This is a genomic window from Alicyclobacillus mali NBRC 102425 (assembly GCF_001570745.1).
Taxonomy (GTDB): Bacteria; Bacillota; Bacilli; order Alicyclobacillales; family Alicyclobacillaceae; genus Alicyclobacillus; species Alicyclobacillus mali.
On record NZ_BCSG01000001.1, the window covers coordinates 171,080 to 228,750 of the forward strand.

Here is a 57,671-nt window from a genome sequence, read left to right on the forward strand (position 1 = left end):
CTCGCCTCTTCGGACGTGCGTGTGCGCCCTATTCCACGCCATCCTGCGAGCCGACGCGATCTCGCCGTGGTGGTGCCGAGTGAACTGGAGTCGCAGGCGCTGATCGATTCGGCCTGGCGGACGCTTGGCGATGGCGGCGATCTGCGTCTCGTCCGCGTGTTCGACGTGTACACGGGCGTCGGCGTGCCGGAAGGCCATAAGAGCTTGGCGGTCGCGCTCTGGTTCCAGAGCGACGAGCGGACGCTGACAGACGCCGAGATCGACCAAGCGGTGGTGGCAGTCCTGCGCGCCTGGGAGGAAGCGTTTGGTGCAAAGCTGCGCGCGTAGGCCGCGCGGAGCAGGAGATCCGGATGACGCCGAGAAATGTTGTACGAAAGGATTCCGGCGGCCGTTCTTGCGCTGCCATGACGGAAAGGCGGGACATGGATGGACAACAACCAGGAAGGCGCAAAGGTCAATCGCGTGAAGGTGGTCATCCATGGCGTCGAGTATACGGTGCGCGGGACGAGTCCGGAGGAGCGGATCCAGGAAGTCGCCAAAATGGTGGATCGGACGATGAATGAAATCGCCGCGACGGCTTCGTACATGGATGAGCGTCGAATTGCGGTGCTGGCCGCGCTCAACCTTGCCGATGAGCTGTACGAGCTTCGGAAAGACTACAAGGAGTTGTTGGCGCTGCTGGAGGAGCAGACGGGAGGCCGTTCGTCGTCGTGACGTGGGACGCGCTGGATCTCGCCCTGGTGGCTGTCCTGTTGCTCGGCGCCGTGAACGGGTATCGCCTGGGGTTCGTTCGGCAGATCATGCGGCTGTTCGGGGGCGTCATTGCGTACCTTGTGTCGTACTGGGCACGGCCTTATGTGGCGCCCGCCATTGAGCGCCTTGGGCTGCCGCACGGGGGCTCGTCGACGTCCTCACTCACTTCGTTCGTCCTGGGCAACCTGTCGGGGGCGATTTCCTTCGCCCTTGTGTTCGTCGTGGTGTTTCTCATGATTCGGTACGCCGCAGGGCTTGTCGATGCGCTGTTCAGCTTGCCGGTGCTGTCGGGGCTGAACCGCATGGCGGGGCTTATCGCAGGTTTGCTCCTCGCGGCCGTGTTTGTCTACGTGATCGCGTTGGTATTGCCGTTCGTGAAAACGCCGGCCGTGGAACGACAGGTGGCGAGATCGGCCATCTGTCGCATGCTGGACAGTCCGTCGTTCGAGCACGCGGTGTCGAACTGGTTTGCGGCTGTGCTGCCGGGAAAGAGCCGGGTTCACGCATGATGCGGGCGCAGGTGATAGGACCTGCGCCCGTTGCCGTTCATCCGGCCTTTACTCCTCGTGACGACCGCCCCTGAGGCTCGTCGGCACGAACAGATCGATGATCCCAATCACGAGCGACGCCAACAGTGCGCCCAAAATGCTCGCGTGCATGCCGGGGACCAACAGCTGCGCGACGTAAATCACAATCGCGCCGCAGATGAACCCGATGATGCCTCGGCCGTAGGGCGAGATGCGGCGGCCGAAGATGGCCTCCATCGCCATGCCGAGCAGCGTGATGACGATGGCGGCGAGAATGGCGTGCCAAAAGCCCATCACCCGGAATCCTGGCACGATGTGGCCGACAAACAGCAGCACGAGAGCGGACACGATGAATCGGACGACATGGCCAAGCACGTTCACGGATATCCCCCCTTCTGAGCTATAGCATCGTTCGGGAGACGCCACCCTATGTGGTAAGATCGGTGGGAATTTTGGATTCGAGTGTATGGGAGTGCGGGACATGGACGAACGCGCGCTGGACGCGTTGGAATTTGAATTTGTGCGCGGCGAGATCGCCAAGTGTGCACAGACTTCCATCGGGCGGGTGCGCGCGAGCGGCATGGCGCCCTTTGCGGAGCGCGCCGATGCGGAAGATGAACTCGCGCGTTTGGATGAGGCGGTTCGCATGCTGTATCGCGTGGGTGCGCCGCCGTTCGCGGGCATTGAATCGCTGGAGGACGCCGTGAAACGCGCCCAGCGGGGAGGCACACTTTCCGCCGATGAGGCCAACCGGCTTGCTCGCTGCATCGCTGGCATGCGAGCCATGCGGCAGTTCGTGGAACGCGCTCAAGAGGCAGGCGACTTTCCGCGACTGGCAGGCACGGTCGCGCCGATGGCCGATCTGCGCCGGACGGAGCAGGAAATTCGGCAAGTGGTGGACGAGGAAGGACAGGTGATCGATCACGCCAGTCCGGCGCTTCTCCGCTTGCGAGACGAGAAGCGCCGCCGCGAGGGGGAAATTCGGGCGGCCTTGGACCGCCTGCTGCGCACGCAGGCGAAATACCTGCAGGAGCCTGTGATCGCGATGCGCGGCGAACATTACTGCCTGCCGGTTCGGGTGGAGCACAAGGGCCAGGTCCCCGGGATTGTGCGCGACGTGTCGTCATCGGGCTCGACCGTGTTCATCGAGCCGCGCGCCATCGTGGAGTTGAGCGAACGGGTGCGCGAGATCGAGGTGATGGAAGAGCGAGAAGTGGAGCGGCTCCTGTATCAACTGGCGGCGGCTGTCGCACAGGTGGCCGACGATTTCTTGCAGAACCTCGGTGTCGCGGCGGAGATGGACTTTGTGTTCGCGAAAGCGGCGTACGCTCGGCGGATCGACGGGAAGCGGCCGCAACTGACGGATGGGGTATGGCGGCTGCACGGCGCTCGGCATCCAAAGTTGGACCGCGACGCCGTGCCGATTGACGTCGAACTCGGCGATCCATTCCGATTGCTCATCATCACGGGGCCGAACACGGGTGGAAAAACGGTCACGTTGAAGACCATCGGCCTGCTCACGCTCATGGCGATGTCGGGCCTGTTCTTGCCCACGAAGCGCGAGAGCGATATCGGCTTCTGCCGGCACGTGTTCGTCGACATCGGCGACGAGCAGAGCATCGAGCAGAATTTGTCCACGTTTTCGTCTCATATGCGGCGGATCATCCACATGCTCGCGCGCGTCACGCCAGACAGCCTCGTGCTGTTGGACGAACTCGGGGCGGGAACCGATCCGGCCGAAGGCTCGGCGCTTGCCATCGCGATTTTGGACGAGCTCACGTCGGCGGGTGCCCGGGTGGTGGCCACCACGCATTACGCGGAACTCAAAGGTTACGCCTTCCGCAATCCTGCCGCTGAAAACGCGAGCATGGAGTTTGACGTGGAGACGCTCAGGCCCACGTACCGCCTGCTGATGGGCGTGCCGGGCCGCTCGAACGCCCTCGCCATCGCGGAAAGGCTGGGGATGCCCAAGACGATTCTGGAGCGAGCGAGATCGCACGTGGCGGAGTCGGATATTCACGTCGAGGAACTGATTGGGAAGCTCGAGGCCGCAAGCCGTGAAGCGGAGCGGCTGAGGGATGAGGCCGAACGAGCGCTGCGCGAAGCAAGGGATCAAGCGGCGGACCTCGCCCGCCAGAAGGCCGCGTGGGAGCATGCGAAGGAGTCGCTGCGCACCGAGGCCCTGCGGGAAGCTCGCGACGTGGTGGAACGAGCCCGGAGGGAAGCGGACGACGTCATCCGCGAGATTCGCAGCCTGCGGGATCGGACCGGCGTGAAGGACCACGAACTGGTCGAACTTCGGAAGCGGTTGGAGGCCGCGGAGCCGGGCGAAAAGCGAGCCGCGCCGACAAGGCGGGCGCAGGCGGAGGTGCGCCCGGGGCAACGGGTGCGCGTGCTGTCTCTGGGGCAGAAGGGCGACGTGGTGGAGGTAGCCCAGGACGGCAAGGCGGCGGTGGTGCAACTCGGCGCGATGCGGATGAAGGTCGATGCTCGCGACCTGGAAGTGGTGGGCGAGGTACAGCCAACAGCCGCTCCTTCAGTCGCGCGCTTCCGAGGTACAAAGGACGTGCGCATGGAACTCGATGTGCGTGGCGAGACGGTGGACGACGCCATCAGCCGCATCGACAAATACCTGGACGACGCCGTCGTCGCCGGCATATCGCGGGTCGTGATCATCCACGGCAAGGGAACTGGCGCTCTTCGGAACGCCGTCCGCAGGTATTTGCGCCAGCATCCGCACGTGAAATCGAGCGAAGCGGCCGGGCCAGGCGAAGGCGGCGACGGCGCGACGGTCGTGCATGTGCGCACGTGACGCCGCGCCTTCTTACGGAAGGCCTTCGGCCAGTGATGAGTTGAGCTCGTCGGCAGCATTGGGCGTATTCGGCGCGTTGGATTCCGTCTCATTGCTGCCCGTCCCACCAGGCGGCAACAGCGGCACTGCGATAGCTCGCGACGGCATGGACAGTGACAGGTTCGAGGAAGCGATGACTTCGTAATACACCACCGATGTGCCTTGCGGCGGAGACGGGTCGACAAAACTGGTTGAGGTGCTCGTGCCGATCTTCCGGTAGGGCTTGTCCAACCCGGCCGCTCGGTAGACGATGTATTGCGACGCGCCCGGTACGCTGTTCCATCCGAGCCACACCTCCGCGCCGTCGTAGTAGCCAAAAAGGCCTGTCGGCGCTTGAAGCTGAGCAGGATTGGTCAGGTTCGGCGCGGTACCGGCATCAAGCGGTGCGCCGCCGCGCGGATCAAGCGCGGACGGCAGAAGATAAGGGGTGTCCGCGGTCAGGCCGTTTGGAATCTTGTGCTCCCAGTCGACAATCCGGGCTGTAGGCAGTTTGATAAACGTACCCACCTCGACGTCTGATGCTGGTGTGCGCGTGGTGGCGAGCACCTTTTTTCCGCCCACGATGGTGTACTTGGCCTGCACCGCGACGTCGTCGTAGGACGTGGGCTCGGTCCCCTGCACGAACGGATCTGTTTCGGTGCCCCCGAACGCTTTCGACAGTGGAGTCGGCAAAAGCCCACTCGTCGAGGACACTGTTCGGAAGACGATGCCCGGCGGCACCGGCCAAGGCGTCTTGGCGGGATGCGTGGCGAGAATGGGCGCCATGATGTCACTCCACAGCGTGAATTTCAGGTTGTAATTGGACGGATCGATGGGCTCATGGTTGTTATACCCCATCCAGATGCCGGCCGTGTAATCCTGCGTGTACCCAATGAACCATCCGTCGCCCAGCGAGTCTGTGGTGCCCGTCTTGCCGGAGATCCACTGGCCCGGGAAGCGCGCGCCGACGGCCGTCGCTGTGCCGCCGGGGTGGTAGACGACATCGTGCAGCATGTTGGTGATGATGTACGCCGTCTGCGGTGAGTACACCTGATGCGTGGCCGGATCGACCTGGTACAGGACGCGGCCCGATGCGTCCGTGATCTGGCGGATCAGGTAGCTTTGGTGCCAGACGCCCTGATTGGCAAAGGTGGAGTATGCGCTTGTCATCTGCAGCACCGTGACGCCGTTGTCCAGCCCGCCGATGGCGGCCGCCAGGTGATGTTCGTCGTCAGCGACGACGGTCGGCTGGCCGAGCCACGTCGTGGCACCCGGCCCGAGCCCCAGTTTGCTGAGGTAGGAGAACCCCACCTGCGGCGTGAGCACGGACAGCACGTCGATGGCGGGCACGTTCCGCGATTCGTACAGCGCGACGCGCGCCGTCATAAGGCCGGCGAAGTCGGGTTCGTCGTCATGGGGCTCGTACGGCGGCTGGTTTGCGGCGCCGGGAAAACGCGTGGGCGCGTCGTACATCTCGGACGCGGCTGTGATGAGCCCCGTGTCGATGGCTGGACCGTAGTCGAGGAGCGGCTTGATGGACGATCCTGGCTGACGCGGGATATCGGCGTGATCGATGGCGTCGCGGAGATAATCGCGCCCGCCGCCCACCGCAAGCACGGCGCCGGTATGATTGTCCACGATGGCAAAGCCCGCCTCATACAGATCCGTCGCGGTCTTCCCGTTTGGCAGCCGATAGGTTTTGTCCGTGCCCGCAAACAGCTGATTATTGCTCAGTACGCGCTCGACGTCCTGCTGCATCTGCAGGTCGATGGTTGTGTAGATCTTGAGTCCAGCCACCGGAAGCGCCGATTCGGCTTCCTGCGCGTTGTCGTAAACGCCAGCGCGCACGAGATCCTGGATGACGAGCGGCTTCACCTCATCCAGCAGCAGATACGGGTGCGCCGGCAGCCCCGTCATCGGCGGCGGTTTCAGCGTCTTCAGCACGTCCTCGCGATACGCCGCATCGTACGCCTGCTTGGAGATCATGTGATTGGCCAGCATCTGATCCAAGATGTAATGTTGCCGCATCAGGGCGTGCTGAGGGAACTGGTACGGCGAGAAATAGGACGGGTTGTTGGGCAGAGCCGCGAGCAGAGCGGCCTGCGCGAGAGACAGTTCGTTCGGCTCCTTTCCGAACAGGATCTCAGACGCCCGCTTGACTCCGTACACCGTATCCGTGCCCATGCGGCCCATGTAGACCCAATTCATGTAGTCCGTGAGGATCTCGTCTTTGCTGAGGACGTGCGAGACTTCGACCGCGAGTGCGATTTCCTGAATCTTGCGCTTCAGCGTGCGTTCCTGCTCTGGGAAGACGGCGAGCTTTACCGTCTGTTGCGTGATAGTGCTCGCGCCGGATTCGATGCGGTGGCCGAGCAAATCTTGAACGAATGCGCGGGCCATGGCCATCGGGTTGATGCCCATGTTGGTGAAAAACGTCTTGTCCTCGGCAGCGACGAACGCCTGCACGAGGTAGGGCGACACCTGATTCAGCGAGGCGATGGGCTGACGGTCGCCATCCCCGGCAAACTGGCCGATCACGCGACCCTGATCGTCGTACACCACGGAAGCCGCACTGTTATTGACAAACGTCGCGGCGTTCACCTTGGGCAGTCCGCGAAGCATGGACGCCACGTAGCCCACACCAAAGGCCACCCCAAACCCGCACGCGCTGCCCACGGCGAGCAGCACGCCTCGCGCCGTGTGGCGGAGCACCGGATGTTTGGGCTTGGAGCGCGGTTTGGCGGGAGGTTGGTCCGCGCGGCCCGTTGGACGGCGATTTTTGCCGTTCACACCCATCGCCCTCCTTTGTGGCACGATTATATCACACGACAAATTTGGACATCATGGGACGCATTTCGCGTTCGACACCGCCTTGTGCGAGGTGGTCGTACGGTTAGCATGCGCGCCGATAGACGCGCCATACTCCGCTTCTGTCGCGGTCTGCCGGTGAAAAACAGGTCGCGATATGCTATTGTGGGGACACTGAGTTTCAGCGCGGGCGCGCCGAAACGACACACCTCAGGAACGGACGTAGGAGGAGCGAATCAGGTGGCTGACGAGACCGTGTTGACTCCGGAACAGGAGGCGGAGGTGGACCGCCAACTGGCCATTATTCGGCGCGGGGCGGCCGAGATTGTCCCCGAAGACGAGTTGGTGGAAAAGGTGCGGGACTCGGTACGTACCGGCCGTCCGCTGCGCGTCAAGCTCGGGATTGATCCCACTTCATCCGACATACACTTGGGGCACACTGTGGTGCTGCACAAGCTGCGCCAGTTTCAGGACCTTGGTCATCAGGTGTTTCTCGTGATTGGCAGCTTTACCGGACAAATCGGAGATCCCACAGACAAGGCGGAGACGCGCAAACAGCTTTCCGCCGAAGAAGTGTCTGAGAACGCGAAGACGTATGTGGCCCAGCTGTACAAGATCCTCGATCCCGACAAGACACAGGTGGTCTACAACGGTGATTGGCTGGCGCCGCTTGATTTCGCTCAAGTCATTCGGCTCGCTTCGACCATCACGGTGGCGCGCATGCTTGAGCGTGAGGACTTTCAGAAGCGGTTTCAGGACAATCGCCCCATTCACGTCCACGAATTTTTCTATCCACTCATGCAGGCCTATGATTCCGTGCATCTGCGCGCGGACGTTGAACTTGGAGGCACGGATCAGAAGTTCAATCTGCTGATGGGCCGACATCTGCAGCGCGAGTTCGGCCAATCCATGCAGGTGGCGGTGATGTTGCCCTTGTTGGAAGGGCTGGACGGCGTCAACAAGATGTCGAAGAGCCTCGGCAACTACATCGGCGTCAACGAGGAGCCGAACAACATGTTCGGCAAACTGATGTCCGTACCGGACAGCCTGCTGTTCAAATACTTCGAGTTGCTGTCGCTCCGGCCGCAGGAGGAAATCGAGGCGATGCGACGAGAAGTCGAGGAAGGCCGGATGAACCCACGCGACGCCAAGATGCAGCTCGCTGAGGAACTTGTCGAGCGCTTTCTCGGGATGGAGGCAAGGCGCGAGGCCGTGGAACACTGGCGCACCGTCTTTCAAAAAGGCGGTTTGCCGGACGACATCCCTGAGCGCCGCGTGGCCGGTGAAGCGCAGTGGATCGTCAAGTGGCTCGTGGAACTTGGATTGGCCCAATCCAACAGCGATGCTCGGCGAGCCGTTCAGGAAGGGGCCGTTCGCGTCAATGGCAACAAGGTGACGGACACGGACTGGCACTATGGCCCCCAGGATGGAGACGTGCTGCAGCGCGGCAAGCGGCAGTTCGTTCGCCTGCGCATCGACTGACGTTGCATCCACATGGTGAAGCATTCGCCGTCCCACGCCCGCGTAGGTATGGACGAGGGGGTGACGGCGGTGCCGAAATCCTTTGTGCCTCGCCCTGGGCGCACCAGACGTGGCAGAGAAGCGCGCGCCCAGGGACGGCGCCAACCCGCGCGGCGATGGTTCGGCGTTTCCTTGTCGTGCTTTGCCGTGATCGGCTTTTTCATCGCGTGGCTCGAGTGGAGGCTCGCCCCCATGGTTCGCACGGCTTCGACTTCGCTCGCCACGCGCGTCGCGACAGAAGCCCTCAACGAGGCTATGGGCGAGGTTCTCTCGTCGTACCCAGATGGAAAGGCGCTGGTGGACATTCGCGTCGAGCGCGCGGTCAGCGGCCAAGCCTTCTCCATCGTGACGTTGGACATGGCGAAACTCGCGAAGCTTCAGAACGAGGCCATCCACGCGAGCGAAACTCGCCTCCACACCCTTCGGCGACAGACCCTCGAACTTCCAGTGCTGCAGGCGCTTTCGGGTTCCCTTCTCGCCGGTTACACGGCCACGCTTCCGGTGTCGTTTTCCCTCGTGGGCGCTGTCCACGCGCGTCTTGACGCGGACGTCGCGACCAAAGGCGTAAACCAGGTCGTGCACATCGTCTATCTCGAGTTGACCGCCGACGTCATGACGATGACGCCGCTTGTCCGATCGCCCGTGCATGTGACGGCGAGATCGCCCGTCGTGTATATCATCATGAGCGGTCCTGTGCCAAACGTCGTCTTTCCGGGCGGAACCGGTGCCACGTCGTAGGCTTGCGCATATACTGCTCTAGCTTCCGCGAAAGCCTAGGAGGTTGGAGCCAGGATGAAAAAGTACGTGGTCAAACCGGGGGAGTCGCTGTATCAGATCAGCCGCAAGACGGGCGTGCGCCTGCCCCTCATTCTCGCCGCGAATCCGCAGATCCAAAACGCCAACGATATCACGCCAGGCATGACGATTGTCATCCCTGAACTCGGAAAGGGCACCTCGTCCAAGCCAAAGTCGAAAAAGACGCAGTCCAAGTCGACCAAGACCGTGGCAAAGCCTTATTTCGGCTATGTGTGGCCGCATGCGGTGCAGCCCGGGGAGACTTGGGCAACCATCGCCGAGAGGTACAACGTCGCGGTGGACGATCTCGAGCATCTGAATCCGGCGCTCGCGGGACGGGCGTTGACACCGGGGCTTGTTGTGTATGTGCCGCTCGGCAATGAGCCGCAGATGCCTGCGGGCATGACCGAGGGTCATTCGGGTGCCTGGATGCCGTCGCCCGGCATGGCACCGTCGGCACCACAGCTTCCCGGAGATGGCGACGCGGGCGCCCTTTTTGGAGGTCAGGGCCATCAGGGCACGCTGCAGCAGCCTCCGGAGGTGATGCCCGATGAAGGCGTGGAACCGTGGACTCCGCACGCGGTGGAAGCGCCGGATTACGAGGAACCGGGCGATACGGATGGCCTTTCGGACATCTCGGGACAGGAGATGCCACCCGGCCTCGGGTACGACGGGGGCCCGCACATGCATCATCCTTACCGCAAGGTCGATCCACTGGTGCCCGAGACCGACGAAGAGGGATGGTCGAAGCCGTTCGTCGTGCGCGTGGGGAACGATAGGTGATGGACGCCGGTGAAATGGCCGATCTCGTCCGTCGAGCCTATGGCATTGTGCCGGATGCCATTGTCCAGAAGCGCACGGTCTGGGGCATTGTCGCCGGAGCGTCGCGGTATATCCTGAAGCGCGCGCGTCCCCAGGACTGTGAGGAGCGCCTTCGCGCGCTCGCCGACGTCCTCCGCCACTATCCAGGCGTCGGGGTGGCGGCCGCCATGCCGCTTGCGACACGCACCGGCACCATGCGGGCATCCGACGGGCGCGGCGGTTGGTTTTATCTTCAGCCGTGGCTGGAAGGTCGGCATGTCGACGTGCGCGACGAATCGGAGCGGCTCGCTGTCACCCGCGCGCTCGCGCGGGCTCAGCGCGCCGCGCCGCCGGGCGGTTTGGATAGCGCCCTGGCAGCCGCCACGCTTCGGGACAAGTGGAGAGCGAAGCTGCAGCTCCTCGAACGGCTGAAGGGAATGCCGGTCGAGGCCGAGATTGCCGATTCGCTGAATCGCATCGCCGCTCGCGCCCGCGCCGTGTACGCTTCCTACCTGGACGGGACGCGCCCGCTCGCCTTCTGTCACCGCGATCTCGCGCCCCACAACGTGCTCGTCGGACCGGGCGGAAGCGTGATGTTCATCGATTTCGATCACGCCGGTTACGACGATCCGTTCGCCGACCCCATTCAGTGGGTGAGCCACGTCGCGTATCTGGTTCCTCTCTGTCAGAGCGCGTATCGGCGGCTCTGGCTCACCTACGCGCAGGCGGCGGAGCTGGGCGATGAGGAGCTCGTGTCGCTCGTGAGGCTCGGCGCGTGGCCCGACATCGCCCTGCGCGCGCTGGCGGAGGCGTTTCGCGGGGGAGAACCTGAGCGCCGGGTGTGGCGGCTTCGCTATGCGGTGAGGCGCGAAGAGGAGCGAGCTCGCCTGCACGACGCCTGGCTGCGCGAGCTGGATGCCTGATACGCAGCCAATCCGCCGCCAGGCGCTTTCTTCCGTTTGCCCGGCGCACCATGTATACTGTTTGGGTACGAAGTCGACGGGTGGGGGAATGGACGTGGCTTGGTCGGCGTACCGCGTCGCCATTGCGCAGTTCGCGCCCAAACTGGGCGACGTGTCCGCGAATGTGAGCCAGCATCTGGAGTACGTGAACGAGGCGAGACAAGCCAACGCGCAGGTGATCGTATTTCCTGAATTAGGACTCACCGGCTACCAGACGCAGGATCTCACGCTCGAAGTGGCGCGCCATGTGAGTCACCCGGATATTCAGCGCCTCATCCAGGCGAGCCGGGTTGTGGATGTGCTGTTTTCCTTCGTGGAAGAAGCGGACGATTGTCGTTTCTTTGTGACCGCGGCCTACGCGTCCGGCGGCCGCCTCGTGCACCGGCACCGGAAGCTGTATCTTCCTACATACGGAATGTTCGACGAGCGACGCTACTTTGCGCCGGGCGATCGCGTCCGAACCTTCTCAGCGCAAGGCGGACAAGCCGGCGTTCTCATCTGCGAGGACGCTTGGCATCTCTCGAGTCCCTACCTTCTGGCTGTGCAGGGGGCGTCCGTGATTTACGTGCCAGCCTCCAGTCCTTGGCGCAACACCATGGCCGCCTCCGACTTCGGTTCGCACGCCTTCTGGCGGCAGCTGCTCCAGGTGTACGCGCAGCTGTGCGGATGCTTTTTCGTGTTCGCCAACCGGGTCGGTTACGAGGACGGCGTGCATTTTTACGGAGGCAGCGGGGTCATGGGGCCAGACGGCGAATGGGTGGCCGAGGGACCCGCGTCGGAGCGCGCGCTCGTCGTGGCTGATCTCGACTTTCACATGGTGCGCCGCGCGCGCTACACGACGCCGCTGATGCGAGATGAACGCGTTCGCCTGGTGCTTGACGAGATGCAGGAGGCTGTGCGCAGGAGGTCGACCGATGAAACCGGAGATTGAGGCGAGGCTTGCGTTGAATCCTTCGCTCGTCACCTCGGTATTGACAGGGTTTCTCCGCGACGAGGTGACGAAGGTGGGCTTCCAGAAGGCGTTGTTCGGCCTGTCCGGCGGCATTGATTCGGCGCTCACGGCGTTTCTCGCGGCCCGCGCACTCGGGCCGGACCGGGTGCACGCCGTCCTCATGCCGTACCGCACGAGCAGCCCGAACAGCCTCGCGGACGCGATGAAGGTGGTCGAGGCCCTCGGCATTGCGCACACGGTCATCGACATCACCGCGCCAGTGGACGCGTACTTTGCTCAGGTGGATCGCGCGCTCGGATACGAGGCGAACGCGCTCCGGCGCGGCAATCGCATGGCGCGGGAGCGCATGGTCACGCTGTACGATCTGTCTGCCGCCATGAACGCACTCGTGCTTGGCACGAGCAACAAGACGGAGCTCTTGCTCGGCTACGGCACGCAGTTCGGCGACATGGCGAGCGCGCTCAATCCCATCGGGGATTTGTACAAGTGTCAGGTTCGCCAGCTGGCTGCGCATCTCGGCGTGCCGAGGAGCATCCTCGAGAAAGCGCCGAGCGCGGATCTTTGGGCGGATCAGACCGACGAAAAGGAACTCGGCTTCTCGTACGACGAGGCGGACGAGATCCTCTACCAGTGGGTGGACCTCCGGATGTCGCCGGACGAGATCGTCAGCCGCGGCTATCCGGAGCGCCTGGTGCGGGCCATCGTCGATCGCGTCCGGCGCAATCAGTACAAGCGGCGCATGCCGATCATCGCCAAGCTGTCGGGGCGCACCATCGGCCTCGACTTTCGATATCTGCGCGATTGGGGAACTTGATGCTTGGAGTGAATGGACATGGCAGGACATTCGAAGTGGCACAATATTCAGCGGCGCAAGGGCAAGCAGGACGCCATTCGCGGGCAGCTGTTCACCAAGCTGTCCAAGGACATCTATCAAGCGGCGCGCGAGGGCGGAGGCAATCCTGAGACCAACTTCCGGCTGCGCGTCGCCATTGAGCGGGCGCGGGCGAACAACCTGCCCATGGAAAACATCCAACGGACGATTGCCAAAGCCACCGGGCAGCTTGAAGGCGTAACCTACGAGGAGCTGCTTTACGAAGGGTATGGCCCGCACGGGGTGGCCCTGTTGATCGAGATCCTCACGGACAACCGCAACCGAACGGCGGCGGAAGTCCGGCACCTGTTTCGCAAACACGGTGGGAACCTCGCTGAGTCGGGCGCGGTGGCGTGGATGTTTCAGCGGTTCGGCCAGATTGTCGTGCCCAAGGACAAGGTGGACGGGGATGACCTGATGATGGTGGCCCTGGAGGCAGGAGCCGAGGACGTGATGGAGCGATCCCGCACGTACGTCGTGAAGACGACGCCGGAGAACTTCCGCGCCGTTCGGGTGAGCCTCGAGGAACAAGGGCTCCCTTACGAAGAGGCATCCCTCACGTATGAAGCGTCGACGAAGATGGACCTGCCGGAGGATGCTCTGGAGCAGGTGTACGATCTCGTCGAGGCCCTCGAGTCGCTCGACGACGTGCAGACCGTGTACACGAATCTCGACACGGGTGATGAGGAGGAAGGCGACGAGTAGGTGCATATTTGTCTCGCACGTGCGCACGTTAACATCTGAACCTTCTCGGTGAGACGGGAGGCAGGTTCAGATGACAATGCGAAAGGGCGGCTTTCGCGGCGCGATCGCCATCTTGTCGGCCTGCGCCTGGCTGGCCTGGGGCGCACCGGCGGATGCGCGCGTGTCGGCGTCGGCGAGCACGGATTTCGGACCGCATCACCGCCTCCACCATCCGGCCCGACGCGTGATTCTCGTCAACGAGACGGACGCGGGCGGTTGTGTGCTCGAGCGGCGGCGGGTGGACGACGATGCGGTGGTGGCGTTCGCGGGATCGAGGCCCGCATGGCGACTTGACATTCCTCTCAGTTGCTACTTCCTCGCGCCCGTCTACTTGCGCGATCCCGGCGGGCGAATTCCGGGCGATCGCTCGGTGTAATTCAGCGGTCGCCCTTTTCTTCTCGTGCCCTTCTATTTTCCATATCTGTATAGGTAGGAGTTTCAGAGGCCTGTGGCGAATGTCAATATCGAGGGGGACGAACGTGGAGTCCTTGCGCATCCTTGGCGTGGATCCGGGCTTGGCCCGGCTGGGATACGGCATCCTTGAGCGAGGCTCGGGCGATTCGCTTTACCATGTGGCGCACGGCTGTATCGAGACGAGCGCGGATACGCCTTTGCCAGAAAGGCTTCGACATATCTTTCAACAGTTGACGGAGCTCTGCCGAACGTATCGACCCGGGGTCATGGTGGTGGAGGAACTGTTCTTCAGTCGCAATGCGACGACGGCCTTCACAGTTGGCCAGGCGCGCGGTGTGGCGCTCTTGGCGGGCGCGGAAGCGGGGCTCGCCGTGATGGAATACACGCCGATGCAAGTCAAACAGGCGGTCACGGGCTATGGGCGCGCGGACAAACGGCAGGTTCAAGAGATGGTGAGACTCCTTTTGCGGTTGACGAATGTGCCGAAGCCCGACGACGCGGCTGACGCGCTGGCGGTCGCCATCGCACATGCGCACACAGGGCGCATCGGCGAGCTGGAAGCAAGAATCACTGCGCACAAACGTACGGGCTGGGTATGGGAACGGGGGCGTTTTCAGTGATCGCATTCCTGCGGGGACGCGTGGCGTTTCTCGGCCCGGGCTATGTGGATCTCGACGTGCGAGATGTGGGCTACCGCGTGCACGTGTGCGACCGCACCCAGGCGGCGCTGAACCTCGGAGATTCCGCATTCTTGTATACACACCATCACGTGCGCGAGGACGGCTGGGCGCTGTACGGATTCGAGACCGTGGAGGAGCGGGCTCTGTTTGAACGCCTGGTGGCGGTCTCTGGCATTGGCCCCAAGCTGGCGCTTCAGGCCATCGGCGCCGCAGGCGTGGGCGAGATCGTCGCGGCCATCCTCGGGGAAGACGTGGATGGACTGAGCCGCCTGCCCGGCATCGGCCGCAAACTCGCCAGCCGTCTGATTGTGGAACTGCGGGAGAAGCTCGACGACTTGGCGCCCTCCGCGCTGCACGCTCCCCTGCGATCGTCTGATTCGGAGCGTTCGGCGGCGGACGACGCCGTGTCGGCGCTCATGGCCCTCGGTTACAGGCCTCGCGAAGCAGAAGAGGCGGTTGCCGCGGCCGGCAGAGGGCATGCATCCGTCGAGGACACCATCAAGGCGGCGCTCACATATCTGTATGCGCGCGATGCCAGAACCGAGCCGCTGTCGCAGCCGTAGCGAGGGATGAGGAGGTGGACGGATGGACGAGCGACTGATTTCTGCCGAGTGGATGCGCGAGGACGCGCAGTTGGACACCATTCGGCCCCGTTTTCTCGACGATTACATCGGCCAGCGGACGGTCGTGGAAAACCTCCGGATCTTCATCCAGGCGGCTAAAGAGCGCGGAGAGCCGCTGGATCACGTCCTGTTGTATGGCCCGCCCGGCCTCGGCAAGACGTCCCTCGCGATGATCATCGCGAACGAGCTCGGCGTCCAAATCCGCGTGACCTCCGGTCCGGCTATTGAGCGCGCCGGCGATCTCGCCGCCATCCTGACGAATCTGCAGCCGGGCGACGTGCTGTTCATCGACGAAATTCATCGGCTGTCGCCGAGCGTGGAAGAAGTCCTGTACCCGGCCATGGAGGACTTCGCAATCGATATCGTCATCGGCAAGGGCCCGAGCGCCCGCTCCGTGAGGCTCGACCTCCCCCCGTTCACGCTCATCGGCGCCACGACCAGGGCGGGGCTTCTGTCGCACCCCCTGCGAGATCGGTTCGGCGTGATGCTGCACCTGGATTACTACCCGGTTCGCGAACTCGCCGAGATCGTCAGGCGCAATGCGCGGATTCTACAGCTGGCCATCTCAGAGGACGGATGCGCTGAAATCGCGCGCCGAGCGCGGGGCACGCCGCGCATCGCGAATCGGCTGCTCAAGCGGGTGCGCGATATTGCGCAGGTCGCAGGCTGGCCGGAGATCGACGCGGCGAAGGCCGCCGAGGCGCTTGCGCAACTGCACGTCGATCCCCTGGGACTCGACGCCATCGACAAGCGGATCCTGGAGGCCGCGATGGACAAGTTCGGAGGAGGCCCTGTGGGGCTCGACACGCTTGCGGCCGCCGTGGGCGAGGAACCGTCGACGCTCGAGGACGTGTACGAACCGTACTTGTTGCAAATCGGCTTCTTGAAGCGCACGCCGCGCGGGCGCGTCGTGATGCCGTCTGCCTATCGCCACCTCGGGCGCGCCGTGCCGTCGCCTTGATGGCGGCACTGGACAGAAGCGCGGGGTGAAACTCGGGCACCCCCGAAAACGCCGGACCGATCACGAATTCATGAGGTGAGGTGGGAGCGTGGGCGTTCTCCCGTTTCGCGGAAGGTCGCTGGACGAACGAAACGAGTTGGCCCGCCTGCTCCAGAGCGCGAAAGCAGGAAATGCGCACGCGCGCAACGAGCTCATCGCTCTGTACATACCCTTTATTCTGCGTATTGCGTCGCAAACGGCCAAGCGGTACATCGACCCCCATGCGGACGACGAGTACAGCGTTTCGCTGGCGGCGTTCAACGAGGCCATCGATCGGTATCAGGACGAGCGCGCCGCTTCGTTTCTGACATTCGCCGAGACGGTCATCCGCCGGCGCCTCGTCGACTTCTTTCGCGCGCAGAGACAGCATCGCGCGCGACTGCGCCCGTGGAGCGAGTTTGACCAGGTGGACGACGAGGATCACGTCTCGAACTGGGTCGAGGTAGCGTCGTCCATCGCGGAACACAAGCGGCGCGAAGAGGCCACCATGAGGGCGTATGAGATCGAGGAGTATGCGCGTCGTCTGGAGGAGTTCGGGTTATCCTTCAGGGAGCTGGTCGAGCTATCGCCCAAGCACGAGGACGCGCGCAAAAACGCGCTCGTGTGCGCCCATGCCATCGCTTCCGATCCGGAGCTCGTGTCGTATGTGCGTCGCCGAAAGGCACTGCCCCTCAGACAGGTGGAGGAGCGGGTGTGCGTATCGCGCAAGACGCTCGAACGCCAGCGGAAGTACATCCTTGCCATGGTTCTCTTGCTGTCCGGTGACTTTCCCATGCTGAAGTCGTTTCTTCTCAGCGCGGAAGGGGATTGACGTCATGAGTGTGCGAGTCCGGGGTCGCGCCGTCGTGGTGGAGCTCCGGGGCGAGCGCGCCCTGGTGCTCACGGACGACGGGGCGTTTATGGAAATGGCCGCGAGGCCTAGTATGTCGGTCGGCGACGTGATCGACATCAGCGCTCGGCAGGTCCGCGGCGGTTGGATGCGCGCTTGGGTCAGGCGCCGCGTGGCGCTCGGAGCCGCCGCAGCCTGCGCCCTCTGCGCCGCGCTGGGGGGAGGCGCCCTCGCGGTGGCCGGCTGGGGTTCGCGCCCCCACGCGCTCGTCTCAGTCGACGCCAACGCCGAGTGGAGTCTCGCGGTTGACCGAAACATGCGCGTTGTCTCCGCAACCGCGTACAACGCGGTGGGTCAGGAAGTTCTTGCGCGCGTGCCTGTGAAGGGCGAGCCGCTCGCGCAAGCGGTGAGATCGCTCGTACGTGAGCTCGCCGCCGAGGGACAGATGCCGAGAAATGACAGCGTCGTGGTGGCCAGTACCTCATTGGACGGCGGTGACTCAGGTTCTCTGATGACTCAGGCTGTGGCGAGCGCCGTTCAGGGTGCCACACGAGGGGAAGGCAATGTCTACAGCATGGCGCTGTCGCCGAGCGTGTGGAACCAGGCGGTCGCGAACCATGTGGCACCCGCGCAGTACGCGAGCTATCTCCTCGCCCAAGAGGTGGGCGTGCGCGTGCATCTGAAGGATCTGTCGTCGGCGAACGTCCAGACCGTGGTCGCGCAGGCGCACGATCTCGACACGGCACTTCAAGGTCTGAACACCGGCAATTACGACGAAGTCGCGAGTATTGTGCAAGCGGCGTTGAATCAGTCTTTGAATTCGCGCAGCGAGCCTCGGTATAATGGGTGATGCTCGTTCGTCCTAACGACATCGCCCGCTGCCAACCGCGGCTCTGCATTCATGAGACGAAACGGGCTGCCCCGGTAAGCCGGGGCAGCTTTTTTGGCATGAACCACCTTGTGTTTCTGGAGGAATGTACATGCGCGTCGAAGATTTCGATTACGAACTTCCTGAACATCTGATTGCGCAAGAGCCGCTGCCTGAGCGCGACCAATCCCGGCTCCTCGTGGTCGACCCTGTGGATCGAGTGGTTCGGCATCGCATCTTTGCCGAGATCGAAGAGGAACTGAATCCGGGAGACGTCCTGGTGATGAACGACTCCCGCGTCCTACCGGCCCGGCTGTACGCCGTCAAACCCGACACGGGCGGCCAAGTCGAGCTGTTGCTCGTCCGCCCAGTGGACAATCAACCGAACACCTGGCAGTGTCTGGCCCGCCCGGCGAAGCGTCTTCGCGCAGGCCATCGGCTGGTCGTCGGCGAAGGCGGCGGACGCGTCGAGTTGGAGGTGGTGGGCGAGGAAGACGAGGGCATTCGTCTCGTGCGGTTCCACACGGATGAATCCGTGATCGACGTGGCGCATCGCTTGGGCGAGATGCCGCTGCCACCCTACATTCATGGAAAGCTGGAGGACCAGGAGCGGTACCAGACGGTCTATGCGAAGCGGCTGGGATCCGTTGCGGCGCCCACGGCGGGACTCCACTTCACGGAGCGACTGCTGGACAGGCTTCGGGGCAAGGGCGTGCAGTTGTGCCACGTCACCCTGCACGTGGGGATCGGCACCTTTCGGCCTGTGCAGGTAGAGAACGTGGAAGAACATCATATGCACAGCGAATGGTACGAAGTGAGTCCGGAGACGGCGGAGATGGTCAATCGGGCCAAGTCGGAAGGACGGCCGGTTATCGCAGTGGGTACCACGGCGCTTCGTACGATCGAAGCGGCGGGTCGGTCGGGCGCGCTGGAGGCGAGGCAGGGCGAGACGGACATCTTCATTTACCCGGGATTTGAGTTTCGCATCATGGACGGGCTCATCACGAACTTCCATCTGCCCAAGTCAACCCTGTTTATGCTGGTGTGCGCCATCATGGGAACGGATTACGCAAAGGCCGTGTATCGCGAGGCTGTGAAGCGCGAATATCGGTTCTTCAGCTTCGGCGACGCGATGTTCATCAAGAGGAGGGCGGACGTTGCCATTCCCCGTGAGGTATGAACTGCTTACGCGATGCTCCCGCACGGAGGCGCGGAGGGGGCGGTTGCACACGCCACATGGCGTGATCGACACACCGGTGTTTATGCCGGTTGGCACGCAGGCCACCGTCAAGACGATGGCGCCATGGGAGCTGGAGGAACTCGGCGCGGGAATCATTCTGGCGAACACGTATCACCTCCACCTTCGCCCGGGCGAAGACATCGTGCGGCGCGCCGGAGGGCTGCATGGATTCATGCAGTGGCAGGGCGCCATCCTTACGGACAGCGGTGGGTTTCAGGTGTTTAGCCTGGCGAGCCTGCGCAAGATCACGGACGAGGGCGTGCAGTTTCGTTCTCACATCGACGGCAGCCCGCGCTTCTTTTCGCCGGAGACGGTCATGGGAATTGAAAACGCGCTTGGCGCGGACATCATCATGCAGCTCGACGAGTGTCCGCCCTACGGTGCGTCGAGATCGTATCTCGAGACATCGCTTCGGCGCACCTTGGCCTGGGCGAAACGGTGCAAGGAGGCGCACGCGCGCCCGGAAGAGCAGGCGCTGTTTGGGATTGTGCAAGGGGGAGAGCACCTGGATCTCCGGCGGGAGGCTGTGGACGCGTTGGTGGAGCTTGATCTCCCCGGCTACGCGATTGGTGGGCTCAGCGTGGGAGAGCCAAAGCCGCTCATGTACGAGATTCTGGCACATATTGCGCCATGCTTGCCGGAGGGCAAGCCGAGGTACCTGATGGGCGTGGGCAGCCCGGACGACCTGTTTGAGGGCGTGGAGCGAGGCGTGGACATGTTTGACTGCGTACTCCCCACGCGCATCGCGCGCAATGGAACCGTGTTTACGTCGACCGGCAAGATGGTGATGAAGCACGCTCAGTACCGGGACGACTTTCTGCCGATGGACCCGTCGTGTTCGTGTCGGGTGTGCCGGACGTTTTCCCGGGCGTACATCAGGCACCTTCTGAAGGCAGAAGAAATTCTCGGCGTGCGGCTCACCACGTATCATAACGTGCACTTTTTGCTCAACCTGATGAAGGAAATCAGAAAGTCCATTGAAGAGGACAGGTTTTTGGCGTTCAAGCGCGAATTCTACGATAGGTACGGTTATACATCCGAGCGAGAGGACGTGTGAGTTTGAAGGGTAGCAGCAGCATTCTGTTTTTAATTCTCCTGATTGTGGTGTTTTACGTGCTCATCCTGTTGCCCCAGCGGCGCCAGCAGAAGAGCCGTGCCGAGATGATGAAGAAACTGGGCCCGGGTGCGCGCGTGATGACGGCCGCGGGACTGTACGGCGAGATCGTCCAGATGCAGGGCGATATTGCCCTTGTTCGAATCGCGGATGGCGTGGAAGTGGAGATGGACCAGCGAGCCATTGTGCGCGTCGTGGAGGAGGGCCCTGCGCTCGATCACGGCGAGGATGTTGAGGAAAGCGACGAGCCGCTGGACGACCACGTTGACCACGACGGAGAGCCGACGGACGAATTCCACGATGTTGGTTCTGAAGCGGAGCGCGAGTTCGAGGAACACCGCAAGGAGCACGGAGGGGCCTGATCGGCTCGGATGGGGAGGTCGTTCCCGTGGCTTCGCCACATCGGCCTCCCGCATTCCGCGGTGCGTCACGCGCGACGCCATGCGCCGCCCATCACGCCTCCAAACGCGCCGATGACCGACATGAGCAGGATACGAAAGAGCCCGCTTGCGTCAAAGGTAAACGTGTTGTCGACGAAGAGGCCGATGACAACCATGAGGACGGCGTATAGGAGGCCGGTGGCGCCTCCGTGAAACCATCCGTGCTCTCGTCCCTGGCGCGCGGCGGCGATGGCGCCGAACAGCACCGCCAGACAGTGGATGATGTACGCGGCCGCCGTGATACGCTCGGGGCTCCATTCGCCGTAGTGCGCCATCAGGAAAACCACAAGCGTGCCGCACAGCGCGATGCACAGGCTCCAGACGATGCCGTATACGACAGGGATAGCGCGTAGCACGTCGAATCGATGGTCTTCGTTCGATCTCGACACGGCGCATCACTCCTGGTACAAGTTTCTCTACAAGATATTCGGCGAGAACTGCAATTATGATCTTGTCCGATGAGATATGAACTGTTTATACTGGAAACTTGAAGAATTCGAACGGGCGCGGGTTGGGGTGGGGGTGTCGGTATGGCGGAAGGCATACCGCTCAAGCGACAAACCGTGTACAGTCTTATGGTCGGAATCTTCGGGTGCGGCATGGCGCTCTTCGGGATCCCGGAGCTCCGGTCTGCGAATATCTGGTTCTTCATCGCCATGCTGGTCCTCGCATGCTTGGTGGAGGCGCTGCCAGTGCCGCTGCGGTTGGGCTCGGCCAGCTTGACGCCTGCGGTTTTGTTTTCGTATGTGACGCTGAACGGGCGCGAAGAGGCGATGCTGTGCGCCATTGCCGCGGCCTTTGTGCCGGCGCTTCGGCGCCACTGGGACTTGGAGACGCTGTTTTTCAATGCGGGGCAGTACGCGCTCTCCACGCTCGCCATGTGGTGGTTCCTTCATCGGCTTGTCTCCCTGCCGTTGACCCGCATTGACGCACTCGCCGTAGGCGCTCTGGTCCTGTCGGCAGCTGTGTTTTTGGTCATCAATCACGCGTTCGTTCAGGTCATCCAGTGGTTGCGGGGTGCCTTTCTTGGGTCGGCCGTTTGGGCCGCTCTCCTGACAGACCTCATCAACCTGGCGCTCTGCATTCCCTTTTCTCTCCTCGTGGTCATGCTTTATTCAACCAGCGCCTGGCTGGCACCCATCATGGTGCTGCCGCTTCTCATGCTGGCGTATATGCTTCGCTCTCATCGCCAGGCCATGGACTTGCAGGAGATTCACGAGTCACTCGCCAACCTGGCGACCGAGTTTGACATGAGGCAGATTGCGCTCGAAGCGGCCCACCTCGCCAGGAGAATGACGTTGGCTGATTGCGTCGCCATGTTTGTCATCGACGGTCGCGGTTGCCTTGTCCCCGCCGCTGTCTACCCGCGGGCGTACGAGGCCGAGTTCTCGATGGAAGGTTGGCCCGAGTCGGAGGGCGGAGTTATCTGGAAGACCATTCACCAGCGCGATCACGTCATTGTCCCGGACGTGCGCAAAGATTCGCGTGTGCGCTATTTCGGCGAGATATCCACGTTTTTGAGCATGGCCATTTTTCCAATGCACGCTCATCAAAAGGCGCACGGTGCCATCGTTTGCTACGCCAGGCGTCCGAAGGCCTTCAACCACATTCACGAGTACATGGACGCCTTGGCAAACCAGGTTTCAGTGCTGCTCGAGAACGCCAAGTTGTATCAGGAATTACAGGACCGCTCCTTCCGCGATGAAGCGACAGGGCTCTTGAATTACCGTTACTTCTACGAGGAGTTGTCTTGTCGCGTGCAGGCGTCTCTGCGCGAGAACCGGCCTGTTTCCGTGCTGATTGTCGATGTGGATTTCTTCAAGCGATTCAATGATACCTACGGTCACCTCGCGGGAGATGTCGTGCTGCGCGAGGTCGGTCGTATCTTGGAGCGCCACGCCGCGCCTGATGGCATTGCGGCGCGTTACGGCGGAGAAGAGTTCGCCATACTGCTGTGGGCGAGCGCTCATGAGGCTTACGAGCGTGCGGAGGCCATACGCCAGGACGTTTCCAAGCTCGCGGTGGATTTCGAAGGGTATCATCTTCAAGGCATCACAGTCAGCATCGGTATGGCAACCTATCCAGACCACAGCGAGTCGGATCGCGATCTGCTCGTCAAGGCGGACAGCGCAATGTATTGGGGCGCCAAACAGCGCGGACGAAATCGCACCGCCATGTACGCGCCTGAATTCGATACCCAACTGTTCGTCGACCCCTTGACCAGCCTGTACACGCACCACTTTGTGAACATCCGCGTGCGCGACGAGATGGCGCACGGTACCACATGCTGGGGCGTCATCTGCCTCGATCTCGTCCGCTTCAGTGAGATCAATGCCTCCTATGGATTTGAAGCTGGCGACGAGGTGCTGCGCCAAGCCGGAGTCGTCATCCGTCAAGTTCTGCGACATTCTGAACTCGCCTGCCGGTATGGCGGGGACGAGATGCTCATCGTCATCCCCAACGTGACGGAGCTTGAACTCGCGGGCATCTGCCGTCGCGTCACGCAGGTCATTGAGCAGCACACGTTTCACGTCGGAGAACATGCGCTGTCGGTTCGCGTGGCCTGCGGTCGGGAAGTCTACGACGACGTTCAGGACGGGGCGGATCTTTTCAACCGCATCGAAGAACTCTTTGCGAGACTTCACGACCCGCTGTACAAACGCGAGTTCGAATCCCCGTCGCACACCGTGTAGGTGGCATGGAGCAGCCTCTTCTCAGGGCATAATGCCAAAGTGAGGAGGGGCTTCTTTTCATGCCGCACATTCCCCTGTGGCAGTTTCCGCTGCGCGCCTTCGTCCTCTACCTGATGGTGATGGTGGCGTTGCGCATCATGGGCAAGCGCGAGATCGGCCAACTTTCGGTGTTCGATCTCGTCGTATCCATCATGATCGCAGAGCTCTCCACCCTGCCCATGGAGGACCGGCGTGTGCCGATCTGGGAGGCAGCGGTTTCCATTGGATCGCTCGTGTTCTTTCAGCTCGCCGTCGCCTTTCTTCAGATGAAAAGTCACCGCTTTCGCCATTGGATAGAGGGTGAGCCCTCTGTCCTCATCGCGCATGGGCAAATCTGCGATCGAGAGATGCGGCGCATTCGGTACACGGTTCACGATTTGCTGACCCAATTACGAGAGCAGGGCTATGCGGATGTGGCGGACGTGGAATTCGCCATCCTGGAGACGTCCGGCCAGTTGAGCGTCGTGCCGAAGCCTGAAGTCCGCCCTCTGACGGCGCGCGATCTCGGCATTCGCGCCGAAGACAGCGGTCCGGCGGTCACCGTCGTGGTGGACGGCAAGCCCGTCCGAAGCGCGCTCGAGCGACTTGGGCGAGACGAGTCGTGGCTCTGCGAACAACTTCGCCTTCGCGGCCACGACCTGGCCCGCGTCTTTTACGCGCGCGTCAACGGGCTCGGGGAATGGTGGATCGACGAAATGGACGCTTCCGCAGCATCAGACGGCAAAAGGAAGATGACGGACGATCGCGGCGAGCCACGGACCCACCTTGGGCACGCGGCCGACCGCGTAAGAGGTGAGCACGCGGAAGGAGCAGAGCAGCGCGAAATACAGGATCATGCCGCCCACGAGCGCGAGCACAAGCCTTGACCCGGACAGAGAACTGCCGGATCGAAACGTGATGAGGAGCATGTACGCGAGCATGGCTGCGGACGCGACGCCAATGCGCACCACGGAGGACGTACGCATTTGAAAGCCAATCTCCCTGACGACCGCCACCAGGTGCAGCAGGGCGGTCAGCGCAAAGGAAAATGCCGTGGCAATGCTCACGCCGAGGATGCCCAGTGACGGGCGTGTCGCCAGGACGAGGATGACCATCAGCCGCGCGACGCCGCCCACAATCGAGTTGATCATGGCCGTGCCTGCTCGATTCAGTCCCTGCAAAATGCCCGTCAGCGGAGATTGAAGGCAGAGCATGAATACAAAGGGCGCCATGATTGCCAACATGGGCCCCACGTGGGCGTCCCCGTAAATCGCGCGCGTAAGAGGCGCCGCGAAAAACGTGAAGACGACGGATGCGGGGAACGCGACCATCGCGGTGACCGTGATGCTCTGCGAAAGGCGATGGCGAATGCGCTCCACGTTTCCGGAAGTTTGAGCCTCCGCCACGGCTGGAACCAGATTTGTCGCAAGCGAGGACGTGACGACGGTGGGGAATACCAGCAGTGGGATGGCCATGCCTGAGTACGCTCCGTATAACGCTGTGGCCTCCTTGAGCGGCACTCCGGCCAGGCCCAACGCGCGCAGGACGAGGATGGGCTCTGCGGCTGACAAGAGCGACCATATGAGGCGGCTGGCCGTGACGGGCAGCGACAGCTGGGTGATGGCGCGCAGCGTGGCACGCAGAGGTTCCGACGTGCGCGCATAGGCAGGTTCCGGCACGACCTGATTCATGCGCGCGCGCCGCCGCTGTTGCCAAATCAAAAACAGGAGGCCGGAAAGCTCGCCCAGCACCATCCCAATCATCGCCGCCATAGCAGCGTACGCCAATGAGAATCGTACGAAATACGCGGCCAAGCCCCATATGCTGATGATTCGCACGGACTGCTCCAGAATGGACGCCCAGGCGGTCGGCGTCATGTCCTGGATGCCTTGGAAGTAACCGCGGTACAGGCTGGCCACTGCAATCACGCCCACCACAGGAATCATGGCGAGGTAGGTGGGGTACGCACGAGGGTCTGTAAGCCAGTATTGCGCGACGAGATGGCGACACGCGTACATGAGACCCATGCAGAGCCCGGCAGACGCCAGCACGCATGCCGACGAGATGCGCATCACGCGGCGAACGCGATGCGAGTCCCGCTTGGCGACCGCTTCTGCCACCAGCTTCGCGATGGCGAGCGGAAACCCCATCGTCACGAACGTGAGTGCAAGGCCCAAAATGGGAAAGACAATCTGAAACAAGCCCATGGCCTCGGCTCCAATGAGCCGAGTCAGCACGATACGGTATACGAATCCCATGAGGCGCGTCACGATGCCAGCCATCATGAGCACCAGGGCACCCTGCAGGAACGTTTGGCGGCTCAAGGCGACTGTCCCTCCCGTCCATGGCTCCAAGCAGCCTACGATATTGCCTATGCCGCGTTGGATAGCGGTAGTCCACTTTTACGTCCAGACAGGATTTTTCACGAGCGAGATGGAATTGTTATTGGGCACACATCGGAGGGATGGCCGGTGGACGATCCATTGATGCATCCAGACGTTCGGCCTTACGCAGATCAGGTAAAGTGGCTGTGTCAAGCGAAGGTCGAAGAGTTCCGCTTGATGGGATACGACTCCATTGAGTTGGAGGCGTTTTGGGCGTACATCCAGACAAAGCTGCCGCGACCCCTGTCACTTTATCGCCTCGTGGACGTCATTTTGTCGGCGAAGCCGAACGATTTCATGACGTACGTGACACTTGGCGCGCTGCGCGGCAACCTCGATGCGCGTGAAGACGTTTGACGCCGAAAAACGTCGATCGGTATACTGGTTCATGTTATGCACGCGGAAGTGGCGGACAAGGAGGACATACCATGAAATGGGGACGCCTATTGGCGTTTCTCGCGATGGTGGCGGTCGTGCTCGGCCTCACCGTCAGCACGGGTCCAAACATATGGAAATCCATACCTCTGGGTTTGGATCTCAAGGGCGGCGTGGATTTGCTGTACGCCGTTGACACGCCCAAGGGCCAGCCTCTCGACAGCACAGGGAAGGCGGCGCTTGTGCGCGCAATTGAAATGCGCGTCAACTCGCTCGGCGTATCTTCGCCTATCATTCAACTCGAGGGCCGCAATCAGCTCGGGCAGGACCAGATTCGCGTGGAAGTCGCGGGCGTGAAGAACCAGCAGGAAGCTGTGAACGTCATTGGGGCCACCGCACAGCTCGCCATCTATGGCAGCGCCAAGGTGGATCCGAAGTCTGGCAAGATTGTCCCAGTGGGCGCGCCGCTGGCGACCGGGGCAGATCTCAAGTCAAACGCGCACTGGGTTGTCGATCAACAGACAGGTCAGAACGCCGTCGCCATTGAGTTCAAAGACGCGAGCCTCTGGACAAGCATCACCAAGCGGTATTTGCAGAAACCCATTTACGTGTTCCTCAACGGGCAGTTGTTGACAAATCCGGTCATTGAGCAGGTTATGTATACCGGACAGAGCGAAATTTCGGGAGGCAACCTGACCACGCCTCAAGCGTGTATGGATCTCGCGAACGAGCTCAATGCAGGTGCCCTTCCCTATCCGCTCACGCTGGAGAGCGAGACCAGTGTTGGCCCGACGCTCGGAGCCACCAGTCTGCATCGGACGCTCGTCGCAGGCATCATCGCCGTGGTGCTCATTTTCGCGTTTATGATCGCGGCGTATCGCATGGCAGGTCTCATCGCCGATATCGCGTTGGTCGCGTACGGCTATCTCACGCTTCTGACATTCGCCGGACTTCACGTCGTGTTGACACTGTCGGGGCTCGCGGCCCTCATTCTCGGCGTCGGTATCGCTGTGGACGCGAATATCATTACGTATGAGCGCATTAAGGACGAAGTGCGAAATGGACGCAGCCTTCGATCCGCCGTTCGCATCGGCAACCGGAATGCGTTTCGCACCATCGTCGATTCGAATGCGACCACCTTCATCGCGGGCCTCATCATGTACATCTTTGGTGGCGAAGGCGACGTTCGCGGTTTCGCCGTGGCGCTGATGGTCGGCATCATTGTGAGCCTTTTGACGGCCGTCTTGTTTGCCCGGGCAATGTTGTTGACGTTCACAGCGGCGCAGGCGATCAAGAATCCTTGGTGGTACGGCGCGCCGAGAGGGGTGGTGAAGAGCCGTGAAGCCAAGGTTTGACATCATCCGAGCAAGTCGATGGTTCTTTTTGCTATCCGGTGCCATCACAGTGGCGGGCATCATCGTGTTCGCCCTGTTTGGCTTCAACCTGAGCACGGATTTCAAGTCGGGATCTGAGGTGCAGTTTGAGCTCAACCAGCGGGTGCCCGACGCGCGTGTGCGCCAGATGTTTGCATCCATCGGGTTGCCGCTCGGGGACACCAGCCTGACGGTGGGCGGCATTCAGCAGAATGTCGTGATGGTCACGTTGCCCGAGCAGCTCACGGCGAAGCAAATCAGCGAAATCCAATCTGCCGAGCATCGCTTCTTCCCCGACGCAAAGCAGGACATTCAGGTCAATTCGGTTGATCCGTTCGTCGCTGAACAGACGGCGCGCAAGGCCGTGTACGCTGTGCTCGCTGCGGCTGCGTGCATCGTCGTTTACATCGCCATTCGGTTTGAATTCCGCTTCGCCATCTCGGGGATCATCGCGCTGCTTCACGATGCGTTCATCGTGCTTGCCGCGTTTGCGCTGCTTCGCCGCGAGGTGGATCTGACCTTTGTGGCTGCGCTTCTGACGATCGTGGGTTACTCCATTAATGACACCATCGTCATCTTCGACCGTATCCGCGAGAACTTAAAACTTGACAAACCGGAGACGGTCGAGGAACTGCGCACGGTCGTCAACAAGAGCTTGTGGCAGGTGATGAACCGCTCCATACGCACGGTTCTCACCGTGCTCATCGCAGCCGTCATCCTCTATTTCTTTGGCGGTATCTCCATAAGGAACTTCACGTTCGCGCTCATCATCGGACTCGTGAGTGGAGCGTATTCGTCCATTTTCATCGCGAGTCCGATCTGGGTGGCGTGGCGTTCTCGTTCCATGAAGCGCGCGGATGGCGATCACGCCGCTCCGATTCCGGAATGAAGCCAGGGGAGCGCGGCACCTCGGCGCTCCCCTTTTTGTCCCGCATAGGATGAAAGGATTCGATGGTGATTGCAAGTGACGAATCCGCTTGAGCGGCGCGGTTCTATGATCAGCTACCTAAACGCCATTCTGAATGTACTCCTGGCGGTCGCGAAGGGCGTCGTCGGGGTCTTGGCGCACAGTGAGGCGTTGATTGCGGATGCCGTTCACTCCGCGTCCGATCTGGTGGGTTCGGTGGCCGTGATCGTGGGACTCCGCATTGCTCGCAAACCGCCCGATGAGGACCATCCCTATGGTCACGGTAAGGCGGAGCTCATCGCCTCCATCTGCGTGAGCGTCCTGCTCATCGCGGCATCCATCGAAGTGTTCTATTCGTCGACGGTCTCATTTCTTCACAGCCCGCGCGCACCCGAGTGGATCGCGGCCGTGATGGCATTCGTCGCGGTAGTGGTCAAAGAGGTGCTATATCGGTACAACGTCAAGCTCGGCAAGCGCCTGCGGTCGAAGAGCCTCTTGGCACAGGCATCGGATCACCGCGCGGACGTCTACTCTTCGCTCGCGGCACTTATCGGCATCGTGCTTGCCGTCGTGGGAGAGCGGCTTGGCATTCGTTGGCTCATGTACACGGACGCGGCGGCCGGTGTGTTTGTGGCGGCTCTCGTGCTCAAAATGGCCATTGAAATTGCCAAGGATGCACTGGAGATCTTGATGGACCGCGTTGTTCTCTCCGAGGAAGCACTTCAGCCCTACTGTCGCGAAGTGATGCGCGTCCAGGGTGTTCGCGCCATCGACGAAATTCGAGTGCGTGACCATGGCCAATACGTGATCGTCGATATTGAGATTGCTGTGGACGCCAACATCACGGTGCTCGCTGGCCATGACATCGCCGCCGCCGTGCGGGATCGACTCCGCGAGAAGTTCGATCGCGTCCAGGACGTGTTTGTTCACGTGAATCCGTATGATCCTCGTGAACAACATCACGGGCGTGAGAGGGGGCATCAGGGATGAGTGTGCCGCTTTGGCGAGCGGCTGCCGTCGGGGAGGTCGCGCGGAGATTGGCCGGTGTGCTCGGCATGCCGATGCGGGTGGCGCGCGTGCTGGCGGCGCGCGGATATGTGCATCCGGAAGAGGTGCGCAGCTTGCTTACCAGCGATGTTCCCTGGAGTGATCCGATGGATTTCACGGACATGGGAGTGGCGTGTGAGCGAATCCTGTGCGCCGTGAAAAAGCGTGAGAATATCGCCGTGATAGGAGATTACGATGTCGACGGCGTGAGTGCATCTGTGATTTTGACGAAGGCGCTTGAGGCCATCGGCGGTCAGGTGACGTGTCACATTCCGGAGCGCGTATCCGACGGCTATGGCTTCTCACGTAGACTGCTCGAGGATGCAAAGAGTGGCGGTGCTTCTCTCATTGTGACGGTCGACAATGGAATTCGAGCGGTTGAAGCCATTGGCGCGGCTCTTGCGGATGGCCTCGATGTTATCGTCACTGATCACCACGAGCCTGGTGAAGAACACATCCCGGACGGCGTGCCTGTCATTCACTTCACGCGCCACCGCCATCCCTCGGTGGCCAAGCGAGGTTGCGGTGCTTTTGTCGCGTGGAAAGTCGCTCATCGGTTGCTCGACGAGGCTGGCATTGCAGACGATGGCTTGCGCGGATGGCTCATGAGTCTCGCCGCGCTCGGCACCCTCGCGGACATGATGCCGCTTGTCGACGAGAACCGACGTCTCGTTCGCGAGGGCACGCGCGCACTGGCGACGGGCGGGAGCGCCGGATGGAAGGTGCTATGCCAGCGTGCCCGAGTGAACCGTGAGACACTCACCGCGTCCGACGTATCGTGGCGCCTGGTTCCGCGGCTGAATGCAGCAGGCCGTATGGCTCACGCGGACCTTGCGTACCGCCTGTTGATGGCTGAGGACGAAGAGGAGGCCAAGTGCCTCGCGGACGAGATTGAGGTGCTCAATGACAAGCGGCGGGAAGCGGTGGATGTTGCTTTCGCCGACGCCGTGGAGGCCGTTGCGCAAGAGTACGGTCCAAGTCCTGCCGCCATCGTGGTGTCTGGCGATTGGCCGCTCGGCGTTGTGGGGTTGGTGGCGGGCCGCCTTTCCCAGGCCTATGGGTGTCCGGTCATCGCGCTCGCGGACATGGGGGACGGGACATTGAGAGGATCTGGGCGCGCCCCTGAAGGTCAGTCGATGCTCGATATTCTAGGCGCATGCACCGATTTTCTCGATCATTTCGGCGGTCACGAGGCGGCGGTGGGCTGTGGGCTTGACGGGTCTCAGTTGGCGAATTTTCGAGCGGCATTTCTCCAGGCGGCGGCACTGGCGCGAAACGCCAGAATGGACAGGGAACCCGCAGGGGTGGTTGCGGACGACTATCTGATGTTGTCGGAGTCTGCGGACGAGCTGCTCATGTGGCTGGAAAGGCTTGCGCCATTTGGCCCTGAGCACGAACCTTTCCGGTTCTTCGTGGGCCCCGTCGAGATCGTCAAGTGCACGCGAATGGGGAACGGAGAACATCTGAAGCTCCTCTTGGCGGAGGGCGACGCCCGGCAAGAGGCGGTGTGGTTTCGGGCCCCTGAGATTCTGGCCCGGGATGCGTCCGGGCTCTGGGCGTTCGTAGTGGAGATCGTGCCGAACGCTTGGCGTGGATCGGTTCGGCCGCAACTTCGTATCGACCGCGGCTACCGATTGCCCCGCGCCGTGTCGAGAGAGGGGTTTGCGGCTGTTTTCAGAGCGCTCAGGAAGGGACCCTGTACCCTGGAGGCGCTGCGCAATCGGGCGCCGGACGTCTCGACGGAACTGGACGGGGACCTTGAGTCCATCCTGGACACCTTTGTTGAACTCGGATTTGCCGCGTTCGAGGGTGGCCTGTATCATGTGGTTGCAAGCGAAAAACGAGATTTGCGCGATTCCCTGGCGTACCAGGCACTTGTGCGCAGACATCTGCGGCCGGTCGGCGGAGGGCCGAGTGAACGATAGGAAGAGGAGAGAACGAGTTGGACGATCAATATCGCACGTGGATTCGCGACATTCCAGATTTTCCAAAGCAGGGCATTCTGTTTCGCGATATCACCCCCCTTCTGGGGAACGGTTCCGTGTATCGAGAGGCCATTCGCACACTCGCCGACAAGGTGGAGGAATGGAAGCCTGAGCTCGTTGTGGGACCGGAGGCGCGCGGGTATGTGGTGGGTGCGCCACTCGCCGTGACGCTGGGCCTGGGGTTTGTTCCGGTTCGAAAGCCGGGCAAACTGCCGTATAAGACCGTGAGCGTAGAATACGCCCTCGAATACGGGACGGATCGCTTGGAAATTCATGAGGACGCCGTTCGGCCAGGTCAGCGCGTGGTGTTGGCGGATGATCTGCTTGCGACCGGCGGGACCATGCGGGCGACGATGGATCTGGTGGAGAAGCTCGGGGGCGTGGTGGTCGGCGCCGCGTTTCTGATTGAATTGAAACAGTTGGGCGGCCGTGATAGGCTTGGCGATATACCTGTGTACACGCTCGTTCAGTTTGACGACTGAACAGCCGGGAGGAGGTGAGCGGCCGTGGCTGTGGAGACGGATGAAAAGACCATCGACGGCCTGTGCCAGAAGCTTCAGTCCTACATGAGCCATGAGGACATCGCGGCGGTTCGCCGCGCATACGATTTCGCCGCCAAGGCTCATCAGGGGCAAACCCGGCTCTCGGGGGAGCCGTACATCAGCCATCCGCTCGCCGTCGCCTACATTCTCGCCGATCTCCGGCTGGATGCGGCGGCCATCATAGCAGGGCTCCTGCACGACGTGGTGGAGGATACGTCGGTGAGCGACTCCACCATCGTGCAGGCGTTTGGCGCGGAAGTGGCGACGTTGGTCGACGGGGTCACGAAGTTGAAGCGGATCAAGTTTGATTCTCGCGAGGAGCAGCAGGCCGAGAATCTTCGCAAGATGTTCATGGCGATGGCGCGGGACATCCGCGTGCTGATCATCAAACTGGCCGATCGGCTGCACAACATGCGTACGTTGAAGTACCAGAGCCCGGAGACGCAGATTCGCAAGGCTCGCGAGACACTGGAGATTTTTGCCCCGCTCGCGCATCGACTTGGCATCAACACCATCAAGTGGGAACTCGAGGACCTCTCGCTCCGTTACCTGAATCCCCAGCAGTATTATCGCATCGTCAATCTCATGGCTCGCAAGCGGCAGGAGCGAGAACAGTATATCGAAGGCGTGATCGACGTCTTGCGTGAGAAGCTCGCCGAACTGAACCTGAAGGCGGACGTGAGCGGACGGGCCAAGCATATTTACAGCATCTATCGCAAGATGGTCACGCAACACAAGGAGTTTAACGAAATTTATGACCTCTTTGCGATTCGGATCATTGTGGAAAGCATCAAGGACTGCTATGGCGCGCTCGGCGTCGTTCACACGATGTGGAAACCGATGCCGGGGCGGTTCAAAGACTATATCGCGATGCCGAAGGCGAACATGTATCAGAGCCTTCATACCACGGTGATTGGACCGAATGGCGAGCCGCTGGAGATTCAGATTCGGACGTGGGAGATGCATCAGACGGCGGAATACGGCATCGCGGCGCACTGGGTGTACAAGGAGTCCGGTTCGAAGCGGGTCGAGGACGACTTTGCGAAGAAGCTCGCCTGGTTCCGGGAGGTCCTGGAGTGGCAGCAGGACTTCAGAGATGCGCAGGAGTTCATGGAGACGCTCAAGATCGACCTGTTCTCGGATCAGGTGTTCGTGTTCACGCCGAAGGGCGATGTCATTGAGCTCCCGGCCGGATCGGTCCCCATTGATTTCGCTTATCGCATTCACACGGATATCGGTAACCACTGCATCGGGGCCAAGGTCAATGGCAAGATGGTGCCGCTTGATTACCGGTTGCGGACCGGGGACATTGTGGAGATCATCACGAGCAAGCATTCGTACGGTCCGAGCTGGGACTGGCTGAAAATCGTCCAGACGTCTCAGGCGAAGAGCAAGATTCGCCAATGGTTCAAGCGGGAAAAGCGTGAGGAAAACGTCGCGCGAGGCAAGGAGCTCGTGGAGCGCGAGGTTGCGCGGCAGAAGTTTGAACCGAAGCAACTCATGACACCGCAGGCCATGTCCGAGGTGCTCCAGAAGTTCAACTTTGCGCGGGAGGAAGATCTGTTTGCCGCCGTCGGATACGGGGGACTGGGGCCATCACAGGTCGTGACGAGGCTGGTCGAGATCTTCCGGCGCAATCAGGGAGAAAAACCTCCGGAGACCGTCACTATCCAAAAGGGAACGGCGAAGCCTGCGGAGATGGGCGTGCGCGTCCGGGGCGTGGACAACATTCTGATCCGGTTCGCCCGCTGTTGCCACCCAGTTCCGGGCGACGAGATCGTCGGGTTCGTGACGCGCGGGCGGGGGGTGTCGGTACACCGGCGAGACTGCCCGAATGTGGAGGCGATGGTGGACAGCGGCGCGCGCACGCTCGAGGTCGAGTGGGCGACGGACAAGGACTGGTCGTACAATGCGGAGATTGAGGTCACGGCGATGGATCGACATGGCCTCGTGAACGAAGTGCTGAACGCGGTCGCGGAGACGAAGACCGATATCACCGCGGTGAGCGCGAGAGCCGATGCGAAGAAGATTGCGCATATCCACATGAGCATCCGCATTCGCAACTTGGATCACCTGCGAACGGTGGTGGAGCGGTTGAAACGGATCAAAGACATCTACAGCGTTCGCCGCATGATTCAGTAAGAAGGGGGATGTGCCATGCGGGTAGTGGTGCAGAGATCCGGCCCGGCGCGGGTCAGGGTCGATGGGGAGATTGTCGGCGAGATCGACTTCGGCCTCGTGTTGCTCGTCGGCGTGGGCAAGGACGACGGCCCTGAGGATGTGCGGTACTTGGCCGACAAGATCGCGGGGTTGAGGATTTTTCCGGACGAAGACGGGAAGCTGAACCGAGATGTGCGCGAAGTCGGGGGCGCGGTCTTGTCCGTGAGCCAGTTTACGCTGTACGGCGATGCGCGAAAGGGGCGGCGTCCGAGCTATGCGGACGCGGCGCCGCCGGAGATGGCGGAATCGCTTTACGATGCGCTCAACGACGCGCTGCGCGCCGAGGGGTTGCGGGTGGAAACGGGTCGATTTCGGGCCATGATGCAGGTCGAACTCGTCAACGATGGCCCGGTGACCATCCTGCTCGACAGCAAGCGCCAGTTCTGAGGCTCGTCGCGAATCGGCGAGGTGGGCGGAGCTTCCCGCTTGGCACGATGTGCCGCGCATCAGCCGGCCTGCTGTGCGCGACACTACGGCCGAAAGGGGGAAGCGCGATGTTCATCGACACCTTCGAACGCGATCCCGACGAGGGGGAAATTCACGCGTATCACACCTGCTTCGCCTGTGGGCATGTGATTCCATTCGCCGGGCACATGTTCGGCGGCATCGTCCTTTCACACGGCAATGAAATCGATGCCACCATCACCGTGACGGGAGCGAAAGGGCCCTACATTGAGATGTCCATTCAGCTCCAGTGTCCGCGGTGTCACGCGGTGAATTCCTTCACCGCGCTTCATCATCGCTAGACTCGTTTCCGCTGGAAGCGCGCAGCCCAGACAGGGCCCGAGCGCGGGCATGGAGATAAGCGTTCCACAGATTGGGCCAAGCGTCGCGGCACTCGCCCCATCCCAGCGAGACGGACACGTACGGGGACCCGAGGCGGGTGTTCCGCACCTCCATCACCCTCAGATGCATCCGCAGCTGCTCCAGAAATGTGTAGAACGATCCTTCCTCTCCGTCTGCGGAAATCAGCAGCATCTCCCCGGCTTCCATCCGGACGGCGAGCCAACCGGGAGATCCATACGCGTTCCACAGTTGTCCCACATGCTGCATGAGCCGCTCCGCTTCGCTCGGCGGCCACTCCCCGACGGGTTCGACTCGGACGACGAACGCCGTCACGTGCGTCCAGGCCTGGTACGGCCTCCGCTTGGCGCGCGATAGGAACCAGACCGGATCGTCCGCCGTGAACCACTCCGCCAAAAACGCGCGGTGGAACATGTGGGTGCGGGCGTCGTACAGCGCTTCGTAAGGAGATCGCTCGCGTTGGTAAGCCATCCATGCCACGTCCTCGACGCGTTCCGCGACCTCGCTTATGATTCGCCGGTCAGCGTCGGTGTACACTCGCTCCAGGGTCGACTGAACCGTGAGAATGCCGAAAGGTTTACCGTGATGCGCGAGGGGCACGCGCAGCACGGAGCGAATTCCGTCGGCCGCAAGCCGGTCGTCCTCGTCAAACTCGGGTCGAGCGAGAACATCCGGCGAGCACATCGCCAGACCCGCGCGAATGACCGTCGGTGCCGCGCTCGATCCGGCCGGGATCAGGCTCCCGACGGGCCTCGGTGGGATCTCGTCGCGCAGCGAAACTTCGCACACGTCGACGAAGGGCGCGCCATTCTCCCACCATTCGATGCTGAGTCGGTCGAGCGGCACGCGCGGGGCCAGCGTGTCTGCAAGGTGAGAGGCCATCTGCCGCCAATCCGGCAGGCGCTTGGTTTCGAGGTACAGGCGTTCCAGCCAAGTCGGCTCTGCTGCACGTTCGTCTGCCGGAGCCGCCTGCGGCGCACGAGGCTGAAGTTTCGCCACGAACGCAGACAGTTGGAAGGAAGTTGGCGGAACGGGCGCACCAAACAAGAAGCCCTGGATTTCATCGCACTTGTTTTCTCTCAGAAAATCAAATTGCTGGAACGTTTCGACCCCTTCAGCCACGACACTCAGATTCAGCGATTTTGCGAGCGAAATGATGGCGCCGATGATGGGCGTCTGGTTCACCGCGCTTTGAATTCCAGCCGTGAACGTCCGGTCAATTTTCAACGTGTGAACCGGAAATTGAATCAGGTAGTTGAGCGACGAATAACCGACGCCGAAATCGTCCAGGGCGATTCGCACGCCGATTTTTCGCAATTCCTGCAGGACGTGAACCGCGCGATCCACGTCGCACATCGCGGTTCGCTCGGTGATCTCAAGTTCAATGAGCTGGGGATCCATGCCCGTCTCCGCAAGGCACTGGCGGACAAGAGCTGGAAATTCATCCTGCATGAACTGCCTGCCGGAAATGTTCACGCTGATCCGAACGCGGTACCCCTGCTTCATCCACGCCGCGCCTTGCCTGCAGACGCTTCGGAGCACGTACTCGTCGATGGGCAGGATGAGATCACTCGACTCAGCGACAGGGATGAACGCCTGCGGCGGGATATGCCCCAGCTCGGGGTGAGTCCATCTGCACAGCGCCTCCGCGCCAACAACCTGCATCGACCTCGTGTGGATCTTCGGCTGATAGTGGATTTCGAGTTCGTGATTGTGCAGGGCCTGGCGAAGCATCGTCTCCACCAGCAGAGGAGGAAGGCCGGCCTGCTTAGCCACAACATCCTGAATTCGCCGCACCTGGTTGGATCCCAATCGCTTTGCGAGCCGCATGGCCTCGTCCGCCCTGCGCAAGAGTTCGTCTGCGCTCGCGCCCTGAGCGCCCTCGGCCACGCCCACGCTGGCCGTGACGATCACGTCCATCCCGCCGATGGCGTGAGGCTCGGCGATGGCGGTCCTCAACTGTTCCGCGACGCCATCGGCCTTTTCGACATCTTCGTCAAACATCGCAACCGCGTACTCGTCCGCGCTGAGACGGCTGGCAACGGCGGTTTCCGGAATTCTGCGGGCGATGCGCAACGCCGTGTTGCGGAGAATTGCGTCTCCATCGGCGAAGCTGAGGTTGGCGTTGACCAGCCGAAACCGATCCAGGTTCACCACAATCATGGCACTGCGCGAAGCGTCCTTGATTCGCTGAGCGACGACGAACAAGAATTGACCGCGTCCCAGCAAATTCGTCAGGGCGTCGCGCTGTCCGGAAAACGCATCGAGAGTCACAGAGCCACCGCCTCGTGTCGTCCGAAACCATGGAAGATAACTCCATAGCAAAGGAACAGAATGACAACGATGAGTGCACAACAATTCCATGGTGCGATTCGACGCGGTTCAGCAAAATTCCTCTTTGTCTGCCGCCGGGAGTCAGCCGATGTGAAACAACTGTGCCACCTGTTGCGCGATGACCAGACACGTGACGCCGATGAAGATGGGGCGTACGTAGCGGGCGCCTTTGCGAATGGCAAAGCGCGAGCCGGTCAACGCGCCAAGAACCATCGCCAGGCCCAGGACGAGCCCCGCCTCATATTGAACGGCACCCACCGCGATGAACGTGACCAGGGCGCCCGCGTTACTCGCGAGATTGAGCGTCCTGGCGTTGCCGCTCGCTGACAGAAAATCAAAGCCCAAAAGCAGAAACCCCATGACCAAAAACGATCCGGTTCCCGGCCCGAAAAAGCCGTCGTAAAAGCCCAAGCCGATGGCCAACAGCGTGGTCAGCACGAACGTCTTGCGCGTCAATGGCCGAATAGACTCCACGAGGCCAAGGTCCTTTTTCCACAGCGTGTAGGTTGCGACGATGACCAACATCACGAGCACAAACGGCCGCAAAAACGCAGAAGGCAACTGGTGAACAATAAACGCCCCTAGCGCGGACGCCAGCACGCCCAGAGGAAAGAGCGGTCCTACCAGCTTCAAGCGGACCTTGCCAGACATGAGGTAGGAAGTGAAGCTTGTGATGGCTGACATCGTACCAGCAAACTTGTTGGTACCGAGCGCCGCGGAGGGTGGGAGTCCTATAAACAGAAGCGCTGGCAAGGAAATGAGGCCGCCTCCGCCCACCGTCGAATCGATAAATGCCGCCACATAGCCCGCCACCGCAAGCACGACCATGTGTGCCCACGTCACATGTTCCACCGATGACCCCCCTCGCAAACGCCGCTTCGTAAACGCTCAACATTGTACTGCGGCGCGCGCCAGCCGACAATGTCTGGATTCGGTATGGATTCTTGCCATGATGACAACCTACGTCTAGATGCTCAGGTTGGGGGGATACGATGAAGGCTACGAGACGCACGTTGGCGTGGATGGCCCTGTTCGGGGCGCTCAGCCTCTCCGGTTGCGGGGATGGCCAAGGCGCGCAACTGTCGAAGTCCCAGTCCGCGCTGAAACCACCGGACCAGACCGCCGCCATGCTGGACAAACCTGCGAACGCACACGCGCCTCGCCCCATCTCACTCGCCGAACTTCAACGCAAGAACCTATGGTATCATGTCAGGCTTGTCGATGGAGAGACCGGCTATCGATACGGCTACGTTCGAGGTCAATTTCGCATGGAGCGCACCACAGATCGCGGCGTGACCTGGCGACCTCTCTCCCTTCCCTTCGCCTTCCGCCTCTCGCCGCAGTCGACCGGTGGCGGCAGCGAGAACCCTCAGGTGGCCATCGTCGATCTCGACACGGTCGCCATCTATGGCGTGGAAGGCAATCGGTTTGTTCGCATGACCACGTCCGATGGCGGCCGCCGCTGGCAGGTGACATCGACGGAATTGCCAAGTGACGGGTATCGCGTGACGAGCGTCAGTCAGCCGACTCGGAAGGACGCCTGGGTGGTACTCACTGGACCTGTGTCTGGGCCAAACGCGCCGCCGCTCATGTATCGGGTCTCGGAGGCGGGGGCACGCATTGCACAGGTGAAGGTCGATGATGCCGCGGCTGGCTCCGGCTTCGTTTCTGGTGCCGCCGTGCAGGTGGCCTTCGCGAACCTTCGCGACGGCTACGTCTACGCCGCAAACCCGGACGGCAAACTGGTGACCTACCAATCCCGCGATGGAGGAGCGCACTTCGAAAAGCGCGTCTTGTCGGCGCCTACTTCCATCGCGGGCGCGAAAGTCGCGCGCCTCTTTCCGCCGCGCGCGCTCGAGCAGGAAGTCACCTTCGCCTCCATCTGGCGGACGAAGAGCGCCGCAGGTGTGCGCGATCACGTCGTCGTCTTCCGCACGCGCGACGGCGGCGACTCATACGCAGGACAGGTTTGCGACGCGCTGCTCGGCGCGCGGGCCAACGCAGAGGGCGCGCCGTGTGCGTTCGTCACGCCCGATTACGGATACGCCATCAAGGATGGGCGACTCATGCGAACCAGCGACTCAGGCACCACGTGGCTCACGATTCATTCCACCACGCTTGAGCAGTGGCTCGAATCGTATCCTTACGTGCTCGACATCGACTATGTCTCCTACACACAAGGTTTTGTCCTCGCGGCCAACACCAGCCTGACTCAGACCGTGCTGCTCGCGACCCAGGGGTTGCGAGATCGATTCGCACCCGTGCCGTGATCGCAGGGACATCTCAGGCGCGGAGTGCGGCGAGGACCTGAAGGGCGGCCTGTTCCCCCTGCTCCACGCAGTCGGGCAGGCCGACGCCTCGGTAGCCGGCTCCCGCGATGGCTATCGAAGGACAGGATGTGCCGAGCGCCTCCTCCGCCCGCTCCACGCGGGCGAGGTGTCCCACGCCGTAGTTCGGCATGGCATGGGCAAAGCGCGTCACCCGAAACCACACGGGTTGCTCGCGCGCCCCGGTGAGGCCCGCGACCTCTGTCGCTGCACGCCGAGCCAGCTCGCCGTCCGGGAGCGCAAGAGATTCATCCTGGCCGCGCCTGCCGACGTACGCTCGGATCACAGCGAGGGATTCGGGGGCGACGTGTGGCCACTTGCTCGACATCCACGTGGTGGCGGTGATGGCCATGCCTTCGGGGCGCGGCACCAGGAAGCCCGATGCGCGCGAGAGATCCGGCCCAAAGGCGGTGCGCGCGTACACGAGCACAATGGTCGCCGTCGACTGGTAATGCGTCTCCACGTCGGGCAATTCGATGACCGGGCTCATGATCTCGCGGGCGATGTGCGGGGGGACGGCGAAGACAATGCCGTCCACGTCTTGTTCGAAGCGCTCACCCGAGGTCAGCTCGATATGGCATCGATATCCCGACCCAGCTCTTGTCACCCGTTTGACGCGCGCGTGGGTGTGGATTTCGATCCGGCCGCTCCGCTCGATCCGATCCACCATGCGCTCCATCACGGACGCCAGACCGCCGCGCACCGTGATGAATGCGCTCCGGGCCGCGCGCGGCTGAGTCGAGCGCTCGCGTGGAGTCAGCGCGCGGCTTGCCGACACCAGGCTGCCATGTGCGCGGGCGAGATCGAGGAGAGAAGGCCAGGTGGCCGCGAGCGACAGCTGATCGATGTCGCCGGCGTAGATGCCTGCCATGAGCGGCTCGCCGACGTAGTCCACCCATTCGTCGCCGAGCCTCGTGCGCAGAAAGGCGCCAAGGGCGGTGTCGCCTTCGGGAAGATGGAGCGGCAGCCGCTCTTCCGCGAGTGCGCGCTCCAATCCGTCCTCTGTCAAAAGCGGACGCGCGCAGGACGGATCGAACGGAATGCCCAGGTAACCTCTCGGCATGGGGCAGAGGCGGCCGCCCCGAACGATGTACGTCTCGGTCGCCTCCGGCCTCGTGGACACGACGTCGTCCGTCATGCCGAGCGACTCGATGAGCCGCATTGCCGCGGGCTTTCGCGCGAGCATGGAGTCCGGCCCTGCCTCCACCGTCACGCCAAGATGGGGCTCGCGAATGGTCTGCACGCGCCCGCCAAGCCTATCGCTCGCGTCGTACAGCAAAATCCCCACGTCTCCGCCGGAGGACAGCAGGCGCAGGCAAGCCGAAAGCCCCGTGATGCCGCCGCCAATCACTGCCACGCGTTTCATGCGCATCACCACCCTGCGTCGCGTTTTGCGCCTTCGATCACGTCCGCAACCGCGCGGACGAAGTCGGGATCGTCGTTCATCTGACGGGTGCGAACGAGCCGGATACCGAGTTCCTCGGCGCGATGCTTCGCCTCGATGTCGATGTCGTACAAGACCTCCAGGTGGTCGGCCACGAAGCCCTGAGCGCACACCACCACTTCGCGATATCCCTCCGCTCTGAGGGACTCGAGCGTCGCGAGCAGGTCTGGTCCAAGCCAAGGCTCCTGCGTGCGGCCGGCGCTCTGCCACCCGAACGTGTAGTGCACAAGGCCAAGGCGCTGGGCCACCGCTTCGCCGGATTCGCGCAACTGGTCGACGTACGGGTCGCCCATCTCCAGGATGCGCGCGGGGAGGGAGTGAGCGGTGAAGATAACCATGGCCTCCTCGGGACGATGGCACTGGCGGAGCGCCTCCTCAACCCGGGCGGCGAGCGCGTCGAGGAAGCGCGGTTCAAGGTGCCACTCGTTCACGCAGTGGAGCATCGGCCCACCGTCCAGCGCGGCCTCGCGCGCCTGCTTGTGGTAAGTCTCGACGCTCATCGCCGAGTAGTGAGGCGCGAGCACGACGGCGATGGCGCGGTCGATCCCGTCCCGGCGCATTCCCGCCACTGCTTCGGCGATGCGCGGTTCCGTGTGTTTCATCCCGAGGTACACGCGGAACGTGGCGTCGCCCCGGGCGTTCAGCGCTTGTTCCACAGCCCGCGCTTGGCGTTCGGTGATGTCGTGGAGCGGCGAAACCCCGCCGATGGCTTCGTACCGGCGGATGAGATCTGCCAGTTCCGCGGGAGACGGCTTGCGCCCGCGCCGGATGTCGGTGTAGTAAGGCTCCACCTCGTCCAGGTTCCGAGGCGTGCCGTAGGCCATCATGAGGACACCGAGGGTGGTCATGCGCGTTCCTCCTTGGATGGTGGATAGGGTGAATTGGCTGGGTCAAACGCGTGAACCCACTCGACGACGCGCTGGAGCTGGGCGAGATCGGTGGAGGGTTTGACGCCATGTCCCAAATTGAAAATGTAGCCAGGGCTTTGCGTCCCGAGCTCAAGCACGGTCTCAACTTCACGCCGGAGGACTTCGGGAGGAGCGAAGAGGCTGACGGGATCGAGGTTGCCCTGCAGCGCGACCGACGTCCCCACGCGCTGGCGGGCCCGGTCGAGCGGCGTGCGCCAATCGACGCCGACGACGGTGGCGCCTGTGTCGGCGAAGTCTGCGAGCAACTCGCCGGTGTGAACGCCGAAATAAATCACGGGCACGCGGAGGTCGGCGAGATCGGCCATCATGCGCTGGACGTGCGGTTTGACGCGTACGCGGAAGGCGTGGACGGACAGGCTGCCCACCCATGAGTCAAAGATCTGCACGGCGCTCGCCCCTGCTTGAATCTGCGCGCGAAGGTAGCGGGCCATGGCCTGCGACAGCTTGCTCATGAGCCTGTCCCACAGATCCGGGCGCGCGAGCATCAAGGTCTTGGTGTGCACATAGTCGCGGGAGGGCCCGCCTTCAATCATATAGCTGGCGAGCGTAAAGGGGCCGCCCGCGAAGCCGATGAGAGGAACCGGCAGCGCCTTGGCGAGATGTCGAATCGTCGCGAGCACGTAAGGCAGCGCTTCTTCCGGCTCAAACACGCGCAGGCTTGCGACGTCCTCTTCCGCGCGCAACGGGTGTTCCATCACAGGTCCGACATTCTCCTGCAGCGAAAACGACATGCCCATGGCGCCGACCGGCACCATGATATCGGAGAATAGAATGGCGGCATCAACGCCGAGTTTGTCCACCGGCATGCGCGTCACGCGCGCGCACAGTTCCGGTTCTCGGCAGATGTCGAGCAAGGTGTACGTTTCGCGGATCTGGCGGTACTCAGGATCATATCGGCCCGCCTGGCGCATGAACCAAACGGGCACGCGATCCGCCGGTTCGCGCCGGCAAGCGCGGAGAAAGCGGTTGTTCACGGCGAAGTCCCCATTCCTCATGCCTATGCTTCGAACATTTGTACCTCCCTTAATATACCCAACGCGCGTTCGCGGTTGCAAACCATTGCGGTCGGGGGTTCGGGCCGTCGAGCGCGGATTTGCAAAACTGTCATTGGCCATGCGGAAGGAGTATAATAAGGTTTGGAATTGCATCAGTCAGGAGGTGGGGCGAGTGAGCCTCGAGCTCGACTTTTACCAGATGATGATTCAGCCGATGCGGGATGAACTCACGAGCATCGGATTCCAAGAGCTGCGCAGCCCGGAAGAAGTGGACGCCGTGATGGCCGAGAAGACGGGTACCACGTTCGTCGTGGTCAACTCGGTGTGCGGATGCGCGGGGGGCATCGCCCGTCCGGCGGTGGCCATGGCTCTTCGGAACGACCGCAGGCCGGATCGTCTCGTGACGGTTTTCGCCGGTCAGGATAAGGAGGCGACGGCGCGCGCCCGCGAATATTTCGTCGGCCAACCACCTTCGTCGCCCTCGTTCTTCCTGTTCAAAGACGGGGCACTTGTCGGCGTGCTTCACCGCAGCGACATTGAGGGATCAACGCCCGAGCGCGTATCGGAGAAGCTGGTCGCTCTGTTCAACGAACACTGCGAGCCGAAGACAAACTGAATGATCGTGGCGCGCGTACGGACTGCGCGCAAAGGGCGGCGGGACTTCGGTTCCGCCGCCCTTTGCGCGGATGGAAAGAACGGCATGCGCAGGACTGCGCCCTGTGAATTTCCCCTGTGGCGCTGCACCGCGGTGGTTGATTGACTCGTCGCGGGGGCGTCGTGTGCCGCCTCTGCGCGACTGTGGTATGCTAAGGGCAACTGAACGATCGGAGGTTGGGCGGCGCGATGGGGTTTGTCAAAGAGAAGTGTGCCGATGCTTGGATCTCGCAGGTCCGAAACATTTTTTGCGTGGGGCGGAACTTTCGCGATCACGCCTCCGAATTGGGCAATCAGGTTCCTGATTCTCCGATGATCTTCGGCAAGTTCACGCACGCGCTCGTTCCGGCGCGTGGCGAGGTGCTGTATCCAAATGGCCGCTCCGACGTCCATCACGAGCTCGAGATCGTGCTGTTCTTCAAGGAGACACCGAGCCGCGAGAGGCCGCTGGACGCCGTGGGGGCCGTGGCGCTGGGGATTGACCTCACGGACCGAGAGCTCCAGTCGGCGCTCAAGCAAAAGGGCTATCCGTGGGAAGCTGCCAAGAGCTTTCGCAATTCCGCCATCGTGACGGATTTGTATCGGTTCGGCGACTTCTCGGACGTGGAACATGCGCGCTTTGCCCTGGAGAAGAACGGGCAGGTGGTTCAGGACGGCGTGCCGTCCGACATGGTGTTTTCATTCTCGGACCTCATCCGTCACTGCCTCGAGGTGTACGGGCTCGGCGCGGGCGACATTCTGTTCACCGGAACACCGAGCGGCGTCGGTCCCGTCCGCCCGGGGGATGAGCTGGTGCTCTCCATGAACGGCGAGGCGTGGGGAGCGTTTCGATTCTCCGCCCACGAGGGGGGATCGCCGTGAGCGGAAGTGCGCTCGACACCTACCTCGAGGCCATCTACGTGCTCCATTCGGAGGGCGAGCAGGTTTTGTCTTCGCGCGTGGCGGATTATCTCGGTGTATCCAGGCCGACGGTTTCACAGACCCTGCAGCGCCTGGTCGGACAGGGGTACGTGGAGGTGAGCGACTCGCGTGAGTTGCTGCTCACGGAAGAGGGCAAAAGGCGCGCCGAGGCCATCATTCGCAAGCACCGGTTGCTCGAGCGGTGGCTCACGGACGTTTTGGGGCTGGACTGGGCCGACGCGCACGTGGAAGCCGCGCGACTGGAGGGCAGTATCTCGCCGCTCGTGGAAGCCAAGCTGAATGAGATGCTGAATCATCCCGCCACGTGCCCGCACGGAAACGTCATTCCAGGAAACGGCCATGCGGTCCCCAAGGGCGTGGGACTGGACGAGGCGCCGTCCAACACACAGCTTGAGGTGATTCGCATCGTCGAAGTGGCTGAAGAAGACCTGGATCTGCTGCGGTTCTTCCATCGGACCGGTCTCGTCCCGGGCGAGACGGTGCAAGTGAGTGAGCCGGAACCGTATGCCGCCGGCGTGACCGTGACGGTGCGCGGCCAGACGCTGTCGCTCGATCCGGCCGTCGCTCATCGCGTGCAGGTGAGGCCGAAGTCCGAGCGTCAATCCGCCTGAGGCCCACAAAGCACCGGGCTCGCAGAAGGCATAGAACGAGCTGAAAACGTCCACCTTAAAACGCGACGACACGCGAGAGAGGTGGTCGTTTTGTTTTCTGTTCGACGTAATCGCGTGTGGTGGCGCGCGCTTGTGGCCGTGATCGCCTGCGGGTGGGCCCTGATGGCCGCCTTCGCCCCGCCACAGGTTCAGGCGGAGACGGCACGTCCGCCAGCCGTGAACGTGAAGGCTGCCGTGGTGTACGACGCCACCGATCGCAAAATCCTGTACGACAAGCGCGGGGACGAACCGATGTACCCGGCCAGCACGACCAAACTGATGACGGCCATCCTCCTCGTGCAACATCTTCGGCCGGAAGATCCGGTGTACATCAGCGAGACAGCCAGCCGTCAGCCGCGCGTGCGATTGGGCTTGCGCCCGGGGACGGAGCTCACGGCGGAGCAGGCGTTGCTCGCACTCATCATGAAGAGCGCGAATGATGTCGCCTATGGCATTGCCGAGACCATTGGTGGATCGCAGGCAGGTTTCGCGCGCATGATGAATGTCGAGGCGCGCCTCATCGGCTGCACGCACACGCAGTTCGTGACGCCCAATGGCCTGCACGCGGAAGCGCACACGACGTCCGCGAAGGACATCGCCCTCATCACGGCCAAGGCCGTCACGTATCCGCGCATTGTTCGCGCGATGCAGACGCCGCAGGCGACCATCGCGGGGAAGACGATTCGCAACGGCAATCGCCTCTTGTACAGTCCGCCCGCTTCCATAGGCCAGTTTATCGGCGGCAAGACGGGATTTACGTCGCGCGCGATGTACTGCCTGGCGACCGCCGTGAGGCGCCCGTCCGACGGACACATCCTCGTGAGCGTGGTCTTTGGTGCGCCACGCAAGAGCCTCATGTACCGCGAGACGGTTCGCCTGCTCACCTGGGCCAACCGCATGTCCCCTTCTGAACACTCGGCAAGTTGACAAGCGGCCGCCTCATAACCTTTAGTACGTCGGGTTATGGGGGGTACGGCATGCGCAGAAGTGTCGCGCTCGCGTACGTACTGTGGTTCTTTCTCGGGTATCTCGGCGTGCATCGCGTGTATCTCGGCCACGTCGGCACAGGTCTCCTCATGGCAGCCTGTACGGTCGTCGGCGGACTCGTGGCGTCCACTGTCATTGGCCATATCCTTCTCTTTGCGGTCGGCATCTGGTGGCTGTTCGATCTCGTCCTGACGGCTCGCATGGCGGGTTACCGCGGTTGAACCCCAGCCGCGGCTCGCTTTATAATATCGGACATGCAATCCGGAACGGTCGAAGGAGAGATTCCTGTGAAAGTCACCATCGCTGGCGTGACGCTGGACACCCCGGTCATTCTCGCGCCCATGGCGGGCGTGTGCAACCCCCCGTTCCGCCGGCTCGCGAAGGAACTCGGCGCGGGAATGGTCTGCGCGGAGATGGTCAGTGACAAAGCGCTTGTCAGCGGAAACGAAAAGTCGAAAAAGATGACCACCATTTTGCCGGACGAGCATCCCGTCAGCCTTCAACTCGTCGGGTACGATCTCGCCTCGATGGAACAGGCCGCGGAGATGGTCGGCGAGACGAACGCCGACCTCATCGATATCAACATGGGCTGTCCCGTGTTGAAAATCTGCAAGACCGGAAGCGGCGCGGCCCTCGCGCGCGATCCCAACTACGCCGCGCAAATCGTCCAAGCCGTGGTGCGCCGCGTGAACAAGCCCGTGACCGTGAAGTTCCGAAAGGGATGGGACGACGATCACGTCAACGCGGTTGAGGTGGCGCTCGCGGTCCAGGAGGCCGGGGCGCAGGCGGTCGCCGTTCACGGGCGAACGGCGAAGCAGATGTACAGCGGAACGGCCGACTGGAGCATCATTCGCCGCGTCAAGGAGGCCGTCCGCATTCCCGTGATCGGAAACGGAGACGTGGTCGATCCGATATCGGCCAAGCGGCTCATGGAGGAAACCGGGTGTGACGCGGTCATGGTAGGTCGGGCGGCGCTCGGGAACCCATGGATCTTTCGCGAAATCGCGCATTATCTGGACACCGGCGAGCTCCTGGCTCCGCCTTCGGTCGAGGAACGGCTCGAGGTGACGTTGCGGCACATGCGCATGCTGGTGGAATTCAAGGGCGAGGACATCGGCGTGCGGGAGATGCGCAAACACGCGGCCTGGTACGTGAAGGGACTTCCCGGTGCAGCGGAGGTGCGGACGGTCATCAACCAGCAGACGACCATGGCGGGCATGGAGGCCGTGTTGCGCGACTACTGCGAATGGGTGCTGCGGCGCAAAATCGCCTGAGCCTAAGCGCGGGACTCGCCACTCTGCCCTCCACTTTCGCGCGAGTTATTCGGCCTGCTCTCGCGCCGTTCGGTGCTACCGCGCTGCGCCTTAACCATCGTGATCCATGAGCCACCTTGCGGAATGAGTGAGGTGGCTCATGAAGTTTCTCGATATCACATGCGCTTGATAGACAAGCCGTATTTCTTCAGTTTTCGCACCACCGTGGATTGGCTCACGCCGAGCGCCTCCGCAATTTCATACGTCGTTCGCAAGCGACTTGCAGCATCCGCGTACAGGGCGCGCTCCAATTGTGCGAGTTGTGCAAGCGGGCCTTCGGATGAGGAGGCTTCAGACGGCGGTACCTCATCGATCCACTCGTCTCGAAGGTCCGACAGAAGAATACAATCGCCATCGCTCAGGATCACAAGGCGCCTGATGAGATGCTCAAGCTCGCGAACGTTCCCCGGCCAGGAGTATTGCTCCAGTCGCCGAATGACCGCTGGATGCACGCGCCTCACCTTTGTCTCAAACTCCGAAATGACTTGACGCAGAAGTTGTTGCACGATTTCCGGGATATCTTCCTTCCGGTTTCGCAGAGGAGGTATCTCAATTTCCACACCAGTGAGCCGATAGTACAGATCAGCGCGAAACCGTCCATCGCGCACCATCTGTTTCAAGTCGCGATTGGTCGCCGCAATAATGCGCGCGTCCACTTTGTGCACGCGCGTCCCACCGATTCGCGTCAACACGCGACGCTCGACAAAATCCAACAGCTTTCCTTGAAGATGCAGGGGCACTTCCGCGATTTCGTCCAAAAACAGCGTGCCCCCGTTGGCGAGTTCAACCTTGCCTGGTTTCCCGGATTTCAGGGCGCCAGTGAATGCGCCGCTTTCGTACCCAAACAGCTCACTCTCAAGGAGCGAGTCCGGCAGGGCTGCGCAGTTGACTTGCACGAACGGTCCGTGCTGGCGAGGGCTGATTCGATGAATCCACTCGGCCAATGTGCTTTTGCCCACGCCCGTTTCCCCGAGCAGCAGGCAGGAGATGTCCGTGCGTGCTACCCGCTTGGCGATGTGAAACACGCGGCGCATCCCTGGGCTATGCGCCACCATGTTGGGCGGCTGGTCATCGCCATCCGCCTCGCGTCGCATGGGTTCGGGCGTCGCGGCGTCGGGGCGGACGATGTCCGAGATCTCCTTTGCGGTCGAAATGACGAGGCGTATCTCGCCACTTGAATCAAACACCGGATTGGCTGTGGCCCAAAGCTGCGTGCCATCCGACGTCGTCTGCAGCACTGTGACCTGGCGGCGCAATTTCAGGGCGAGACCAATGACAGAAGGGTAAAACACACCCCGTCGCTCCAGGTCAAAGACGGATCGGCCAATCAGGTCCTCTTGACGCAATCCATAGAGCCGTTCGGCAGCTCGGTTGACGCGGATTGTGATTCCTTTTCCATCGGTGACAAACACTTCGTCAAATGCCTCGGAAAAAATCAGTTCCAGTTCCTCGTACGCCTCTCGCATCTCCTGCAGGCGCTCGGCCACCGGTCGCGTCAGGTCTGGGTGGCATTCCACCAGAAATGACTCACCGTTTGACCAAGGGTGGAGGTGTACAATCCAGTCGCCCGTCCATGACGACCGGAAATCGTCCCACGCAAATCCTTGTTCGAGAAATGGCCATGCGTCATGGGCCGCCTGATTCCAGCGAGCCAGTTGACCACGTTCGAAGATGAGGATGGGGACAGTGAGGTGTTCCATCCATGACCAGTCCTGCACGGCGAGCCCTCCGCTGCCGCGTCCTCATCGAGGGCGCAGCGAAGTAATGCAAGCGAAGTAATGCATTTGTGACTTAATTTCATTCAAGCAAGAATTGCCGCGCGCGTAAAGAGGGCTTCTGCGCCAGCCGCTCGAGCTTTGCGTTGCAGCGAGATGGCGAAGATCGGATTGATGGCCTATGTGGAATGAAATTTGCTTGCGGTTACATGGCGACGGAGAACTCCTGAACATTTGCTCGGGATGATGACGAGGAGGAATTTCATGGATACTGCCGCGCAGATCGAGGGAACAGCTCAGCTTGACCGCCGCGACCGGTTCGTGGCGCGCGGGGTCTCGAATCAAAATCCGGTCGTCATGGTTCGCGCAGAAGGAGCGCGGATGTGGGACGAAAGTGGCAAGGAGTACATCGATTTCGCAGGCGGGATCGGCGTGATGAACGTGGGCCACAGCCATCCCGAAGTCGTGGCAGCCGTGAAGGCACAGGCGGACAAGTTATTCCACACCTGCGTCCATGTGGCGCTGAACGAGCCGTATCTGGCGCTGGCGGAAGCGCTGTGCCGAATCGCGCCGATCTCGGGCGCCAAGAAGGCGCTGCTGTTAAACAGCGGTGCGGAAGCTGTAGAAAATGCGGTGAAAATTGCGCGAAGCTGCACAGGGCGTTCGGCCGTGATCGCGTTTGAAGGTGGTTTTCATGGGCGAACCATGCTGGGGATGTCGCTGACGAGCAAGGTGGATCCGTACAAGCTCGGCTTTGGTCCGTTTGTGCCCGAGGTGTATCGGATGCCGTATCCGAATCCGTACCGGCACCCGTTCGGCGCGGGCGATTTGACGGAACAGGCCATCTCGTTTCTTCGCCACGCCTTTGAGACCTACGTCGATCCAAATCAGGTAGCGGCCGTGATCGTCGAGCCGGTGCAGGGAGAGGGCGGTTTCATCGTGCCGCCGGCGAACTTTCTACCGAGGCTACAGGAGCTGTGTCGCGAGCACGGGATTTTGCTGATCGTGGACGAAGTGCAGACCGGTTTTGGTCGCACGGGGCGAATGTTTGCGACAGCGTACGCACCGGATGTGGATCCCGACATGGTCGTGATGGCGAAGTCGATGGGCGGGGGGCTGCCGATTTCGGCTGTGGTTGGCAAAGCGGACGTGATGGATGCTCCCAAGCCCGGCGGGCTTGGCGGAACCTATGGCGGCAATCCGCTGGCGTGCGTGGCAGCGCTCAAGGTCATCGAAATCATGGAGCGGGATGGACTGCCCGAGCGCGCCTGTGAAATCGGAAGGAAGAGCATGGCGTTCCTGCGCGAGTTGCAAGCGCGTCATCCGATGATCGGCGATGTGCGCGGCTTGGGCGCGATGGTGGCCATCGAGCTCGTGAAAGACCGTGCGACGAAACAACCCTATCCCGAGGCGGTGGCAAAGATTAGCCAGCGATGCTTGTCGCATGGCCTTGTCACGGTCAAGGCAGGCGTCTACAACAACGTCATTCGTCTGCTGTCGCCGCTCGTCATCTCCGACGACGAACTGCAAAGGGGCCTCGACATCCTGGCTCAAGCCATTCGCGAAACGGAAGCGGAGCTATAGGTCGAGGATGTCCAGGTGGATCGCGCGCGGGGGAGCCGCGCGCTCCTTCCTGGCTGAAGATGACTTCAGAAAATTAGCGATTCAATTCAGCGTCGGAGGAGGAATTGCATGGAGAGGGCGACGTCACTGCGCCGCACGCTGCGCCTGCCACAGGTTGTCTTCTTCGGTCTTGCGTATCTCGCGCCGATGGTGGTGTTCGCGATTTACGGCACCATTGTGGAGGCGAGTAAGGGTTTGGCGGCGAGTTCCTATCTCGTCGCGATGATCGCCATGATGTTCACGGCGTTCAGCTATGGGAAAATGGTCAAGGCTTATCCGGTTTCGGGATCTTCCTACACCTACACGCGCCGATCGCTCAATGCGCATGTCGGTTTCATGGTCGGATGGGCCATTGTTCTCGATTATGTGTTCATTCCCATGGCAATTTGGTTGATTGGCGCATCCTATCTGAACGCGGCTTTTCCCGGCGTGCCAGTTTGGGTTTGGGTGCTCGCGTTCATCGTCGTGACGACGATCATCAACCTGTTTGGCATTGAACTTGGGGCCAACCTCAATGTGCTCATGATGATGTTCCAATTGCTCGTCATCGCGCTGTTCTTGGCGCTCGGAATGGCGCACCTGGCGCACGCGGATCAGTCGTGGCTGTCATGGCGGCCGTTTGCTGCGCAAGGGGGCTCGTTCTCGGCCGTGCTGGCCGGCGCATCCATCGCCTGTTACTCTTTTCTCGGTTTTGACGCTATTACCACATTGACCGAGGAGACCTTCGAGCCGAAGCGGACGCTGCCAAAGGCCATTCTGCTCGTGGCTTTCGCGGGTGGGGTAATTTTCATTGTAGCATCCTACGTGGGTCAACTGGTCCATCCGAGTTTGACGTTTTCCAATGTCAATTCGGCTGCTTTTGAAATCGCCCGCGACATCGGTGGGACGCTCTTCAGCGCGGTGTTTCTCGCGGGCATCATCGTCGCCCAGTTCGCCTCCGGACTCTCGGCCCAGGCGAGCGCCGCCCGACTGTTGTACGCCATGGGCCGGGATGGCGTGCTGCCCAGGCGAACGTTTGCCTATCTGCATCCCCGCTTTCGCACGCCGGTATTCAACGTCGTCGTGATCGGCACAATCGCTTTGATGGCGCTTTGGATGAGCGTGGAGACGTCGACTTCGTTCATTAACTTCGGCGCGTTCTCGGCGTTCACATTCGTGAATCTGTCCGTGATTGCACACTACATCGTGCGCCAGGGACAGCGGACGGTGCGCGACTGGCTGGTTCACTTCACCTTTCCGCTGCTGGGTGCGGTCTTTGACCTCTGGCTGCTGATCAACCTGGACAAGGATGCCCTGCGGCTCGGGGCTGCCTGGGCCATATTGGGTCTCATTTACCTGGCATTCATGACGAAGGGATTCCAAAAGGCGCCTCCGGAACTGTCCATGGACGCACAGGAAGGGATCCCTGTATGAAAGCCGGAGCAAAGGTCGTGCCAGCGGCAATTCGCGTGGCGCTCGCGCAAATCGCGATTGCGGACGGCGATATAGAAGCAAATTTGGAAAAGGTGTCTCAGGTACTAGGCGAAGCAAGCGCTCAGCGGGCCGACGTTCTGCTCTTGCCGGAAATGTGCCTGACCGGGCTTGTCGCTGGCGATGCGCTGGTTCGCCTTGCGGAACCCGCGGACGGCCCGCTCCAACGTGCGATGCGCGATCTCGTCCGGCACCACGGCGTCGCAACTGCCTATTCGTATCCTGGAAGAGGCGAAAACGGGGGCTTCCATATCACAACCGAGGTCGTGGACAAAAGCGGAACGCCCATTCACATCTACCGCAAAATCCACCTGTTTACCGAAGAAAATCTGTGGTACCAGCCGGGAGACGCCATCGCACCGTTTTTCCTGTGGGATTGGCCTTCGGGTGTGCTGACCTGTTACGACTTGGAGTTTCCAGAACCGGCCCGCCACTTGGCCCTCGCAGGATGCCGCTTGCTCTTCGTGAACGCGGCCAACATGGAACCTTACGAAGGCGTTCATCGCACGTTTGCCGTGGCTCGAGCGATGGAAAATCAGATGTACCTCGTGTACTGCAATCGCGTGGGTGCGAATGACCGCTATCGATATCGTGGAAACAGCTCGGTGGTGGCGCCAGACGGGACGGTGTTGCTCGATCTCGGCCTTGGCGCAGAGGCCGTCGAATGTGTCGACGTGGAGTGGCAAGCCATCGTGCAAGCCAGGACCGCCTACGACTACTTGGCCGAACGGCGCTTTTGATGCAACGACAAGCGCGGCATGCGCCGTGGACAAGCGCCTGCGGATGCGCAGTGTCAGCTTGGCATAGCGCAGGCCAAGCGCACGCGAGACCTCGATAGCTGACTCTCTCGACCCATGGGCGTAGCGCGCCCGGCGGACGCCCATGGGTCGAACCGTTACTCCAGCGCCACGCCCTTCGTCTCTTTGCCGAGCGCCGTCACAATTACGAAACCAACGAACAGCACAGCGAAGAACACCCCAAACACCCACTCGTAGCCGAGGTGCGCTCCGAGCAGCCAGCCTGTGGCAAACGGTGCGATGGCACTGCCAAATCGACCGAATCCAGCCGCCCATCCCATGCCGCTCGCCCGGAACATCGTCGGGAACTGCTCCACGGTAAAGGCATACGTGCCTGCGAAGGCCGCGAGCATGAAGAAGGAGAGCAATAGCCCAAAAACGATGAGCGAGGCCGTGTTCCAGGCAAATCCGAATGCGAGTGCCGAAAGTGCCGTCAGAATCATCGCTGTGACGAGGGTCCGCTTGCGACCCCAGCGTTCGACAAGCCACGCGGCTGTCATGTATCCTGGAATTTGAGCGAGTGTCATGATAAGCGAGTAGCCCAAGCTGTGCACCAGCGAGTACCCTTTGTCATAGAGGACGGAGGGCAACCATAGAAACATGCCATAGTAACTGTAGTTCATCACAAACCAGACGACGGATGCCACGAGAGATCGGCGAGCCAGCTTTCGCGACCAGATGTTGCGCACGGACTCGCCAAACGTGCTGCGGCGCTGCAGTCGAGCGTACCGCGCCGCCTCAGGAAGCGCAAAGCGGAGCACGAGGGTGTAGAGGGCCGGGATGGCCCCGATGAGGAACACCACGCGCCAGCCCGAGGACGGGATGACGAAGTACGATACCAGCGCTGCGGCGAGGGATCCCACAGCCCAGAAGGATTCGAGGAACACCACGCGGCGCGCGCGGACCTCGTCTGGCGAGGACTCGAGCACGTAGGTCGTCGCCACGGGCAGTTCGCCTCCAAGCCCGAGGCCGACGAAAAAGCGCAGCACAAAGAAGATGCCGATGCCAGCCGCGAACGCGGAGAGGCCGGTCGCCAGGCTGTAAATCAGGATGGTCACCAAAAACAAAGCGCGCCTGCCGAAACGATCGGCGCAGAGGCCCGCGAGGGCGGATCCCACGGCCATGCCGAGGGAACTCACGCTTCCGACGAGGCCGGTCACCGTGTGCGTCAAGTGCCACTGCTTGGCAACGACCACGAGTACATACGACAGGATGCCCACGTCAAACGCGTCAAACAGGAGGCCGAGTCCGGAAGAGACGAGAATTCGCGCCGCGGAAACGCGTTTGACAGGCAGAGACACGGGATCGACCACTGCACTCACCTCACATTTGCGTTTACCCACGGTATATGTGCCGCATCGGCGAACGGTGACAGGCGCCCAGGCCGGGATGCCTTACGCGTGCCGTCAAGATGGCGGATGGGTGTGGTCGAGATGGAAGGGATGAAGGCGATGGGCAACCGAGTGAATTGGTGGATCGGAGCCGCGGGGAGTGGGAAATCGTCGCGAGTGGCGGAGGAGATGTACCGCGCTGCCGCGAAGCCGTTGGGGCCGCCCGTGTTCTGGGTGGTGCCGGAGTCGACGGCATTCGCGGCCGAGACGCTGCTCATGGATCGAGTGCGCGCGGCGTTTCGCGTCGAAGTGGTGACCATGCGGCGGCTCGCGGACCGCGTGTGCGCGCACGGCGGCATGGCGAGGCCACGCCTGACGCAGGTCGGCCGTCAACTCCTTCTGCGCGCGGCGTACGACCAGCTCGAGTCCGATCTCGGCCCCCTGCGTCGCGCGGTGCGAAACGCTTCTCTGTACCATCACATCTTGTCTGCCTTTGACGAACTCTCCGCGCACGGGGTGTCTCCGGAACAACTCGCGGCTTTATTGGAGATGTCCGCGGCCCGCTCCGATGAGGTGGAGGAGAAGCAACGGGCGGTGCACCGTTCCCTCGTGGGCAAGTTGAGTGATGTGCTCAAGCTTTACGTGCGCTACAGGCACCTTGCCGATGAGGCGGGGTACGGAGAGCCCGCGCTCGTCTACCTGGACGCGGTGAACGCGGCGCCCCACGTCTCCTGGCTTGAAGAGGCGTCGCTCTATTTCGATGGCTTTCACACCTTTTCGCCCGCAGAACGACAATTCATCTCCGCGCTCGCACGGCGCGCCAAGCGGGTGGTCATCACCTGGGATGACATCGGCCTCGAGGGGGTGCCGTGGGAAGCGCTGCTCAAGGAGGCGTCTTCCCCGGAGGCGTGGCCGCACCTAACCGCCTGGCTCGATGAAAACGAAGATCGATTCGCGGGTGAAGTTCAGGCTGTGGCTGCTTATCACCTGTTCGCTTGCGCGCGTGACTTTGAGCGGGACCAGCTTGAGCAAGAGGCCCACCGTATGCTGGCAAGCTCGCCCGGGGGCCGCTTCCACGCGTCGCCGCTCATCCGTCTCGAGCGGGCGCTCGCGGGCCATGCGCCGAAAGAGCCCATGGACGGCATCCGTGTGAGCGTGTTTGGCGATCGCGCCCAGGAATTGAGCGCAGTTGCGGACGAGATCGCGCACCTCGTGCAACAGGAGGGGGTGAGACCGCGGGATGTCGCGGTGTGCGTCCCGGCGCTCGATAGCATCGGGCGCGACCTCGCGGACGAGCTCGAGGTGCGCGGTATCCCGGTTTCCATCGACGTGTTCTCCACGCTGGCGGATCACCCCATCGGGCAGCTCATGCGCGGTGCCATCGGCGCGGTGAGGACCGGGTTCGATCTCGACGCCCTCGCCGGCCTCCTTCGCTGTCCACTTGTGAATGTGAAGCGGCGCGAAGCGTTCGATCTGTATGTCCGCGAACATGGCGTCAGCGGGTTTGCGGCATGGCTGGCGCCGGATCCGTGGGCGTTCGCCGCTCGCAGTCCGCGCTCGGCGTCCGGACTACGCGACGAAGACGCGGACGAAATCCGGAGACAAGTGGCCGACGCGCTTCGCCCGGTAATTCAGGTCTTTGCGCAGCCGATGGTTCGCCCCGGGGAGGCTGCCCGCGCCCTGTGGGAATTGATCCAGGCTTTTGCCGCGAAGGATGTGCTCGCGCGGTGGGTGGTTCAGGTCGGAGACGATCCCACGGGCGGCGTCATTCACGAGCAGGCCTGGGGCGCGGTGACGGCGCTTCTCGACGATCTCGCCACCCTTCAGCCCGAGGCCGAGCTGCCCGCCTACGAGGTGGCCGATCTCATCCTTGAATCCTTGCGCAACGTCCGGCTCACGCGGATCCCGCGCGACGCCGATTCCGTGTTCATATGCGATTTCGTGCGCGCCGACAACTGGTCACGCCCAAGGGTGTTCGTCGTTTCCGCGGACGACGGGTCGCTGCCTCCGCGTGTGGAGTCGAGTGGCATTCTGCGCGACGACGAGCGCCTCGCCTTTGCGGACGTGTTCCTGCGCCCGCTCGGCCGCACCTCCGAGGACGAGCGGTGTTTGCTTGCAAGCCTCCCATACCGGGTCCTGACGCGCGCTTCCGAGGAACTCGTCGTGACGTGTGCGGCGAACGAAAATGGCATCGAACGGCGTCTCACGCCGGCGCTCGCTTCGCTCATCGAAGGCGGCTTCCTGTCGATCCGCGCGGCTCGAGAAGAAGGTGCCGTCCCGGTTCACCCAGTGCAGGCCATGCGACTGTTCGCGGATGCATTGAGCCGCGTGCATACCGGGATCCCTCTCAAGCAGGTGGCACAGGAGCCGGTGGTGCAAGATGTGCTGACGCACGTATGGACGCAGCAGGTTGACGATTCCCGCTTGCAACTTGTCCTCGCGGGGCTATGCCATCGCCCGCGGCCTTGGCGCATCCCTCAGGATTGGATTCCGCAGCTATACGGCGATCCCGTCCATGTGAGCGTGAGCCGCCTGGAGACGTACGCCAAGTGTTCCTACCGCCATTTCGCTCATTATGCACTCCGATTGGAGCCGCTCGCGCTCGGGCAGGAGGTTGAGCGGGACGCAGGTACGTGGATCCACGCAGCGGTTCAGCTGGCGACACAGCGGTTGGCGGAGGACTACCCCACGCTGTCTCAACTTGGCGATGAGGAACGGGAAACGGCGCTTGTCGACATTGCCCACCAGGCGCTTCATCAAGCCGCACAGGACACGAAGCTCGAGGCAGCGCTCGGCGGGCCGGACGTAGCCGCGTATGTCGGGGAACGAAAGCGCCACTTCGAGTTTGTCGTGCGTGCCATCTGGATGCAGCTCGCGCGTGGCGAGATGCGTCCCCTCTGGCTCGAGAAGGAGTTTCGCGATGTCGAGATGGGCGTGTGGAACGGGGTGCGCGTGGTCGTCGATGGCCGGATCGATCGCGTCGACCGGTTGGAAGAGGGCGAGTTGGCGCTGTGCGTGTACGACTACAAATCGTCGGACACGAGGCTGAACCCGTCCAAGC

52 protein-coding genes and 1 pseudogene (2 of these 53 running past the window's edge) are annotated in these 57,671 nt (G+C 62.0%); 42 read left to right on the forward strand and 11 right to left on the reverse strand.

What is annotated here, in order from left to right; all coding sequences use genetic code 11:
* The 3 genes from pheT to AMA01_RS00850 form a co-directional block, all read left to right on the forward strand.
* On the forward strand, positions 1-327 hold the final stretch of the coding sequence (gene pheT, locus AMA01_RS00840) for a phenylalanine--tRNA ligase subunit beta (protein ID WP_067845855.1). Its footprint begins 2,085 nt before the window's first position; the window shows 327 of its 2,412 coding nt (coding positions 2,086-2,412); its start codon lies off the left edge, out of view; it ends in the stop codon at positions 325-327.
* Positions 328-426: 99 nt separating this feature from the next.
* Positions 427-714, forward strand: coding sequence for a cell division protein ZapA (locus AMA01_RS00845; protein WP_008337626.1), 288 nt, complete (start codon positions 427-429; stop codon positions 712-714).
* Positions 711-1,262: a CvpA family protein gene (locus AMA01_RS00850; protein WP_067845858.1), complete on the forward strand. Its 552-nt coding sequence runs from the start codon at positions 711-713 to the stop codon at positions 1,260-1,262. Before AMA01_RS00845 ends, AMA01_RS00850 begins: the two co-directional genes overlap by 4 nt.
* A gap of 48 nt (positions 1,263-1,310) precedes the next feature.
* Here the strand turns inward: AMA01_RS00850 and AMA01_RS00855 are convergent, their stop codons facing one another.
* Complete coding sequence (locus tag AMA01_RS00855; RefSeq protein WP_067845861.1) at positions 1,311-1,661, reverse strand: phage holin family protein; 351 nt, start codon at positions 1,659-1,661, stop codon at positions 1,311-1,313.
* A 100-nt stretch (positions 1,662-1,761) separates the two neighbouring features.
* On the opposite strand from AMA01_RS00855, the gene AMA01_RS00860 reads away from it, so the two are divergent.
* Positions 1,762-4,092 carry an endonuclease MutS2 gene (locus tag AMA01_RS00860; protein WP_067845864.1) on the forward strand — a complete coding sequence of 777 codons (2,331 nt, stop codon included), beginning with the start codon at positions 1,762-1,764 and terminating at the stop codon, positions 4,090-4,092.
* Between the two features lie 12 nt (positions 4,093-4,104).
* Here AMA01_RS00860 and AMA01_RS00865 read toward each other — a convergent pair whose 3' ends face one another.
* Positions 4,105-6,900, reverse strand: a complete 2,796-nt coding sequence (locus tag AMA01_RS00865) for a transglycosylase domain-containing protein (RefSeq protein ID WP_067845868.1) — start codon at positions 6,898-6,900, stop codon at positions 4,105-4,107.
* Positions 6,901-7,158: 258 nt separating this feature from the next.
* Between AMA01_RS00865 and tyrS the strand changes: the two genes are divergently transcribed.
* The 16 genes from tyrS (at position 7,159) to yajC (ending at position 20,694) form a co-directional block, all read left to right on the forward strand.
* Entirely contained in the window at positions 7,159-8,400 is a 1,242-nt protein-coding gene (tyrS, locus tag AMA01_RS00870) for a tyrosine--tRNA ligase (protein ID WP_067845870.1), read from the forward strand.
* A 69-nt stretch (positions 8,401-8,469) separates the two neighbouring features.
* Positions 8,470-9,177: a sporulation protein YunB gene (locus tag AMA01_RS00875; RefSeq protein WP_231862760.1), complete on the forward strand. Its 708-nt coding sequence runs from the start codon at positions 8,470-8,472 to the stop codon at positions 9,175-9,177.
* Between the two features lie 54 nt (positions 9,178-9,231).
* Complete coding sequence (locus tag AMA01_RS00880) at positions 9,232-10,017, forward strand: LysM peptidoglycan-binding domain-containing protein (RefSeq protein WP_067845873.1); 786 nt, start codon at positions 9,232-9,234, stop codon at positions 10,015-10,017.
* Complete coding sequence (locus AMA01_RS00885) at positions 10,017-10,958, forward strand: aminoglycoside phosphotransferase family protein (RefSeq protein ID WP_067846117.1); 942 nt, start codon at positions 10,017-10,019, stop codon at positions 10,956-10,958. Before AMA01_RS00880 ends, AMA01_RS00885 begins: the two co-directional genes overlap by 1 nt.
* Positions 10,959-11,046: 88 nt before the next feature.
* On the forward strand, positions 11,047-11,928 hold the full coding sequence (locus AMA01_RS00890; protein WP_195868172.1) for a nitrilase-related carbon-nitrogen hydrolase: 882 nt from the start codon (positions 11,047-11,049) through the stop codon (positions 11,926-11,928).
* The gene (locus AMA01_RS00895; RefSeq protein ID WP_067845879.1) at positions 11,912-12,763 is read left to right on the forward strand and encodes an NAD+ synthase; all 852 of its coding nucleotides are present in this window, start codon (positions 11,912-11,914) and stop codon (positions 12,761-12,763) included. The genes AMA01_RS00890 and AMA01_RS00895 overlap by 17 nt, the downstream gene beginning before the upstream one ends.
* Before the next feature lie 18 nt (positions 12,764-12,781).
* Entirely contained in the window at positions 12,782-13,525 is a 744-nt protein-coding gene (locus AMA01_RS00900; RefSeq protein WP_067845882.1) for a YebC/PmpR family DNA-binding transcriptional regulator, read from the forward strand.
* A 70-nt stretch (positions 13,526-13,595) separates the two neighbouring features.
* Entirely contained in the window at positions 13,596-13,940 is a 345-nt protein-coding gene (locus AMA01_RS00905) for a hypothetical protein (RefSeq protein WP_067845885.1), read from the forward strand.
* Between the two features lie 103 nt (positions 13,941-14,043).
* A complete protein-coding gene (gene ruvC, locus AMA01_RS00910; RefSeq protein ID WP_082743842.1) occupies positions 14,044-14,598 on the forward strand; it encodes a crossover junction endodeoxyribonuclease RuvC in 555 nt (184 codons plus the stop codon).
* Positions 14,595-15,221 carry a Holliday junction branch migration protein RuvA gene (gene ruvA / locus AMA01_RS00915; RefSeq protein ID WP_067845891.1) on the forward strand — a complete coding sequence of 209 codons (627 nt, stop codon included), beginning with the start codon at positions 14,595-14,597 and terminating at the stop codon, positions 15,219-15,221. The genes ruvC and ruvA overlap by 4 nt, the downstream gene beginning before the upstream one ends.
* A 22-nt stretch (positions 15,222-15,243) precedes the next feature.
* A complete protein-coding gene (gene ruvB, locus AMA01_RS00920; RefSeq protein ID WP_067845893.1) occupies positions 15,244-16,242 on the forward strand; it encodes a Holliday junction branch migration DNA helicase RuvB in 999 nt (332 codons plus the stop codon).
* Between the two features lie 88 nt (positions 16,243-16,330).
* Positions 16,331-17,092: an RNA polymerase sigma factor SigI gene (gene sigI / locus AMA01_RS00925; RefSeq protein WP_067845896.1), complete on the forward strand. Its 762-nt coding sequence runs from the start codon at positions 16,331-16,333 to the stop codon at positions 17,090-17,092.
* 4 nt (positions 17,093-17,096) lie between these two features.
* Positions 17,097-17,960 (forward strand): anti-sigma factor domain-containing protein, encoded by an 864-nt coding sequence (locus tag AMA01_RS00930; protein ID WP_067845899.1) that lies wholly within the window; start codon positions 17,097-17,099, stop codon positions 17,958-17,960.
* A 130-nt stretch (positions 17,961-18,090) separates the two neighbouring features.
* The gene (gene queA / locus AMA01_RS00935; RefSeq protein WP_067846120.1) at positions 18,091-19,158 is read left to right on the forward strand and encodes a tRNA preQ1(34) S-adenosylmethionine ribosyltransferase-isomerase QueA; all 1,068 of its coding nucleotides are present in this window, start codon (positions 18,091-18,093) and stop codon (positions 19,156-19,158) included.
* A complete protein-coding gene (tgt, locus tag AMA01_RS00940) occupies positions 19,136-20,275 on the forward strand; it encodes a tRNA guanosine(34) transglycosylase Tgt (protein WP_067845902.1) in 1,140 nt (379 codons plus the stop codon). The genes queA and tgt overlap by 23 nt, the downstream gene beginning before the upstream one ends.
* Positions 20,272-20,694: a preprotein translocase subunit YajC gene (yajC, locus tag AMA01_RS00945; protein WP_231862761.1), complete on the forward strand. Its 423-nt coding sequence runs from the start codon at positions 20,272-20,274 to the stop codon at positions 20,692-20,694. The genes tgt and yajC overlap by 4 nt, the downstream gene beginning before the upstream one ends.
* Positions 20,695-20,759: 65 nt before the next feature.
* Here yajC and AMA01_RS00950 read toward each other — a convergent pair whose 3' ends face one another.
* On the reverse strand, positions 20,760-21,161 hold the full coding sequence (locus AMA01_RS00950) for a TIGR04086 family membrane protein (protein ID WP_067845908.1): 402 nt from the start codon (positions 21,159-21,161) through the stop codon (positions 20,760-20,762).
* A gap of 141 nt (positions 21,162-21,302) precedes the next feature.
* Here AMA01_RS00950 and AMA01_RS00955 point away from each other — a divergent pair, with 141 nt between their 5' ends.
* Positions 21,303-23,465 carry a sensor domain-containing diguanylate cyclase gene (locus tag AMA01_RS00955; protein ID WP_067845911.1) on the forward strand — a complete coding sequence of 721 codons (2,163 nt, stop codon included), beginning with the start codon at positions 21,303-21,305 and terminating at the stop codon, positions 23,463-23,465.
* Between the two features lie 305 nt (positions 23,466-23,770).
* Positions 23,771-24,157 (forward strand): annotated as a pseudogene (locus tag AMA01_RS14175) (DUF421 domain-containing protein); the annotation flags it as partial.
* Between the two features lie 60 nt (positions 24,158-24,217).
* Here the strand turns inward: AMA01_RS14175 and spoVB are convergent.
* Positions 24,218-25,807, reverse strand: coding sequence for a stage V sporulation protein B (gene spoVB, locus AMA01_RS00960; protein ID WP_067845913.1), 1,590 nt, complete (start codon positions 25,805-25,807; stop codon positions 24,218-24,220).
* A 147-nt stretch (positions 25,808-25,954) separates the two neighbouring features.
* Between spoVB and AMA01_RS00965 the strand changes: the two genes are divergently transcribed.
* The 9 genes from AMA01_RS00965 to AMA01_RS01005 all read left to right on the forward strand — a co-directional run bounded on the left by AMA01_RS00965 (position 25,955) and on the right by AMA01_RS01005 (position 35,062).
* A complete protein-coding gene (locus tag AMA01_RS00965) occupies positions 25,955-26,224 on the forward strand; it encodes a post-transcriptional regulator (RefSeq protein ID WP_067845915.1) in 270 nt (89 codons plus the stop codon).
* A gap of 71 nt (positions 26,225-26,295) precedes the next feature.
* A complete protein-coding gene (gene secD, locus AMA01_RS00970) occupies positions 26,296-27,597 on the forward strand; it encodes a protein translocase subunit SecD (protein WP_067845918.1) in 1,302 nt (433 codons plus the stop codon).
* Positions 27,581-28,504: a protein translocase subunit SecF gene (gene secF / locus AMA01_RS00975; RefSeq protein WP_067845923.1), complete on the forward strand. Its 924-nt coding sequence runs from the start codon at positions 27,581-27,583 to the stop codon at positions 28,502-28,504. Before secD ends, secF begins: the two co-directional genes overlap by 17 nt.
* Positions 28,505-28,579: 75 nt before the next feature.
* The gene (locus AMA01_RS00980) at positions 28,580-29,512 is read left to right on the forward strand and encodes a cation diffusion facilitator family transporter (RefSeq protein WP_082743846.1); all 933 of its coding nucleotides are present in this window, start codon (positions 28,580-28,582) and stop codon (positions 29,510-29,512) included.
* Positions 29,509-31,494 (forward strand): single-stranded-DNA-specific exonuclease RecJ, encoded by a 1,986-nt coding sequence (gene recJ / locus AMA01_RS00985; protein WP_067845926.1) that lies wholly within the window; start codon positions 29,509-29,511, stop codon positions 31,492-31,494. Before AMA01_RS00980 ends, recJ begins: the two co-directional genes overlap by 4 nt.
* A 17-nt stretch (positions 31,495-31,511) precedes the next feature.
* Positions 31,512-32,036, forward strand: a complete 525-nt coding sequence (locus AMA01_RS00990; RefSeq protein WP_067845929.1) for an adenine phosphoribosyltransferase — start codon at positions 31,512-31,514, stop codon at positions 32,034-32,036.
* A gap of 24 nt (positions 32,037-32,060) precedes the next feature.
* A complete protein-coding gene (locus AMA01_RS00995; protein ID WP_067845931.1) occupies positions 32,061-34,238 on the forward strand; it encodes a RelA/SpoT family protein in 2,178 nt (725 codons plus the stop codon).
* Between the two features lie 15 nt (positions 34,239-34,253).
* Entirely contained in the window at positions 34,254-34,703 is a 450-nt protein-coding gene (gene dtd, locus AMA01_RS01000; RefSeq protein ID WP_067845934.1) for a D-aminoacyl-tRNA deacylase, read from the forward strand.
* Positions 34,704-34,810: 107 nt separating this feature from the next.
* Complete coding sequence (locus tag AMA01_RS01005; RefSeq protein ID WP_012811370.1) at positions 34,811-35,062, forward strand: hypothetical protein; 252 nt, start codon at positions 34,811-34,813, stop codon at positions 35,060-35,062.
* Here the strand turns inward: AMA01_RS01005 and AMA01_RS01010 are convergent.
* Both AMA01_RS01010 and AMA01_RS01015 read right to left on the reverse strand, forming a co-directional pair.
* Positions 35,040-37,394 carry an EAL domain-containing protein gene (locus AMA01_RS01010; protein ID WP_067845937.1) on the reverse strand — a complete coding sequence of 785 codons (2,355 nt, stop codon included), beginning with the start codon at positions 37,392-37,394 and terminating at the stop codon, positions 35,040-35,042. The two genes, AMA01_RS01005 and AMA01_RS01010, sit on opposite strands and share 23 nt — an antisense overlap.
* 141 nt (positions 37,395-37,535) lie before the next feature.
* Positions 37,536-38,306: a sulfite exporter TauE/SafE family protein gene (locus AMA01_RS01015; protein ID WP_067845940.1), complete on the reverse strand. Its 771-nt coding sequence runs from the start codon at positions 38,304-38,306 to the stop codon at positions 37,536-37,538.
* A gap of 140 nt (positions 38,307-38,446) precedes the next feature.
* On the opposite strand from AMA01_RS01015, the gene AMA01_RS01020 reads away from it, so the two are divergent.
* Positions 38,447-39,724 carry a hypothetical protein gene (locus AMA01_RS01020; RefSeq protein ID WP_067845943.1) on the forward strand — a complete coding sequence of 426 codons (1,278 nt, stop codon included), beginning with the start codon at positions 38,447-38,449 and terminating at the stop codon, positions 39,722-39,724.
* 13 nt (positions 39,725-39,737) lie between these two features.
* Here AMA01_RS01020 and hemG read toward each other — a convergent pair whose 3' ends face one another.
* Genes hemG through hemE form a run of 3 tightly spaced genes read right to left on the reverse strand, consistent with a single transcriptional unit; the run spans position 39,738 to position 43,149 of the window.
* Entirely contained in the window at positions 39,738-41,147 is a 1,410-nt protein-coding gene (gene hemG, locus AMA01_RS01025) for a protoporphyrinogen oxidase (RefSeq protein WP_067845946.1), read from the reverse strand.
* Positions 41,148-41,152: 5 nt separating this feature from the next.
* The gene (gene hemH, locus AMA01_RS01030) at positions 41,153-42,073 is read right to left on the reverse strand and encodes a ferrochelatase (RefSeq protein WP_067845949.1); all 921 of its coding nucleotides are present in this window, start codon (positions 42,071-42,073) and stop codon (positions 41,153-41,155) included.
* Entirely contained in the window at positions 42,070-43,149 is a 1,080-nt protein-coding gene (gene hemE, locus AMA01_RS01035; RefSeq protein ID WP_067845952.1) for a uroporphyrinogen decarboxylase, read from the reverse strand. The genes hemH and hemE overlap by 4 nt, the downstream gene beginning before the upstream one ends.
* A gap of 199 nt (positions 43,150-43,348) precedes the next feature.
* On the opposite strand from hemE, the gene AMA01_RS01040 reads away from it, so the two are divergent.
* From AMA01_RS01040 to dusB, 6 genes are all read left to right on the forward strand, one after another.
* Positions 43,349-43,765, forward strand: a complete 417-nt coding sequence (locus tag AMA01_RS01040; RefSeq protein ID WP_067846126.1) for a BrxA/BrxB family bacilliredoxin — start codon at positions 43,349-43,351, stop codon at positions 43,763-43,765.
* A 227-nt stretch (positions 43,766-43,992) separates the two neighbouring features.
* Positions 43,993-44,664: a fumarylacetoacetate hydrolase family protein gene (locus AMA01_RS01045; protein WP_067845955.1), complete on the forward strand. Its 672-nt coding sequence runs from the start codon at positions 43,993-43,995 to the stop codon at positions 44,662-44,664.
* A complete protein-coding gene (locus AMA01_RS01050) occupies positions 44,661-45,335 on the forward strand; it encodes a metal-dependent transcriptional regulator (protein WP_067845958.1) in 675 nt (224 codons plus the stop codon). Before AMA01_RS01045 ends, AMA01_RS01050 begins: the two co-directional genes overlap by 4 nt.
* 81 nt (positions 45,336-45,416) lie before the next feature.
* A complete protein-coding gene (locus AMA01_RS01055) occupies positions 45,417-46,301 on the forward strand; it encodes a D-alanyl-D-alanine carboxypeptidase family protein (RefSeq protein WP_231862762.1) in 885 nt (294 codons plus the stop codon).
* A 50-nt stretch (positions 46,302-46,351) separates the two neighbouring features.
* Entirely contained in the window at positions 46,352-46,582 is a 231-nt protein-coding gene (locus tag AMA01_RS01060) for a TM2 domain-containing protein (protein WP_067845964.1), read from the forward strand.
* A gap of 66 nt (positions 46,583-46,648) precedes the next feature.
* Positions 46,649-47,635 (forward strand): tRNA dihydrouridine synthase DusB, encoded by a 987-nt coding sequence (dusB, locus tag AMA01_RS01065; RefSeq protein WP_067845967.1) that lies wholly within the window; start codon positions 46,649-46,651, stop codon positions 47,633-47,635.
* A 155-nt stretch (positions 47,636-47,790) separates the two neighbouring features.
* On the opposite strand, the gene AMA01_RS01070 is transcribed toward dusB, so the two are convergent.
* Positions 47,791-49,392, reverse strand: a complete 1,602-nt coding sequence (locus AMA01_RS01070) for a sigma-54 interaction domain-containing protein (RefSeq protein WP_067845970.1) — start codon at positions 49,390-49,392, stop codon at positions 47,791-47,793.
* 261 nt (positions 49,393-49,653) lie between these two features.
* Between AMA01_RS01070 and gabT the strand changes: the two genes are divergently transcribed.
* The 3 genes from gabT to AMA01_RS01085 all read left to right on the forward strand — a co-directional run bounded on the left by gabT (position 49,654) and on the right by AMA01_RS01085 (position 53,222).
* Positions 49,654-50,973 (forward strand): 4-aminobutyrate--2-oxoglutarate transaminase, encoded by a 1,320-nt coding sequence (gene gabT, locus AMA01_RS01075; RefSeq protein WP_067845973.1) that lies wholly within the window; start codon positions 49,654-49,656, stop codon positions 50,971-50,973.
* 108 nt (positions 50,974-51,081) lie between these two features.
* On the forward strand, positions 51,082-52,425 hold the full coding sequence (locus AMA01_RS01080; RefSeq protein ID WP_067845976.1) for an APC family permease: 1,344 nt from the start codon (positions 51,082-51,084) through the stop codon (positions 52,423-52,425).
* Complete coding sequence (locus AMA01_RS01085; protein ID WP_082743850.1) at positions 52,422-53,222, forward strand: carbon-nitrogen hydrolase family protein; 801 nt, start codon at positions 52,422-52,424, stop codon at positions 53,220-53,222. Before AMA01_RS01080 ends, AMA01_RS01085 begins: the two co-directional genes overlap by 4 nt.
* Positions 53,223-53,377: 155 nt before the next feature.
* On the opposite strand, the gene AMA01_RS01090 is transcribed toward AMA01_RS01085, so the two are convergent.
* A complete protein-coding gene (locus AMA01_RS01090) occupies positions 53,378-54,592 on the reverse strand; it encodes an MFS transporter (RefSeq protein WP_067845979.1) in 1,215 nt (404 codons plus the stop codon).
* Between the two features lie 87 nt (positions 54,593-54,679).
* Between AMA01_RS01090 and AMA01_RS01095 the strand changes: the two genes are divergently transcribed.
* Positions 54,680-57,671 carry the 5' portion of a PD-(D/E)XK nuclease family protein gene (locus AMA01_RS01095; RefSeq protein WP_231862763.1) on the forward strand. The gene runs 563 nt beyond the window's last position, so 2,992 of the gene's 3,555 nt are visible here — the first part of the coding sequence; its start codon is at positions 54,680-54,682; its stop codon lies beyond the right edge, outside the window.

Excerpts from the sequence above, each read along its gene's own strand:
- AMA01_RS00845 (WP_008337626.1), top strand. The coding sequence starts at position 427 with ATGGACAACAACCAGGAAGGCGCAAAGGTCAATCGCGTGAAGGTGGTC.
- AMA01_RS00860 (WP_067845864.1), top strand. The coding sequence starts at position 1,762 with ATGGACGAACGCGCGCTGGACGCGTTGGAATTTGAATTTGTGCGCGGC.
- AMA01_RS00880 (WP_067845873.1), top strand. The coding sequence starts at position 9,232 with ATGAAAAAGTACGTGGTCAAACCGGGGGAGTCGCTGTATCAGATCAGC.
- AMA01_RS00885 (WP_067846117.1), top strand. The coding sequence starts at position 10,017 with ATGGACGCCGGTGAAATGGCCGATCTCGTCCGTCGAGCCTATGGCATT.
- AMA01_RS00890 (WP_195868172.1), top strand. The coding sequence starts at position 11,047 with ATGGACGTGGCTTGGTCGGCGTACCGCGTCGCCATTGCGCAGTTCGCG.
- AMA01_RS00895 (WP_067845879.1), top strand. The coding sequence starts at position 11,912 with ATGAAACCGGAGATTGAGGCGAGGCTTGCGTTGAATCCTTCGCTCGTC.
- AMA01_RS00900 (WP_067845882.1), top strand. The coding sequence starts at position 12,782 with ATGGCAGGACATTCGAAGTGGCACAATATTCAGCGGCGCAAGGGCAAG.
- AMA01_RS00905 (WP_067845885.1), top strand. The coding sequence starts at position 13,596 with ATGACAATGCGAAAGGGCGGCTTTCGCGGCGCGATCGCCATCTTGTCG.
- ruvB (WP_067845893.1), top strand. The coding sequence starts at position 15,244 with ATGGACGAGCGACTGATTTCTGCCGAGTGGATGCGCGAGGACGCGCAG.
- AMA01_RS00930 (WP_067845899.1), top strand. The coding sequence starts at position 17,097 with ATGAGTGTGCGAGTCCGGGGTCGCGCCGTCGTGGTGGAGCTCCGGGGC.
- queA (WP_067846120.1), top strand. The coding sequence starts at position 18,091 with ATGCGCGTCGAAGATTTCGATTACGAACTTCCTGAACATCTGATTGCG.
- AMA01_RS00955 (WP_067845911.1), top strand. The coding sequence starts at position 21,303 with ATGGCGGAAGGCATACCGCTCAAGCGACAAACCGTGTACAGTCTTATG.
- secD (WP_067845918.1), top strand. The coding sequence starts at position 26,296 with ATGAAATGGGGACGCCTATTGGCGTTTCTCGCGATGGTGGCGGTCGTG.
- recJ (WP_067845926.1), top strand. The coding sequence starts at position 29,509 with ATGAGTGTGCCGCTTTGGCGAGCGGCTGCCGTCGGGGAGGTCGCGCGG.
- dtd (WP_067845934.1), top strand. The coding sequence starts at position 34,254 with ATGCGGGTAGTGGTGCAGAGATCCGGCCCGGCGCGGGTCAGGGTCGAT.
- AMA01_RS01005 (WP_012811370.1), top strand. The coding sequence starts at position 34,811 with ATGTTCATCGACACCTTCGAACGCGATCCCGACGAGGGGGAAATTCAC.
- AMA01_RS01020 (WP_067845943.1), top strand. The coding sequence starts at position 38,447 with ATGAAGGCTACGAGACGCACGTTGGCGTGGATGGCCCTGTTCGGGGCG.
- hemG (WP_067845946.1), bottom strand. The coding sequence starts at position 41,147 with ATGAAACGCGTGGCAGTGATTGGCGGCGGCATCACGGGGCTTTCGGCT.
- hemH (WP_067845949.1), bottom strand. The coding sequence starts at position 42,073 with ATGACCACCCTCGGTGTCCTCATGATGGCCTACGGCACGCCTCGGAAC.
- hemE (WP_067845952.1), bottom strand. The coding sequence starts at position 43,149 with ATGAGGAATGGGGACTTCGCCGTGAACAACCGCTTTCTCCGCGCTTGC.
- AMA01_RS01040 (WP_067846126.1), top strand. The coding sequence starts at position 43,349 with ATGATGATTCAGCCGATGCGGGATGAACTCACGAGCATCGGATTCCAA.
- AMA01_RS01045 (WP_067845955.1), top strand. The coding sequence starts at position 43,993 with ATGGGGTTTGTCAAAGAGAAGTGTGCCGATGCTTGGATCTCGCAGGTC.
- AMA01_RS01060 (WP_067845964.1), top strand. The coding sequence starts at position 46,352 with ATGCGCAGAAGTGTCGCGCTCGCGTACGTACTGTGGTTCTTTCTCGGG.
- gabT (WP_067845973.1), top strand. The coding sequence starts at position 49,654 with ATGGATACTGCCGCGCAGATCGAGGGAACAGCTCAGCTTGACCGCCGC.
- AMA01_RS01080 (WP_067845976.1), top strand. The coding sequence starts at position 51,082 with ATGGAGAGGGCGACGTCACTGCGCCGCACGCTGCGCCTGCCACAGGTT.
- AMA01_RS01085 (WP_082743850.1), top strand. The coding sequence starts at position 52,422 with ATGAAAGCCGGAGCAAAGGTCGTGCCAGCGGCAATTCGCGTGGCGCTC.